This is a genomic window from Mycobacterium sp. 852002-50816_SCH5313054-b (assembly GCF_001667185.1).
Taxonomy (GTDB): domain Bacteria; phylum Actinomycetota; class Actinomycetes; order Mycobacteriales; family Mycobacteriaceae; genus Mycobacterium.
The window spans coordinates 1-51,272 of sequence record NZ_LZIC01000007.1 but is presented as its reverse complement, the minus strand read 5'-3'; the positions used below and the strand labels follow the sequence as shown (position 1 = coordinate 51,272).

The window sequence follows — 51,272 nt, the reverse complement described above, 5'->3', positions numbered from 1 at the left end:
TCGCACTACCTCCGCCGCCGGATGCGCCGCCCCGCCAGCCGCTGCCGCCCGCGCGGATCCAGACGTCGGGGATGGCAGCGGCCAAGGGGCCGCTCCGCGGCGCGCCGCCCGACCCGCTGACCGTGGTCAACGCCGAAGCGGAACGGCCCGACGCACCGCCGGCCGCCGAGTCCACCGTGATCGACGCCAAGACGGCCGACGTGTCGAACCTGGCCACCCGCTTCGTGAAGCTGCTCTCGCCGCGCATGTCGGCGGCCGCGGGCACGGCCGGCGCCATGACGATCGGCCGCGCGGCCGAAAGCGACATCGTCGTCTACGACGTCCTGGCGTCGCGTCACCACGCGACGCTGCTGCAGACGCCGCTTGGGACCGAGATCCGGGACAACAGCATCAACGGAACGTTCGTCAACGGCACCCGGGTCGGGTCGGCGATCCTGAGCGACGACGACATCGTCACCATCGGCAACGTCGACCTGGTGTTCCGGGACGGCACCCTGGTCCAGCGCAGCGAGGCGGCGACGCGGACGGGCGGCCTCGAGGTGCGCAACGTCAAGTACGTCGTCGACAACGGCAAGCAGCTGCTCGACGACATCTCGGTGACCGCCCGCCCGGGGACGCTCACCGCCGTGATCGGCGGCTCGGGCGCCGGCAAGAGCACGCTGGCCAGGCTGATCGCCGGCTACACGACCCCGACGTCGGGATCGGTGACCTTCGAGGGCCACAACATCCACACCGAGTACGCGTCGTTGCGCAGCCGGATCGGGATGGTTCCCCAGGACGACGTGGTGCACCGCCAGCTGACGGTGAATCAGGCGCTGAGCTACGCGGCCGAGTTGCGGCTGCCCCCCGACACCAGCAAGGCCGACCGCGCCAAGGTGGTCGCCCAGGTCCTCGACGAGCTCGACCTGACCAAGCACGCCGACACCCGCGTCGACAAGCTGTCCGGCGGCCAACGCAAACGAGCCTCGGTCGCGCTCGAGCTGCTCACCGGGCCGTCGCTGCTGATCCTCGACGAGCCCACCTCGGGCCTGGACCCGGCGCTTGACCACCAGGTGATGACGATGCTCCGGCAGTTGGCCGACGCCGGCCGCGTGGTCATCGTGGTGACGCACATGCTGTCCTACCTCGACATCTGCGACCAGCTGCTCCTGGTGGCGCCGGGGGGCAAGACCGCCTACTTCGGGCCGCCGGACCAGATCGGTGACGCGATGGGCACCACGAACTGGGCCAAGATCTTCACCCAGGTGGGGGCCGACCCCGAGGAGGCCAACCGGCGGTTTCTGGAGCAGCGCGACGCCCAGAAGCGGCCGCAGAAGCTGGTGCCGGACAAGGCGGACGAGCCGGGCGCCCTGGGCGAACCGGTGCACACCAGCGTGCGGCGCCAGATTTCGACGGTCGCGCGCCGGCAGGTGCGCCTGGTCGTCGCCGACCGCGCCTATTTCATCTTCCTGGCGCTGTTGCCGTTCATCCTGGGCTCGTTGTCCCTGACCGTGCCGGGCGGCAACGGGTTCCACGCGCCGGGCCCGAACGCCGGGACACCCGACGAGGCCGCGCAGATACTCGCGTTGCTGCTGCCCGCCGCCGCGTTCATGGGCACCGCGCTGACGATCCGCGACCTGGTCGGCGAGCGCGCCATCTTCCAGCGCGAGCAGGCGGTCGGGCTGTCGACCACCGCCTACCTGCTCGCCAAGACCGCGGTGTTCTGCGGGTTCGCGATTCTGCAATCGGCGATCATCACCGCGATCGTGGTGGTCGGCAAGAGCGCCCCGACCCGCGGCGGCGTCCTGCTCGGCCACTCGACCTTCGGCGCCACCGCCGAGCTGTTCGTCACCGTCGCGGCGACCTGCGTCGCCTCGGCCATCCTCGGGTTGGCCATCTCGTCGCTGGTCCGCTCCAGCGAGCAGATCATGCCGCTGTTCGTGGTGACGGTGATGGCGCAGTTGGTGCTGTGCGGCGGAATGGTCCCGGTGACCGGCCGGCTCGGGCTCGACCAGCTGTCCTTCGCGATGCCCGCGCGCTGGGGCTACGCCGCGGCGGCGTCGACGGTCGACCTGCGCAACCTGGTGCCCGGTTCCCTGGTGTCCCAGGACCGATTCTGGCAGCACACGTCGACGGCGTGGCTGCTCGACATCGGCATGTTGGCCGCGCTGTCGCTGTTCTACGCCGGCTTCGTGCGGTGGAAGATCCGGCTGCGCCGATAGGGTGGGACCATCCATCCGCCGAAGCACGAGATGTTCGACCTGGTCGACCGCACCAACACCGATCCGAAAGGCATTGTGCGGGCCGTCGACGAGTACGTCGTGCAGCCGTGGGGCCTCTACCTGGCCCGTCCCACCCCGGGCCGCGCCCAGTTCCGTTACCTCGAGTCGTGGCTTTTACCGTCGCTGGGCTTGCGCGCCACCGTCTTTCACTTCAACCAGGGTCATGAACGCGACCACGACTACTACCTCGATGTGGGCGAATACACACCCGGGGAGAAGGTGTGGCGTTCTGAGGACCACTACCTCGACATCGAGGTCCGCACCGGCGCCGGGGTGACACTGGCCGACGTCGACGAGTTGCTGGACGCGGTGCGCCACGGCCTGCTGACGGCGCAGGTCGCCGAGCGGGCGGTGCGGCGCGCCGTGACGGCCATCGAAGGCCTGGCCTGCAACGACTATGACCTTTGCCGATGGCTGACCACCCATGGCATGGAGCTGACCTGGCATGGGAGATAGCCGTTTCCACACCGTTTCCGGGTCGTTTCCGCAAATTACCGACGGGTATCCCCACGGGATGCGCTTGAGCTTGACCGACTACCGGCGCAGACGCCGGTCCGGCGGCCAGCCGTGTTTCGTCATCCAGCACGACGCGGCCGGCAGCGACCACTACGACCTGCGCCTCGAAATCGACGGGGTGCTGGTGTCATGGGCGATACCCAAAGACGGGCGGTTGGCCCGCCGCACCGACGACCAACCGTTGGACGACGCCGCGGGCGACGTCGTCGTCGCCGACAGCGGCACCTACGCCAACGTGACGCAGTACGAGATGGCCGAATGCCTTGAGTGTGGACATCTCTCGTTCCGGCTGAGCGGCGAGCAGCTGCGCTGCTGCTACTCGCTCACCCGGGTCCGGGAGGGCGAGGAAGAGACGTGGCTGCTGATCAGGCGTAAGGAAGAAGAGGACGACTGGTCATGACCGACCTCGCCGCGCTGCCCGCGTCCGTGCGCGCGGCGCTGCGCGACGAGCCGGTGCCCGACTGGCGGGCCCCGACGCTGGCCACCCTGACCGAGAAGCGGTTCTCCGATCCCGACTGGATCTTCGAGCGCAAATTCGACGGGATGCGCTGCCTGGCATTTCGCGACGGCGACCAGGTGCGGCTGCTGTCACGAAACCGCCAGCCGCTCAACGGCACCTACCCCGAGCTGGTCGACGCGCTCGGCGCCCAGCACACGACACGGTTCGTCGTCGACGGCGAGGTGGTGGCGTTCGCGGGGCGCCGCACCAGCTTCGCCCGGTTGCAGGCCCGCCTGGGCATCACCGACCCCGAGGTGGCCCGCGCGTCGCCGGTGCGCGTCTTTTACTACCTGTTCGACCTGATGCACCTCGACGGCGAGTCGACCACCGACGTGCCGCTGTTGTGGCGAAAACGGCTGCTGCGCAAGGCCATCCAGTTCGACGATCCGCTGCGTTGCACGGCACACCGCGTCGGGGACGGCATCACCGCCTACCGGGAAGCCTGCGAACGCGGCGATGAAGGGGTGATCGCGAAGCTGGCTGACTCCACCTATGACGGCCGGCGATCACCGAACTGGTTGAAGTTCAAGTGCGTTCGCGATCAGGAGTTCGTGGTCGGGGGCTACACCGCCCCGAAAGGCAGCCGCATCGAGCTGGGGGCGCTGCTGCTCGGCTACCACGACGGGCGCGACCTGGTGTACGCCGGCAAGGTGGGCACCGGTTTCGACGAAACCACGTTGCGCCGCCTGCACGGGCGGTTATCGCCGATCGAACAGAAAGCCGCACCCTTCACCCGCGGTCTGGTGCGCGAGAACGGGGCCCGCTGGGTGCGACCGGAGCTGGTGGTCCAGATCGGCTTCACCGAGTGGACGCGCGACGGCAAGCTGCGCCACCCGCGCTACCTCGGCCTGCGCACCGACAAGGAGCCCGCCGACGTGGTGCGGGAAACACCCTGATGCCCCGCATCGCCGTCGAGGTCACCCACCCGGAGCGAGTGGTGTTTCCCGATCCCGGGATCACCAAACGCGAACTCGTCGACTACTACGGCGAGGTGGCCGACGCGATGCTGCCCCACCTCAAGGGCAGGGCCCTGACGGTGCAACGGTTCCCGCGCGGCATCGGCGAGCAAGGCTGGGTGCAGCAGGATTTCGCCGATTCGCTGCCCGACTGGATGGGCCGGGTCGAGGTCGCAAAGGAGGACGGCGGCACCGTCGTGCATCCCGTGGCCGAACGCCCGGAAGCGTTGCGCTGGCTGGCCAACCAGAACTGCGTCACGCTGCACGTGTGGCAGTCGCGGCGGCAGCGGCTGGATAACCCCGACCGGCTGGTCTTCGACCTCGACCCGTCCGACAACGACTTCGCCGTGGTACGCGCGACCGCGCGCGCGGTGGCCGGGGTGCTGGACGAACTCGGGCTGGCGTGTTACGTGCAGACCACCGGGTCGCGAGGGCTGCACGTCGTGAGCCCCCTGCGCCCCGACACCGATTTCGACGGCGTCCGAGAATTCGCCCGCGGTGTGGCCGAGGTGGTGGCCGCCGACGACGCCGCGCATCGCACCGTCGAAGCCCGGAAGAACAATCGCGGCGACCGGGTGTACCTCGACATCATGCGAAACGCCTACGCGCAGACCGCGGTTGCCCCTTACTCCGTCCGGGCCCGGCGGGGCGCGCCGGTGTCGACGCCGCTGGAGTGGGACGAGCTGGACACCCGCGGCTTGCGGGCGGATCGGTTCACGATCCGCGATATTCCCAAACGACTTGCCGGGCAACCCGACCCATGGGCCGGCATGTACCGGCGCGCCCGCTCGTTGACCGCTCCCGCGCGGCGCCTGGCGAAGCTTCGTGCCTGAACTGCCCGACGTGGAGGGGTTTCGGCGCCAGCTGGCCGAAACGCTGCCCGGGCGCCGGATTCGCCGCGTGCAGGTCCACGACCCCGGCGTGCTGCGAAACAGCACCGCCGCCGCGCTCGGCCGGCAGCTCGACGGCCGGCGTTTCGATTCCCCACGCCGGCACGGCAAATGGCTGATGCTGCCGACGGACGGCCCGACGTTGTTGGTGCACAGCGGGATGACGGGGCACCCGCACTATGCCGCCGACGGCGCCGCCCGTGAGCCCTACGAGCGGCTGGTGATCGCGCTGGATCGAGGGGAACTACGCTACGCCGACCTCCGCAAGCTGCGGGGCGTGTGGCTGGTCGATGCCGAGGAGGACGTCGCGCACGTCACCGGTCCGCTGGGCCCCGACGCCCTGGGCATCGGCCTGCCGGTATTCCGAGATCTGCTGTCCGGGCGGCGCGGCCGACTGAAGCCCACGCTGATGGACCAGTCGGTGATCGCCGGGCTGGGCAACCTGCTCACCGACGAGATCTGCTGGCGGGCCCGCATTGCACCGACCCGCCCGGTCGCCGGCCTGGACGCCGACGACGTCAAGCGCCTGCACGCCGCCATGGCCTCGGTGCTGCGCACGTCGGTGCGGCACGGCCGGGTGCCGGGGCTGCCGCGGTGGCTCACCGGGGCGCGCGACGAACCGGACCCGTCCTGTCCGCGCTGCGGCGCCCGACTCGCGCACGGCCGGGTGGGCGGCCGGACGTCGGCGTGGTGCCCGCGGTGCCAAGCCGAGTAATCTCGGCAACTATGAGCCTCAGCAAGCACAGGTGGATGCCGATCGCGGCCCTGACCGTGATCGCGGCCGGCTCCCAGCTAAGCCCGGCAATCGCGCGGGCGGACCTGCACAACATCACCTACCGCGCCCGGATCGATGCGCTGACCACCGGCAGCCAGGCCATATTCGTGATCAACGGCAACCGGACGAACAGCACCAACCTTCCCTCGATGCCCGGCAACGTGTTCGAAGCCAACACGGTGTTGCCCGATCCGCAGCAGGCCGGCATGCAGATCGTGCTGCATTTCCCCTACTCGGCGAACGTGCACTGCGAGATCGACGTCGACGACAACGTTTTCACGCAGCTCGATCAGTTCGTCAGACCGACACCCGGGAATTCCGGCCCCAACGGCGTGCTGCAGTGCGGCGCGACGCCGGACCGGCTAGGGCTGCCATCCGGTTGAGTCGGCCCACTGCCAGGCCCGCCGGTAGGCGTCGGGGTACCACGGCTCCTTGGCGGCGACGTAAGGCGAGATGTCACCGCCCGCCGCCTGTTCGGCCTTGAGCTTGACGGCCAGGTAGTCGGCGCGCGCACCGACGTCGGACCGCAACCAGGCGACGAACAGCAGGGCGAATTGCTGGTTGGGCCAGCCGTCCACCCGCAGGTGCACGTTGGTCGGCCGGCCCGGGTCGGCGGAGGCGTGAATCCGCTTGTGCCACAGGCCGGGATCGTCGCTGTGGTCGTAGCGTTGCACGGTGCTGCGCGCATCGTCCTTGGCGACGTCCTCGGTGAGGTGCTCGATGCGGGGGTAGCCGGCGGCCAACAAGGGTTCGGCGAGTTCGTCGGCGACGGCGAGCGATTCGACGGTGATCTGCATGTCGATGACGTCCTTGGCGTCCAACGCGGGCAGCGCGGTGGAGCCGATGTGGTCGATGCGCAGCGCCCGGTGGCCGCACGCCGTGTGCAGCCGGTTGACGATGCGCCGCGCCTGCTCGGGCCAACTCGGATCGGCCGGCACCAGTCGCGCGGGCGCCCTGGCGATCTGGCGCGCACTCAGGTTGTGCGCGAACGGCACGATCCGGTTGTTCCACACGTCGTGGGCCCGCTGCACCAGGTCCTCCGGGCTGCCCGAGTTGTCCAGCCAGACGTCGGCGACGGCGCGGCGCTGCTCGTCGCTGGCCTGGGCGGCGATCCTCGCTCGGGCGTCCTCTTCGGGCATCCCGCGTTGGTCGACCAGCCGTCGCACCCGCACCTCGACGTCGGCGTGTACCACCACCACGAGCGGGAACAGCGGCGCCATCCCGGATTCCACCAGCAGCGGAATGTCTTCGACGACAACCGAATCGTCGGGCACCGACGCGATGATCTCCGCGCGTCGCTTACCCACTAGCGGGTGGACGATCCCGTTCAGCCGCTGGCGCGCCTCGTCGTCGCAAAAAGCCTTGGCGGCCAGGGCCGGGCGATCCAGCGACCCGTCGGGAAGCAGGATGTCGTCACCGAACGCCTCGACCAGCGCCGCCAGCCCCTCGGTTCCCGGCCGGACCACCTCGCGCGCGATGACGTCGCCGTCGACGATGACCGCACCGCACTTCGCGAACGTGGCCGACAGCGCCGACTTGCCGGCGCCGATGCCACCGGTCAACCCGATGCGGAGCATTCGTGCGGCGAATTACGCGTTGCCGGCGAGCTTTTCCCGCAGGGCCGCCAACTGGGCATCGCTGGCCAGCGACCCACCGGCCGCCTTCTCCGGCGGAGCGCCGTTACCCGGCGACTGCTCGCCACCACCGTGCCCCGCCGCCTCGGCCGCCGCGAACTTCTCCATCTGCGCGGTGTGCATCTTGTGCCGGCGCTCGGCCTCGGCGTAGCGGGCCTCCCACTCGTTGCGCTGGGTGTCGAAGCCTTCGAGCCATTCGTTGGTCTCGGCGTCGAAACCCTCGGGGAAGATGTAGTTGCCCTGCTCGTCGTAGCTGTCAGCCATGCCGTACTTCGCCGGGTCGAATTCCTCGGTGTAGTCCTCGTTGGCCTGCTTGAGCGACAACGAGATGCGGCGGCGCTCCAGGTCGATGTCGATGACCTTGACCATCGCGTCGTCGCCGACGGCGACCACCTGATCGGGCACCTCGACGTGGCGCTCAGCCAGCTCGGAGATGTGCACCAGGCCCTCGATGCCCTCCTCGACGCGCACGAACGCGCCGAAGGGAACCAGCTTGGTGACCTTGCCCGGCACGATCTGGCCGATGGCGTGCGTGCGGGCGAAGTGCCGCCACGGGTCTTCCTGGGTCGCCTTGAGCGACAACGAAACCCGCTCGCGGTCCATGTCGACGTCGAGCACCTCGACGGTGACCTCGTCGCCCACCTGCACCACCTCGGACGGGTGGTCGATGTGCTTCCAGGACAGCTCGGAGACGTGCACCAGACCGTCGACGCCGCCGAGGTCGACGAACGCGCCGAAGTTGACGATGGAGGAGACCACACCCTTGCGGATGCTGCCCTTTTGCAGCTGGTTGAGGAACTCGCTGCGCACCTCGGACTGCGTCTGCTCCAGCCAGGCCCGCCGCGACAGCACCACGTTGTTGCGGTTCTTGTCCAGCTCGATGATCTTGGCTTCGATCTCCTTGCCGATGTACGGCTGCAGGTCGCGGACGCGGCGCATCTCGACAAGCGAGGCGGGCAGGAAGCCGCGCAACCCGATGTCGAGGATCAGGCCACCCTTGACCACCTCGATGACCGTGCCCTTGACGGCCTCGTCCTTCTCCTTGAGCGCCTCGATGGTGCCCCAGGCGCGCTCGTACTGCGCGCGCTTCTTGGAGAGGATCAGCCGGCCCTCTTTGTCCTCCTTGGTGAGGACCAGGGCCTCGACCTCATCGCCGACGGTGACGACCTCGTTGGGGTCGACGTCGTGCTTGATCGAGAGCTCGCGGGCGGGGATGACCCCTTCGGTCTTGTAGCCGATGTCGAGGAGCACCTCGTCCCGGTCCACTTTGACGATCGTGCCCTCGACGATGTCGCCATCGTTGAAGTACTTGATCGTTTTGTCTATTGCGGCGAGAAAATCCTCGCTCGAGCCAATGTCGTTGACGGCTACTTGGGGCGAGGTGACGGTGGGACTCGGCATGTTGTTGGGTTGCTCCGGACAGGTGAGGTCGTAGGGACAAACAGGATTTACCTGTCGAGGCTACTCGACAGGGCACTAGCTGGACAAACTCGGCCGCTACATGCTGAAGGGAATGTAACGCCACGGCGAATTTCCGGCCGATTTTCGGCCTCACGTTACACCGGCGGGCCTTAGTGCGCGGCGGAGTCCCAGGAGCGTCCGTAACCCACCGATACCTCGAGCGGAACGTCCAGCGGGTACGCGCCGCCCATCTTCTCGCGCGCCAGCGCCTCGAGGAGTTCACGCTCGCCGGGCGCGACTTCGAACAACAGTTCGTCGTGCACCTGCAACAGCATGCGCGACGCCAGTCCGGCCGCTGTGATCGCCTTGTCGACCTCGATCATCGCCACCTTGATGATGTCGGCCGCACTGCCCTGGATGGGCGCGTTGAGCGCCGCCCGCTCGGCCGCCTCGCGCACCTGACGGTTGCTGCTGTCCAGCTCGGGCAGGTAGCGGCGGCGGCCCAGCACCGTCGAGGTGTAGCCGTCCTTGCGGGCCTGCTCGACGACGTCCATCAGGTAGTCGCGCACCCCGCCGAATCGGGCGAAGTAGGCGTCCATCTGCTCCTTCGCCTCCTCGGTGGAGATCTTCAGCTGCTGCGACAGCCCGTAGGCGCTCAACCCGTAGGCGAGCCCGTACGACATCGCCTTGACGCGGCGCCGCAGCTCGGCGGTGACCTCCTCGATCGGCACCCCGAACGCCCGCGAGGCGACGAACGAGTGCAGGTCCTCCCCCGTGTTGAACGCCTCGATGAGGCCCTCGTCGCGGGACAGGTGCGCCATGATCCGCATCTCGATCTGGCTGTAGTCCGCCGTCATCAGCTCGTCGTAGCCTTTGCCGACCACGAACGCGTCCCGGATCTGGCGGCCTTCCTCGGTGCGGATCGGGATGTTTTGCAGGTTGGGTTCGGTCGACGACAACCTGCCGGTGGCCGCGATCGTCTGGTTGAACGTGGTGTGGATCCGGCCGTCGGCGGCCACCGAGTTCAGCAACCCGTCGACGGTGACCTTGAGCCGGGTGACGTCGCGGTGGGCGAGCAGGTGCTGTAGGAACGGGTGCCCGGTCTTGTCGAACAGCGACTGCAGGGCGTCCGCGTCGGTGGTGTAGCCGGTCTTGGTGCGCTTGGTCTTGGGCATCCCGAGCTCGTCGAACAGCACCACCTGCAACTGCTTGGGTGAGCCCAGGTTGATCTGCTTGCCGATCACGGCGTAGGCCGCCTCGGCGGCGTCGCGGATCTGGTCGCCGAACTGGCTCTGCAGCTCGCCCAGCAACTGCAGGTCGACGGCGATGCCGGCGCTTTCCATGTCGGCCAGCACGTGCTGGACCGGCAGCTCCATCTCGCCCAGCAGCGCGGTGGAGTCGATGCGATCCAGCTCGGCGTCCAGCGCGTCGGCCAGGTCCACTACGGCGCGCGCCCGCAGGATCAGGGTCTGCACGGCCTGCTCGTCGGTTCCCTCGATGTCGTCGAGCAGCGAAAGCTGTTGCTGTTCAGTGGTTTCCGCGCGCAGCTCGCGGCGCAGGTAGCGCAGCGAGAGGTCGTCGAGGGTGAAGCTGCGCTGCCCCGGCCGCACCACGTAGGCCGCCAGCGCGGTGTCCGAGGTGACGCCGTCCAGCGTCCACCCGCGCCCCGCCACATCGTGGATGGCGAGCTTGGCCTCGTGCAGCGCCTTGGGCTTCGCCGGGTCGGCCAGCCAGGCCGCGAGCGCGGCGTCGTCGTCGGGGGTCAACGTCGCGGTGTCGACGTAGCCGCCCTCGCCGTCGGCGGCGGCGAGGGCCAGCGCGGTGGCGTCCCCGCCGTGCGGCAGGTGGGTGCCGGCGACGGCCAACCCGCTCCGGCGCCCGTCGCCGGCGTGCTCGGCCAGCCACTGCCCGACCGTGCCGGGCTCCAGCGCGCCGCCGCGCACGTCGAAGCCCTCGTCGACCTCGGGCTCGACGGCGACCAGGGTCTCGAACAGACGGTCGCGCAAGACCCGGAACTCGAGGTCGTCGAAGAGCCGGTGGATCTGGTCGCGGTCCCAGGGCTGCAGCCGCAGCGTGTCCGGCGTTTGGGCCAGCGGCACGTCTTTGACGAGGTCGGTGAGCTCGCGGTTGCGGATGACTCCGGCCAGGTTGGCCCGCAGCGCGTCGCCGACCTTGCCGCGCACCGAGTCGACGTTGTCGACCAGCGCTTGCAGCGAGCCGTATTCGACGATCCACTTGGAGGCGGTCTTCTCCCCCACCCCGGGAATGCCGGGCAGGTTGTCACTGGGATCGCCGCGCAGCGCGGCGAAGTCGGGGTACTGGGTGGGCGTCAGCCCGTATTTTTCGACGACGGCCTCGGGGGTGAACCGGGTCAGTTCGCTGACGCCCTTGCGGGGATACAGCACGGTCACGTCCTCGCTGACCAGCTGCAGTGAGTCGCGGTCACCGGAGACCACCAGCACCCGGTAGCCCTCGTTTTCGGCCTGGGTGGCCAGCGTCGCGATCAGGTCGTCGGCCTCGAAGCCCTGCTCGGAGAGCACCGTGATGCCCAGTGCATTGAGCACTTCCTTGGTGATGTCGATCTGGCCGTGGAACTCGTCGGGGGTCGACGACCGGTTGGCCTTGTATTCGGGGTACCGCTCGGAGCGGAACGTCTGCCGCGACACGTCGAACGCCGCCGCGATGTGCGTCGGGGCCTCGTCCCGCAGCAGGTTGATCAGCATCGCCGTGAAGCCGTACACCGCGTTGGTCGTCAGGCCGCCGCGGGTCTTGAAGTTCTCGGCGGGCAGCGCGTAGAACGCCCGGAACGCCAGCGAATTGCCGTCCAACAACATGAGTGTCGGTTTGGTCTGTTCCTCGGTGGCGGCGGGCACGGCATTCACTCTAGGCACCCGGTGTGACGGGCCCGCCCCCACTCAGCCCTGCCGCGAAACTGCAACACGTTTCAGTTTTGCCCGGCGGCTGGGTAGTCTGGCCAGGTGCCTGAGGTCACCAGCCAAGAACCCGCGATCGACGGATGGTTCGCCACCGACGAGGCCGGCAGCCCCCATTTGATCGGCAGCAAGTGCCCGGAGTGCGGCACCTACGTCTTCCCGCCGCGGGAGAACAACTGCCCCAACCCGGCCTGCGCCAACGACGCGCTGGAGTCCGTCGCGCTGTCCACGCGCGGAACGCTGTGGAGCTACACCGAAAACCGTTACGCGCCACCGCCGCCGTACCCGTCCCCGGACCCCTTTGAGCCGTTCGCCGTCGGCGCCGTGCAACTGGCCGACGAGGGTTTGATCGTGCTGGGCAAGGTGGTCGAGGGCACGTTGGCCGCCGACCTGAAGGTCGGCATGGAAATGGAGCTGACCACCATGCCGCTGTTCACCGACGACGACGGCGTGCAGCGCGTCGTGCACGCATGGAGGCGCGCCGGCGACGATGCAGAGCGAAGCGATGAGGAGGAGCGGCGCAAATGACGGCGATCATGAGCGCGCCCGAACCGCTGTACATCCTCGGCGCCGGGATGCACCCCTGGGGCAAGTGGGGCCGCGACTTCACCGAATACGGGGTCGTCGCCGCGCGCGCCGCGCTGGCCGAGGCCGGCCTGGACTGGAGCCAGATCCAGTTGGTCGCCGGGGCGGACACCATCCGCAACGGCTACCCGGGGTTCGTCGCCGGCGCGACGTTCGCGCAGAAGCTGGGCTGGAACGGCATTCCGGTCAGCTCGAGCTACGCCGCGTGCGCCAGCGGCTCGCAGGCGCTGCAGAGCGCGCGCGCCCAGATTTTGGCCGGCTTCTGCGACGTCGCGCTGGTGATCGGCGCCGACACCACGCCGAAGGGCTTCTTCGCGCCGGTCGGCGGCGAGCGCCGCAACGACCCCGACTGGCAGCGCTTCCACCTCATCGGCGCCACCAACACGGTGTACTTCGCGCTGCTCGCGCGGCGGCGGATGGACCTCTACGGCGCCACGCTCGAGGACTTCGCCCAGGTGAAGGTCAAGAACTCCAAGCACGGGCTCAACAACCCGAATGCCCGCTACCGCAAGGAGAACTCGATCGACGACGTGCTGGCCAGCCCCGTGGTCTCGGACCCGCTGCGGCTGCTGGACATCTGCGCCACCTCCGATGGGGCGGCGGCGCTGATCGTGGCGAGCGCCGATTTCGCCCGTAAGCACCTCGGCTCGCTCGACGGAGTGCCCTCGGTGCGCGCCGTCAGCACGGTGACCCCGCGCTACCCCCAGCACCTACCCGAATTGCCCGACATCGCAACGGATTCCACCGCGACCGTGCCCGCACCCGAGCGAGTGTTCAAGGATCAGATCCTCGATGCGGCCTACGCCGAAGCCGGCATCGGGCCCGAGGACCTCAGCCTGGCCGAGGTCTACGACCTGTCCACCGCGCTGGAGCTCGACTGGTACGAGCACCTGGGGCTGTGCGCCAGGGGCGAGGCCGAGGGGCTGCTGCGCAGCGGCGCCACCGCCATCGGCGGCCGGGTCCCGGTCAACCCGTCGGGCGGGCTGGCCTGCTTCGGCGAGGCCATCCCGGCCCAGGCCATCGCGCAGGTCTGCGAGTTGACCTGGCAGCTGCGCGGTCAGGCCACCGGCCGGCAGGTGGAGAACGCCACGGTCGGCGTCACCGCGAACCAGGGCCTGTTCGGCCACGGCTCGTCGGTGATCGTGGCCCGCTAGTCGGAGCGCTTCCGCTCAGTGTGAAGCCACGGCGGGCCCGCTCGGCGTGTCGTGTGCCTGGATGCACACTCAACAGCCGCTAGCGCACGCCGCTGCGCCGAGACTGCAACCAGCGCGTGATTTCGCCCAGATTTGCGATCTGAGCGCAGTCTCGGAGCTACTCGGAAGCGGTGTCCTTGGGCGCGTCGCCGAGCGTTTCGAGGACGACCTCGGCCACTCGCTTCATGGTGGTCCGCCGATCCATCGCCGCGCGCTGAATCCATTTGAAGGCCTCGGGCTCGGTCATGCCCTGCTTGGTCTGCAGCAGGCCCTTCGCGCGCTCGACGACCTTGCGGGTCTCCAGCCGGTCGGACAACGTCGCCACTTCGCGTTCCAGCTCGGTGATCTCGGCGAACCGGCTGAGTGCCAGCTCGATGGCCGGGATCAGGTCGCTGATGGTGAACGGCTTCACCAGGTAGGCCATGGCGCCGGCGTCGCGGGCGCGCTCGACCAGGTCGCGCTGGCTGAACGCGGTCAACACCACGATTGGCGCGATGCGCTTGCTGGCGATCTCCGAGGCCGCGTCGATGCCGTCGCGCCGCGGCATCTTCACATCCATGATCACCAGGTCGGGCTTGTGGCGCTCGGCCAGTTCGACGGCTTCCTGCCCATCGCCGGCCTCGCCGACGATCTCGTACCCCTCCTCTCGGAGCATCTCTGCCAGGTCCAGCCGGATGAGTGCTTCGTCTTCCGCGATCAGGACCCGGCGCGGCACAGCGGCGTCGGCATCGGTCGTGGGGCCTGTCATGACGGACATTGTGTCGTGCATGCCCGCGACCAGCGAACTCGGGGGCGGTGAGAATCGATCGGCGCACCGATCCTCTATGGTGGGAGGCTGCTCAGCCCTCGTATCCCAACTGGCAGAGGAAACGGACTCAAAACCCGTCCAGTGTGGGTTCGAATCCCACCGAGGGCACTCCCAATCCATGCTCTACACCATCGGACACGGCGCGAAATCCGCCGACGAACTCACCGCCGCGCTTCGCCGGCACGGCATCACGCTCCTGGTGGACGTGCGCAGTTTCCCGGGCTCGCGGCGCAACCCCGACGTGTCGAAGGAAGCCATGCCGGGCTGGCTGGGCGCCGCCGGGATCGCCTACCGGCACGAACCGGACCTCGGCGGGCGACGCAAACCGTCGACCGCCCCGGAGCCGCGGGACCAATGGTGGGAAAACCCGTCGTTCGCCAACTACGCGGCCCATACCCGCACGCCCGGCTTTCAGGCGGCATACCGGCGCCTGCTGCGCGATGCCGAGGCCGACAACGTCGCCGTGATGTGCGGGGAACCCACCTGGTGGCGTTGTCACCGACGGATGATCGCCGACCTGGCCGCCCGCGACGGCCACCCGGTGCAGCACATCATGCCCAACGGCACGCTGGCGCCGCACCGCCCGTCGGAGTGGCTCACCCGCGATATTGACTAGCCAGCCGACAAATAGCGAGGTCAACGGTTACGCTTTGAAAGTGGTGGCCAAGAAATGCGGGGCCCCACCCCGGAAAGACGGCTCGTCGAATCGCCCGGACTGCGTGGCCGCGGTGCGGGCGCAGACGCGCGACCGCAATCAGCACTACGCCGCCAGCGCCGCGCGCCGCGGCCGGATCCTCATGATCACCGCGTGGCTGGCCGTGATGGTAAGCGTGAGTTTCGTGGTCGTGCAGATCGCCACCGATTCCTGGACGTGGCAGGTCAGTTCGATCAACGTCGTCGGCGCCATGGTCTTCGCGATGGTGCCGTGGCTGCAGCGCTTCGGGGAATTGGTTGCGCCGCTTACCTTTATCGGCGCGGCCTACGTCTCCGTCTTCGCCAGCTGCCTGGACGTGGGCACGGGTTCGGGATCTCAATTCTTCTTTCTGGTGGGCGCCTGCCTGGTGGTGCTGCTGCTCGGAATCGAACACATCGTGTTGGCGTCGGCACTGGGGGCCGTCGCCGCCGGCCTGATCATCGCGGTCGAATTCCTGGTCCCGCGCAACACCGGGCTGCAGCCGGCCTGGGCCACGTCGGCGGGGTTTGTCGTCACCGCGGTGTCGAGCGTGGTGATGGTCGTCGTGACGGTGTGGTTCGCCCTGCGCGACACCGCGCGCGCCGAGGCCGTGATGGAGGCCCAGTACGACCGCTCGGAGACACTGCTCGAGAACATGTTGCCCGCCAGCATCGCCGAGCGGCTCAAGGAGCCGGGCCGCGGCGTCATCGCCGACAAGTACGACGACGCAACGGTCTTGTTCGCCGACATCGTCGGGTTCACCGAACGCGCCAGCGGCACCCCGCCGGCCGATCTGGTGCGCTTTCTCGACCGCCTCTACGGCGCTTTCGACGCGCTCGTGGACAAACACGGGCTGGAAAAGATCAAGGTGAGCGGCGACTCGTACATGGTGGTCAGCGGCGTCCCGCGCCCGCGGCCCGACCACTCCCAGGCGCTCGCGGACTTCGCGCTCGACATGGCGAATGTCGCTGCGGGACTGAAGGATCCACACGGCGAACCGGTGCCGCTGCGGGTGGGCATGGCAAGCGGGGCCGTGGTCGCGGGTGTGGTGGGTTCTCGCCGGTTCTTCTACGACGTGTGGGGCGACGCGGTCAATGTGGCCTCCCGGATGGAAGCCACCGACTCGGTGGGACGGATCCAGGTGCCCGAGGCGATGTATGAGCGCCTCAAAGGCGAGTTCGTGCTGCAGGAGCGCGGCAGCATCGACGTCAAGGGCAAAGGGCCCATGCGCACCTGGTATCTGATCGGCCGCAAGGCAACCGAGCAGTCCGCGGACCTGAGTTCCGAGGAACCGCGCACCGCGCGCGTCTGAGCCGAAAGTCCCTATCGGGGGCACCGCCGTGTGTGTCAGACTGCGGCCATGCAGACCACTCCTGGATCCGCCACCGTTCCAAGCTTGTTGCCGCACTTATGGAAATCCACGCTGGTATCGGGAATCCTGTCGCTGATCGTCGGCGCGGTGATCCTCGCGTGGCCGGGAATCACCATTCTCACCGCCGCCGTCGCGTTCGGCGTCTACCTGTTGATCACCGGTGTCGCACAGGTGGTGTTCGCGTTCAGCCTGCACGTCTCGGCGGGCAGCCGCATCCTGCTGTTCATCAGCGGGGCGGCGTCACTGATCTTGGCGGTCTTGGCGTTTCGCCATTTCGGTCAGGGCTACGCGGTGTTGTTGCTGGCCATCTGGATCGGCATCGGGTTCATCTTCCGCGGGGTCGGGACGACGGTCTCGGCCCTCAGCGACCCAGCGCTGCCCGGACGCGGCTGGTCGATTTTCGTCGGCGTGATCAGCCTGCTCGCCGGGATCGTGGTTCTGGCGTCGCCGTTCGCGTCGATCGTCACCCTGGCGCTGGTGGTCGGCGTGTGGTTCGTGGTGATCGGCGTCTTCGAGATCGTGTCGTCGTTCGGCATCCGCAAGGCGTCCAAACAACTCAGCGGGCAAGGCATAGCGCCGGTCTGACCTAACTACTACACTTTGTCGTAGCGAGCCGTAGTCTCAGGGGAGATGACAATGAATGTCGTCGACATTTCGCGGTGGCAGTTCGGTATCACGACCGTCTACCACTTCATTTTCGTGCCGCTCACCATCGGGCTGGCTCCCCTGCTCGCCATCATGCAGACGGTGTGGGTGGCCACGGGCAATGCGGCGTGGTATCGCCTCACCAAGTTCTTCGGCAAGTTGTTCCTGATCAACTTCGCCATCGGCGTGGCCACGGGAATCGTTCAGGAATTTCAGTTCGGGATGAACTGGAGCGAGTACTCCCGGTTCGTCGGCGACATCTTCGGCGCCCCGCTGGCCATGGAAGGCCTGTTCGCCTTCTTCTTCGAATCCACCTTCATCGGCCTGTGGATCTTCGGCTGGAACCGGCTGCCGCGGCTGGTGCACCTGGCCTGCATCTGGATCGTCGCGATCGGCGTGAACGTGTCCGCGTTCTTCATCATCGTGGCGAACTCGTTCATGCAGCACCCGGTCGGCGCGCACTACAACCCGGCGACGCACCGTGCCGAGCTGGATAGCATCTCCGCGTTGCTGAGCAATAACACTGCGCGCGCGGCGTTTACGCACACCGTCACCGGGGCGCTGCTGACCGCCGGGACGTTCGTCGCCGCCGTCAGCGCGTGGTGGCTGATCCGCTCGGGAAAACCCGCGTCCGCCGTTCCCGAAGCGGACGCCCGCACCGTGTTTCGCCCCGCAGCCATCCTGGGCTGTTGGGTGGTGCTGCTCGCCGCCGTCGGCCTGTTCTTCACCGGCGACCGCCAGGGCAAGCTGATGTTCGTTCAGCAGCCGATGAAGATGGCGTCGGCGGAATCGTTGTGCAGCACCGAAACCGATCCCAACTTCTCCATCCTGACCGTCGGCACGCACAACAACTGCGACAGCATCACCCGCGTGATCGAGGTGCCCTACGTGCTGCCGTTCCTGGCCGAGGGCAAGACCGGAGGCGTCACGCTGCAGGGGGTGCGCAACATCCAGCAGGACTTCGAGCACCGATTCGGGCCCAACGACTACCGTCCCAACCTGTTCGTCACCTACTGGTCGTTCCGCGCGATGATCGGGTTCCTCGCCGTTCCGCTGTTGTTCGCGCTGGCGACGTTGTGGTTCACCCGGGGTGGCCGGGCGCCGAACCAGCGCTGGTTCTCCTGGGCGGCGCTGCTCACCATTCCCACACCGTTCCTGGCCAACATCTCCGGGTGGGTGTTCACCGAAATGGGCCGCCAGCCATGGATTGTCGTCCCGAACCCGACCGGCGATCAGCAGGTTCGGTTCACCGTTCACGAGGCCGTCTCCCACCTCGCCCCCGGCATGGTCGTCACCTCCCTGGTGACCTTCACCCTCGTCTACGCGGTGCTGGCGGTCATCTGGTTCTGGCTGCTCAAGCGCTACATCGTCGAAGGCCCGCAGGAACACGACGCGGAACCGGCACCGCCTCGCGCACCCAGCGACGACGAGGTGGCCCCGCTTTCGTTCGCGTATTAAGGAGCTGACCGGTGGCATTGCAACAGTTGTGGTTCGGCATCATCGGATTGCTGTTCCTCGGTTTCTTCATCCTGGAGGGTTTCGACTTCGGCGTCGGCATGTTGATGGAGCCGTTCGCCCGGGCCGGCATCGGCGAGCCGGAACTGCAACGGCGCACGGTGCTCAACACCATCGGCCCGGTGTGGGACGGCAACGAGGTCTGGCTGATCACCGCCGGCGCGGCGATGTTCGCCGCGTTTCCCGGCTGGTACGCCACGGTGTTCTCGACGCTGTATCTCCCCCTGCTGGCGATCCTGTTCGGCATGATCCTGCGCGCGGTGGCCATCGAGTGGCGCGGCAAGGTCGACGACACGAAATGGCGCGGCTGGGCCGATTTCGGGATCGCCGCCGGGTCTTGGCTGCCCGCGGTGTTGTGGGGCGTGGCGTTCGCCATCCTGGTCCGCGGGCTGCCGGTGGACGCCGCCGGTCACATCCACCTGTCGATCACCGACGTGCTCAACGCCTACACGCTGCTGGGCGGCCTGGCCACCGCGGGACTGTTCCTGCTCTACGGCGCGGTGTTCGTCGCCTTGAAGACCTCGGGCACGATCCGCGACGAGGCGCACCGATTCGCGGTGCGGCTGTCGCTTCCGGTGACCGGACTGGTTGCGGCGTTTGGGCTTTGGACGCAGCTGGCCCACGGCAAGGGCTGGACGTGGCTGGTGCTGGGGGTTGCTGTCGTCGCGCAGCTGGCCGCCGTGTTGTTGGTGTGGCGGCGCGCTTCGGACGGGTGGGCGTTCGCCTGCACGGCGCTGGTGGTCGCCGCCGTCGTCATCCTGCTGTTCGGCTCGCTGTATCCGAACCTGGTGCCCTCGACGCTGAACAGCCAATGGAACGTGACGATCTACAACGCCTCGTCGACCCCCTACACCCTCAAGATCATGACGTGGGTGACCGCGATCATGGCGCCGCTGACGGTCGTCTACCAGGCGTGGACGTATTGGGTGTTCCGGCAACGGATCTCGTCCGACCGGATACCGCCGTCCATCGGCCTGGCGAGGCGTCCGTCCTGAGCAGCCGGGCACCGCTGGACCCGCGGCTGTGGCGGGCATCGACCGCGTTGCGGCGCTACCTGCTCGCCAGCGTGGCCTGCGGAGTCGTGATCTCGGGCTGCGCGATCGGTTCGGCGATCGTGCTGGCGAGCACCGTCGCGCGCATCGTCGGCGATCCCGCCGCGCGCGGCCTGCGTTCCTGGCTGGCGCCGCTGTCGATCCTGTTGGCGCTGTGGGTGTTTCGCACGGTGACGCAGTGGCTGCAGGCCCGCCTGGGTCAGCGGGGCTCGAGCGCGGTCATCGCCGACCTCAACGGCCAGGTGCTCGCGGCGGTGACCGCGCGCCAGCCACGCGAACTCGCCGCCCAACGCGACGCCGCCGCGGTCGTGGTCACCCGCGGGCTCGACGGGTTGCGCCCGTACTTCGCGGGCTACCTGCCGACCCTGCTGCTCGCCGCGATCCTGACCCCCGCGACCGTCGCCGTGATCGCCGCCTATGACCTGAAATCGGCGGTGATCGTGGCGATCACGCTGCCCCTGATCCCGATCTTCATGGTCTTGATCGGCATCGCAACCGCCGACCGCTCGGCGGCGGCGCTGGCGGCCATGACGACCCTGCAGGCCCGATTGCTGGACCTGATCGCCGGCATCCCGACGCTGCGGGCGCTGGGACGCGGCCGGGGCCCCGAACAGCGGATCGCCGAACTGGCAGCCGCCCATCGGCGCTCGACGATGGCGACGCTGCGGATCGCCTTCCTGTCCGCGCTGGTGCTCGAATTGCTGGCCACCCTGGGCGTCGCGCTGATCGCGGTCGGTATCGGCCTGCGCCTGGTCTTCGGCGAGATGACCCTGACCACCGGGCTGACGGTGCTGCTGCTGGCGCCCGACGTCTACTGGCCACTGCGCCGCATCGGCGTGGAATTCCATGCCGCGCAGGACGGTAGGACCGCCGCCGACAAGGCGTTCGCCCTCATCGGCGAGCCGGCCGGCCCCACAGCGCGTAGCGGGACGGTGAGCGCGCGCGGCGGCGAGATCGGCGTGGAAAACCTCAGCGTGGCGGGCCGGGACGGCAACGCGCCGCGCGATCTGACCGCGGTCATCGAACCCGGCCGGGTGACGGTGCTGACCGGGCCCAACGGCGCCGGCAAGAGCACCGCGCTGCAGGCGATCGCCGGGATCACCGTGCCGTCCGCGGGCCGGGTCACCGTGGCCGGAGCCGACGTCACCGACCTGGACCCGGCCGCATGGTGGCGGCAGCTGTCCTGGCTGCCGCAGCGCCCGGTGCTGGTCCCCGGCACCGTGCGCGACAACCTGCTCCTACTGGGACCGGTGACCGACCTCGAGGGGGGCTGTGCCGCATCCGGTTTCGACGCAGTACTGGCCGAACTGCCCGACGGGATGAACACCCTCCTCGGGCGCGGGGGCGTCGGGCTGTCGCTGGGACAGCGGCAGCGGCTCGGCCTCGCGCGGGCGCTGGGGTCGGCGGCCCCGGTGCTGCTCCTCGACGAGCCCACCGCGCACCTGGACGCGCGCACCGAGCAGCGGGTCCTGCGGGCCATCGTCGAGCGGGCGCGCGCCGGCGCGACGGTGGTTGTCGTCGGCCATCGCGAGCCCGTCGTCGCGATCGGTGACCGGGTGGTCCGGGTGGCCGCGGAGGCCGGGGTCGATCATGCCGCGGTCTGATCCCGCGGCGATCGCGAGCGCGGCGAGGCCGGGCGATGCGGGTCGCCGCCAGACAGCGCTGTTGGACGCGTTCATGCTGCTGCGCCCGCGGGTCCCGCGGATGTTGGCGGCCATCGCGCTCGGCGTGCTGTCGCTGGGCAGCGCCCTTGCCCTGGCCGGGTTTTCGGCGTGGCTGATCACGCGGGCCTGGCAGATGCCGCCCGTGCTGGATCTGTCCATCGCCGTCGTCGCGGTGCGCACGTTCGCGATTTCGCGGGGCGTGCTGCACTACTGCGAGCGGCTGGCCACCCACGACACCGCGCTGCGCGCGGCCGGCACGGCCCGAGCGCAGGTCTATCGCCGGCTCGCCCGCGGACCCGCGGCGTCCGCCGTCCGGCTGCACAGCGGCGAGCTGGTGGCCCGGGTGGGCGCCGACGTCGACGAGCTGGCCAACGTCCTGGTGCGCGCCGTGGTGCCGATCGCCGTCGCGGTGGTGCTCGGCTTGGCGGCGACCGCGGTGATCGCGGTCATTTCGGCGCCCGCCGCGGCGGTGCTGGCGGTGTGCCTGCTCGTCGCCGGCTTCGTTGCGCCGCGGCTGGCCGGTCGGGCCGCCGCGGCGCAGGAAGAGCTTGCCCGCCAACACCATTCGGATCGCGACATATCGGCGATGATCGCCCTCGAGCACGCCCCGGAGCTGCGCGTCGCCGGCGCCTTGTCCGACGTCATCGCCGATGCGCAGCGCCGCCAACGCGACTGGGCCGGCGCCCTCGACGCCGCGGCGCGACCGGCCGCCATCGCCGAGGCGATGCCCACCGCGGCGATCGGGGCCAGCATGTTGGGCGCGGTGGTGGCCGGCATCGCGCTGGCGCACACGGTCGCGCCCACCACCCTGGCCGTGCTGATGTTGTTGCCGCTGTCCGCGTTCGAGGCGACGACGCCGCTGCCCGCCGCCGCGGTCCAGCTGACGCGGTCGCGGATCGCCGCGCGGCGCCTGCTGGAGCTGGCTCCCCCCGAGCGCCCGGCCGGGCCCGGCGAGGCGGTGCCCGCTCGCGGCACGCTTTCCGCCGACGTCCGCTCCGGCCACGACGGCGCGTCGCGAGCGGTCCCGGTGCGGCTCGACCTGCCGCCGGGCGCGCGGCTGGCCATCACCGGCGCCAGCGGTTCGGGCAAGACCACGCTGCTGATGACGCTCGCCGGGCTGATCCCCCCGCTCGACGGGCGCGTGACGCTGGACGGAACCGACGTCAGCCGCTTCGACGAAGACGAACTACACAGGGCCGTCAGCTTTTTCGCCGAGGACGCGCACGTGTTCGCCACCACCGTCCGGGACAACCTGCTGGTGGCCCGCGGCGACTGCAACGACGACGAGCTGACGGCGGCGCTCGACGCGGTCGGCCTCGGCGGGTGGCTCGCCGGCCTGTCCGAAGGGCTGTCGACCGTGCTGACCGGTGGCGCCCAGGCGCTCTCGGCGGGCCAGCGCAGGCGCCTGCTGCTGGCCCGCGCCGCGCTTGCGCCGGCCCGCATCGTGCTGCTCGACGAGCCAACCGAGCACCTCGACGCGGTCGACGCCGAGCGGATCCTGCGCGAACTGCTGGGTCCGAAATCCACTCTGATGCCGGCGGAGCGAACCGTCGTGGTGGCAACTCACCACTTGCCCAACGGGATTGGCTGTCGCGAACTGCGGCTCACAGGTGACGACGACGCGGCGTGAACTCCAGCGTCAGCAACACCACCACCAGGGGGAGCAGCTGGGTCATCGAGATCACCGCGTAGCGCCGGGCGTGCATGGCGTGGAACTTGCGCACGTACCGGAACAACGATTCCAGCGCGATCAGCGGGTCGAGAATGTGGATCAACCGGTAAAAGACGCGCTGGACCCGACCGCGATCCTTGTCCTCGAAGATCTCGGGAAACGCTGCGAACGACAGCGATAACCGCTGCGCGCCAGCGTCTTTGGCGGCCATGATCATGTCGACGCTGAGCCGCTCGTCGATGCCGTTCGGCGATCCGCGGCGACGCCACGGGACGTCGAGGCTGACATCGCTGCCACCGCCGGCGGTCGCGTAGCGGTGGAAGCCCTGCACGCGCCCCTCGGCGTCCCGGGCGATGATGAGCTTGATTCCGGGGAAGCGGCCCTCCAACACACCGTCGAGGTTCATGTAGAAGCCGCGATCGTGGTGGGCGCCGCTGGGGGAAGCACGCACCACGTCGGTCAGCTCCGCGAGCAGCTTGTCGTCGAGTTGCTGCTCGTCCACGATTTCGGTGGTGATGCCGAAGTTGTGCGTGCGCTGCACGGCCTGACGCAGGTTGCGGAACTTGCGGCCCACCATCTCGAAATCGGCAACGTCGACGACCACGTCGCGGCCGATCGGTATGGCGCGCAGTGATTGCCCGATGACGGCGGGGTCGCGCCACAACTCGAGTCGGCGCTCGCTGCAGCCCACCACCGCGATCCGCCAGCCGCGGGTGTGACACATGGCGGCGAAGTCCGCGACCAACTCGGGGAATTTCGCTTCGTCACCGATGGGGTCGCCGCCGACCGCGGCGTATCCCAGCCGGGTCCGATACGCCAGCGCGGCGGTCCCGTCGGCGGTGAAGTGGTAGCACTTGCCCGTCTGCATGGCGAAGGGCGCCAGCGGATCGTCGGCGGTGACATCGATCAACGACCACACCCGGGGCAGGTCAGCGGCTCGCGGATGCGCCGACGTCGGCCACATCAACACGATCCCGGACCCGACGATCAGCACGTCGCCCAGCAGGTCGAAGGACAACACGTGCGCGCCCAGGCCCGCCAGGACGAAAAGCGCGGCGGCGGTGGCGTGCAGCGTCGTCACCGGGCGGCCGAGGAAGATGCCGCGGGCGATGAACGCCACCGCGCCCAGCACCGTCAGCGACCAGCCCAGCCGGTCGCTGTAGTGCCAATCCGGCTGCTGGTGGTGTCGGGCGAGAATGACAACCAGCCAGCCCGCCGCACAGAGCAGGGCCAACGCCCCGACCCAGCGGGCTGCTCGTGAATCGACATGGACGACAACGCGTTCTCGGGCGCGGGGCTTCGCTGCGACGTCGACCGGTCCGTTCACCTTCACCTCCCGATGCGATTACTCACGTCGGCAGTTTGTTCCCGCCATTCGCACCGAATACCCGGCTGATTCGAACTTACGCCCGATTGCGGCCGCGGTGGGCCCAAATCAGGCGGTCTTCCTGCGGGTATGCCGTACTGTGACCTGTCTATCGCTGGGAGGGCGGGAAATATAACAGCAGGCCCTCCTGCGCCACCGTGGCGATCGCTTGGCCGGCCGGGTCGAAAAAGTGCCCGGTGCCCAGCCCGCGCGAATCCGCGGCCACCGGCGACGTCGTGGAGTACAGCACCCAGTCGTTGAAGTTGACCTGCCGGTGAAACCACACCGAGTGGTTGGCGGACGCGGCGAAGATCCGGTCGAACCCCCACGACAGCCCGTGGGTGGTGATGACCGAGTCCAGCACCGTGGTGTCCGAGGAGAACAGCATGGTCGCGGTGTGCAGCACCGGGTCCTCGGGCAGCGCACCCATTGCCTTCATCCAGACCCTGTTGTGCGGCAGCCGCTCGCCCTTGTCGCGCATGACCCAGGAGGGATCGTTGGTGAAGCGCCATTCGATCGGCTGCAGGGCGTTGACGAAGTGCGGGACGACCTTTTCGTAGCCACGCAGTAGCTCGCCGAGCGACGGTTGCGTATGGGGCTGCGCCACCTGCGGCGGGTCGACGGCGTGCTCGAGGCCGGGGCCGCCCGACATGTACGAGATCAGCGCCGAGGACAACACGATGCCGTCCTGTACCGCGTCGACGCGCCGGTTGGCGAAGCGCCGCTCGTCGCGCAGCCGCGTCACGTGGAATTCGATGTCCTTGGCGGTGTCTCCGCCGTTGATGAAGTGCACGGACAGCGCGCTGGGCGGCAGGCCATCCTGGGTCAGCGTGCGGCTGCTGGCGACGAACGACTGCGCCATGAGCTGCCCGCCGAAGGTACGCATCGGGTTCTTGGTGGGATGGGATCCGACGAACCGGTCCTCAGCGACCCGGTGGAGGTCGAGTATCGCCAGCAGTTCCTCGAAATCAGAATTGGTGCTGATCGCGGCCTCTCCTCTGGGTCTTTGCGCTAGACGTCGTCCTCCCCGATCCGGTGCACGTGGATCAGATTTGTCGACCCTACTGTGCCGGGTGGCGCGCCGGCGACGATCACCACCAGATCGCCGCGCTTGTAGCGACCGAGCTCGAGCAGCGACTTGTCAACCTGGCGGATCATGCCGTCGGTCGATGTCATCATCGGGACGATAAAGGTCTCGGTGCCCCAGGTCATGGCGAGCTGGCTGCGCACCTCGGGCCACGCGGTGAAGGCGAGCAGCGGCAGCGGGGTGTGCAGGCGCGCCAGCCGCTTGACGGTGTCACCCGATTGGGTGAAGGCGACCAAGGCTTTCGCGTCGAGCCGCTCGCCGATGTCGCGGGCGGCGTAGGAGATCACGCCTCGTTTGGTGCGCGGCACATGCGTCAACGGCGGCGCGGCCGTGGAGTTCTCCTCGACCGCGCACACAATGCGCGACATCGTCCGGACCGCCGCCATCGGGTACTTGCCCACCGACGTCTCCCCCGACAGCATCAACGCGTCGGCGCCGTCGAGCACGGCATTGGCGACGTCGGAGGCCTCGGCTCGCGTGGGCCGCGAATTCTCGATCATCGAGTCGAGCATCTGGGTCGCCACGATGACGGGTTTCGCGTTCTCCCTGGCGATTTGGATGGCCCGCTTCTGCACCAGCGGAACCTCTTCGAGCGGCAGCTCGACGCCCAAGTCGCCGCGGGCCACCATGATGGCGTCGAACGCCAGGACGATGGCTTCCAGGTTGTCGACGGCTTCGGGCTTTTCCAGTTTGGCGATCACCGGTACCCGCCGCCCGACCCGGTCCATCACCTCGTGCACCAGCTCGACGTCGGACGGCGAGCGCACGAAGGACAACGCGACCAGGTCGACACCGAGATCCAACGCGAACGCGAGATCCTCGATGTCCTTCTCCGACAAGGCCGGAGCGGTCACATTCATCCCCGGCAGCGACATACCCTTGTTGTTGCTGACCGGACCGCCTTCGGTGACGGTGCAGATCACGTCGTCGCCGTCGATCCCTGAAACGACCAGTCCGATGTTGCCGTCGTCGACCAGCACCCGGTCACCGACCACGGCGTCCGTCGACAGCCTCTTGTAGGTGGTCGACACCCGGTCGTGGGTGCCTTCGCAGTCCGCGACGGTGATGCACACGGTTTCGCCGTCGGCCCAATACGTGGACCCCGTGGCGAATCGCCCCAGCCGGATCTTCGGGCCCTGCAGGTCGGCGAGGACACCGACCGCGCGGCCTGTGGTGTCGGAAGCGGCCCTTACCCGCTCGTAGGCGGCCTTGTGGTCGGCGTAGTCGCCATGGCTGAAGTTCAACCGGGCGACGTCCATTCCGGCCTCTACCAGCGCCAGAATCAGTTCGTCGGAGTTTGTTGCCGGGCCCAAAGTGCAGACGATCTTTCCGCGTCTACTCACGGCGAACCAGCATAGTCGTGCGCGGCGGGGGCAGCCCGAGTTAACCGATAGGACGCAGCGCGGCTACCCGCTGAGGACGGTCGGAACCAGGGGGAAACCCGGCAGGTTGCGCAGCACCGTCCACGCGATCGCCACGGCTGTGACCGTCGCCACCGCCGGCGTCGACAGCACCGACTGGCCGCGCCGGCGGCGCAGCAGAATCCAACCGGCGAGCGCCGGGATAGCAAACAGGAGGAACACGTTGTCGTTGATGGTGGACATCAGGTCACCGTGCAGCAGGTCATGCGTCATGCGAAGGCCACCGCACAGGGGGCAATTCCAGCCGGTGAGCCACTTGAACGGGCAGAGCGGATAGACCGAATGCGTGTTGTGCGGATCGACCAGCGCGACGTAACCGACGGCGCCGGCCAGCAGCGCGCCGGTGCCCGCCGCGGCGTACGTCCGGTTCACGTTCTCAACCTTAGTGCGCCGAACGTCGACTCGTTGCGGCGAAAGCCGCGTATTTCGCGCCACAACCCGACGTTCGCCGCTAGCGGTCCCGTCGGTTTCGCAGTCGGAAGCTCAATCGCCTCTGTGGTGGCTTGCCGGCTTCGGCGTCCCGCTCGGGTTCCGAGTCTGCCTCGGGCTCTTCGTCTTTGGGCTCGGCGGGCTCGGGCTCGGCTTCAAGGTCTTCGGCTTCGGGTTCGGCAACCTCGGCCTCCTCGGCCTCCGTCGCGACGGCCTCCGCCTCGGCGGCCGCTGCGGACTCCGCGGCCTCCGGCTCCGCGGGCTCGCTTTCCTCCGCCTCCGCCACGGCGGCCTCGGCCGCCGCGACCTCGGGTTCCGCCGCCTCGGCCTCGTCGGCCTCCGGTTCTTCCGTCTCGGTCTCTTCGGCTTGCGGCTCCTCAGCCTCGGTCTCTTCCGCTTCGGCCTCTTGCTCTTCGGATTCGGGTTCCGCGCCCTGGGCTACTTCGGTTTCGGCCTCGGCGGCCTCGGCGTCTTTCGCTTCCGGCTCCTCAGCCTCGGTCTCTTCCGCTTCGGCCTCTTGCTCTTCGGATTCGGGTTCCGCGCCCTGGGCTACGTCGGTTTCGGCCTCGGCGGCCTCGGCGTCTTCGGTTTCGGCCTGGGCGGCTACCGGTTCCGCCGACATAGCCGCTACCGTTTCGGGCTCTGCGGTCACCGTCTCCGGGACTTCGGCCTCGGCTTTCACGGTCTCGGCCTCGGCTTCCGCCTCGACGGGCTGCACCGGTTTCGACCGCCTGCCCGGAATCAGCCTTTTCGCCCTCTTCCCCGCCGCCAAGGCGCCGGCGACCGCGGCCGCCGCCACGACGGAAGCGCCGGTTATCGGCTCGGGTTCCGGCTCGGTTTGCGGCTTGGGCGCCGGCGCATCGTCGGGCACTGGATAGTCGGTGTGCAGGCTCGCGGGGTCTTCGCGGCCCTTGGGCGCCAGGATGATGTACACCACGGCCCCGATGAACACGAAAGTCGATGTGAAGACGTTGATCCGGATCCCGGCGATGAGCGTGGCCGTGTCGTTCCGCATCAGCTCGACGCCGAAGCGCCCGACACAGTAGCCGGCGACATACAGCGCAAACAGCCGCCCGTGACCGAAATTGAACCGCCGGTCCACGTAGATCAAGACGGCGAAAAGCACCACGTTCCAGATCAATTCGTACAGGAACGTCGGGTGCACCACGAACGCGACCTGCCCGGTCGAGACGCCGTCGAGCGAATGCGGGTCGACGTAACCGGACGGGTCTCGCCGGTAGAAGATCTGCAAACCCCACGGCACGGTGGTTTCCCGGCCGTAGAGCTCTTGGTTGAAGTAGTTGCCGAGCCGACCGATGGCCTGCGCCAGGATGATTCCCGGTGCGATGGCGTCGCCGAAGGCGGGCACCGGAATTCCGCGACGCCGGCAGGCGATCCACGCGCCGACGCCGCCGAGCGCGACCGCGCCCCAGATGCCCAGGCCGCCGTCCCAGATTCGCAGCGCCGCGCCGAACCCGGCGCCGCCCGGGCCCCAATAGGTCCGCCAGTCGGTGGCGAGGTGATACAGCCGGCCGCCGAGCAACCCGAACGGCACCGCCCACAGCGCAATGTCGTAGATGACGCCGCGCTGGCCCCCGCGGGCCTCCCAGCGCCGGTCGCCGATCATCAGCGCGACCACGATGCCGGTGATGATGAACAGCGCGTAGGCGCGAATGGGCAGCGGCCCGAGGTGCCACACACCCCGCGCCGGGCTGGGGAAATACGCCAGCAGGTGCGTCACGGGGCGCCCGCCCGTTGCCGCACGCCGGTGGCCAGCTCCTCGGTCAGCGCGCGCAGCGCGGGTAGGCCGCCGTCGCCCAACGCCGACACCAGCGCGGACCCGACGATGACACCGTCGGCGTAGCCGCCGATCTGCGCCGCCTGCTCCCGCGACCGCACCCCCAGGCCGACGCCGACGGGGATGTCGGACACCTCCCTGACCCGGCGCACCAGCTCGGGCGCGGCGTGCGACACCGCGTCCCGCGCCCCGGTGACCCCCATCGTCGAGGCCGCGTAGACGAAGCCGCGCGATGCCTCGACCGTGGTCGCCAGCCGCTCCGGCGTCGAGGAGGGCGCGACCAGGAAGATGCGATCCAGCCGATGCGCGTCGGAGGCGGCCAGCCACTGCCCGGCTTCGTCGGGGATGAGGTCGGGGGTGATCAGGCCGTGCCCGCCGGCCGCCGCCAGATCCCGAGCGAACGCGTCAACGCCGTAGCGCAGCACCGGATTCCAGTACGTCATGACGACCGCACGGCCGCCGGCCGCGCTGATCGCGTCGACCGCGGCCAGGGTGTCCCGGACCCGCACGCCCCCGTGCAGCGCGGCCTCGGTCGCCCGAGCGATCGTCGGGCCGTCCATGCCCGGATCCGAGTACGGCACGCCGACTTCGATGATGTCGCAACCGGATTCGACGAGGGCAACCATCGCGCCGATCGAGGTGGCCACATCGGGGTAGCCCGTCGGCAGGTAACCGATCAGCGCCGCGCGGTTGTCCCCGCGGCAGGACTCGAAAGCCGGGCCCAGCCGGCTCGCCTGGCTCTGTTGCACAGTCATTGCTCGTCTGGCCCCAAAATGCCGAACCACTTCGCGGCCGTCGCGACGTCCTTGTCGCCGCGGCCCGACAGGTTGACCACGATGATCGCGCCGCTGCCCAATTCAGCGCCGAGCCGCAGCGCCCCGGCCACCGCGTGCGCCGATTCGATGGCCGGGATGATGCCTTCGGTGCGGCACAGCAGGCCGAAGGCGTCCATCGCCTCGGCGTCGGTGATGGGCCGGTACTCGGCGCGTCCAGTTTCCCTGAGCCAGGCGTGTTCGGGGCCCACGCCGGGATAGTCCAGACCCGCTGAGATCGAATGGGATTCGATCGTCTGGCCGTCCTCGTCCTGCAGCAGGTAGGAGAACGATCCCTGGAACGCCCCGGGCGAACCGCCGCTGAATGTCGCCGCATGCCTGCCCGTCTCGACGCCGTCGCCGGCCGCCTCGAATCCGATTAGCCGCACGCCGGGATCGTCGATGAAGGCGTGAAAGATCCCGATCGCGTTGGATCCCCCGCCGATGCAGGCGGTGACCGCATCGGGTAGCCGGCCCGCCTGCACCTGGATCTGCACGCGCGTCTCCAGGCCGATGACGCGCTGGAAGTCGCGGACCATGGTGGGGAACGGATGCGGTCCGGCCGCGGTGCCGAAGCAGTAGTACGTGTTGTCGGCGTTGGTGACCCAGTCGCGGAACGCCTCGTTGATGGCGTCCTTGAGCGTGCGGGAACCGGATTCCACCGAGACGACCTCGGCGCCCAGCAGCCGCATCCGGGCCACGTTGAGCGCCTGCCGGGCGGTGTCGACGGCGCCCATGTAGACCACGCAATCGAGTCCGAGCAACGCGCACGCGGTGGCCGTGGCCACGCCGTGCTGCCCGGCCCCGGTCTCGGCGATCACCCGGTTCTTGCCCATCCGCTTGGCCAGCAGCGCCTGGCCGAGCACGTTGTTGATCTTGTGAGAACCGGTGTGGTTCAAGTCTTCTCGCTTGAGGAACAGCCGCGCCGAGCCGGCGTGCTCGGACAGGCGGGTGGCCTCGTACAGCGGCGACGGCCGACCGGTGTAGTTGGCCTGCAACTCGTCGAGGGTGTCGAGGAAGTCGGGGTTGACGCGTTCCTTCTCGTAGGCGGCGGTGACCTCTTCGATCACCGCCATCAGCGCCTCGGCGACGTAGCGGCCGCCATAACCACCGGCGCCGCCGAAATGACCACCCGGATCGGGGTCGTGGCGGGTGGGTTCGGCGATGGCCGCACTCGAAAGCGGAAGCTCCGGGCGGGACTGATCTACCATCACCAATTCTCGGCGCGGGGACAGCTCATCGGCGGCTAGCGCGACGGTTTGGGGCAGGACGGATGGGTGCCCGCGGTGACCAGGTCGGCGACCGCCGCGCGCGGGTCGCCGCTTTTGACCAGACCCTCGCCGACCAGAACCGCGTCGGCGCCGGCGCCGGCGTAGGCCAGCAGGTCCCCGGTGCCGCGCACACCGGATTCGGCGATCCGGATCACGTTGCTGGGCAGTCCCGGCGCGATGCGGGCGAAGCAATCGCGGTCCACTTCCAGCGTCGCGAGGTCGCGGGCGTTGACACCGATCACGTTGGCACCCGCCTTCAGCGCCCGGTCGGCCTCTTCCTCGGTGTGCACTTCGACCAAGGCGGTCATGCCGAGCGATTCGGTGCGGTCCAGCATCGACACCAACGCCGACTGTTCCAGCGCGGCGACGATCAGCAACAGCATGTCGGCGCCGTGCGCGCGCGCCTCGTGGATCTGGTAGGGCTGCACCACAAAGTCTTTGCGCAGCACCGGGATTGACACCGCGGCGCGCACCACGTCAAGGTCGTCCAGCGAGCCGCGGAAACGCCGCTCCTCGGTCAGCACGCTGATGATCCGGGCGCCGCCGTCCTCGTAGGCCTGGGCCAGCTTCGCCGGATCGGCAATGGGCGCTAGCGAACCCGCCGACGGGCTGGCGCGCTTCACCTCCGCGATGACGCCGATACCCGGCTCGCGCAAGGCGGCCATCACGTCCAGCGGTGGTGGCGCCGCCGCGGCGGCCGCCTTGATTTCGGTCAGGCTGACAACGGCTTCGCGCGCGGCAACGTCGGCCCGGACTCCCTCGAGGATGGAGTCAAGCACGGATGCCGGACTCATGCCTGTCGTTCCCTTCCACTGCCATCACGCTGTCGCCACGATTACTTAGCCGATTTCGATGACGTGAATGAAGGGTAGCGACCTTCACTGCACGGCCCGTCACCGACCCTCGGTGTCGGACTCGCGGGCCCGATCGGTCGGGTCACGTCCCTCGTCAAGCGCATCCCAGATCATCCGCTCCGACATATCTGACACCTCCGGCTTTTCGCTGCCCTCCAGCATCGCCCCGCCGGCGTCTTCGCGTCGCGTATTCGATCGGCGGGTCGCGGGCGCGGCGTATTTTGTTGCGCTTCCGCGGGCCGTCGAAGCCGACCGCATCAACAGGACGGCCGCGGCCAGCGTGCACACCGCGGCGGCGACCGCGATCCCGGCCCCCCAGTACCGCCGCTCGCTTCCCACCAGGAACATCACCGGGATACGCGCCAGGTCGGCGCCGCGCACTCCCACGTCGGGAATCGCCCACAAGCTGACCCCGAGATAGCCGACCGCGAGGCTGACCACGGCCAGCAGCCCCGCCAGCACCCGCAGCGGCCAGCCGCGCACGGCGAGTGCCGCCACGGCGGTGGCCAGCAGGAGCAGCGCCAACGGCAGCAGCGCCGACGACCACGTCGCGCCCGACAGCGTCACCTGCTTCGGCTGGCCCAGCCCGTCGAACGAGCGGACTACCACCCACGGCAGCCGCGACGCCGCCCACAGCGCCGCCGCGGCCGCCATCAGCAGCAGCTGGGCGACGACGATCGTGATCCGTCCGGCTCGGGCCGGACGCGCATCAGCCATTGCGGCCCGGTGGCGGCGCCGTCAGCGTCTCGGCGGCCGCGATCGCGTTGAGCACCGCCCGCGCCTTGTTCGAGGCCTCCGTGTATTCGTAGGGGCCGTTGGAATCGGCCACCACGCCACCGCCGGCCTGCACGAAGGCGGTGCCGTCGCGCATCAGCGCGGTGCGGATGGCGATCGCGAAGTCGGCGTTGCCGGCGAAGTCGAGGTAGCCGACCACGCCGCCGTAGAGGCCACGGCGCGTCTTCTCCACCTCTTCGATCAGCTCCATGGCCCGCACCTTGGGCGCACCCGACAGCGTGCCGGCCGGGAAGCAGGCCGTCACCGCGTCCAGCGCGGACCGGCCCTCGCCGAGCTTCCCGGTCACGGTCGACACCAGGTGCATGACGTGGCTATAGCGTTCGATGTGGCTGTAGTCGTCGACGCGCACGGTGCCCGGCGTGCAGACGCGGCCGAGGTCGTTGCGGCCCAGGTCCACCAGCATCAGATGCTCGGCCCGCTCCTTGTCGTCGGCCAGCAGTTCCTTTTCCAGCAGCTGATCCTCTTCGTCGGTCTGCCCACGCCAGCGGGTTCCGGCGATCGGATGCGTCCTGGCCCAGCCGTCGGCGACGGTGACCAGCGCCTCCGGGCTGGATCCGACGATCGAAAAGTCCGTTGCCCCAGCGCTATTGGGCACGTGCAGCAGATACATGTACGGGCTGGGGTTGGTGGCCCGCAGCATCCGGTACACGTCGATGGGATCGACGCGGGTGTCCATCTCGAAGCGCTGCGAGGGCACCACCTGAAAGGCCTCGCCGGCGGCGATCTGCTCGACGAGGTAGTCGACGATCTTGCCGTACTCCTCGACGGTGCGCTGCGCCCGGAACCGGGGCTCCGGCTTGCCGAACGTGGCCACCGTCGACGGCAGCGGCTGACCCAACGCGCTGGTCATCACGTCGAGCCGGGCGACCGCGTCGTCGTAGGCCGCATCGACCCGCTCGTCGGTGCCGTTCCAGTTCACGGCGTTGGCGATCAGCGTGATGGTGCCCTCGTGGTGGTCGACGGCCGCCAGGTCGGTGGCCAGCAGCAGCACCATGTCGGGCAACCGCAGGTCGTCGACGGCCAGCTCGGGCAGCCGCTCCAGGCGGCGCACCAGGTCGTAGGCGAAGAATCCGACCATGCCGCCCGACAGCGGAGGCAGCCCCGGCATCGCGGCCGTGGCCAGCAGCTCAAGGGTGTCGCGCAGCGCGCGCAGCGGGTCCCCGCCCGTCGGCGCGTCCTGCGGCACGGCGCCCAGCCACACCGCCTCGCCGTCGCGCACGGTCAGCGCCGACGGCGCTCCCGCGCCCACGAACGACCACCGCGACCAGGACCGGCCGTTCTCGGCGGATTCGAGCAGGAACGTGCCGGGCCGGTTCGCGGCGAGTTTGCGGTAGGCCGAGAGCGGAGTTTCGCTGTCGGCCAAGACCTTGCGGGTCACCGGAACGACGCGGTGCTCCGCCGCGAGATGGCGGAACTCCTCCCGTGACGTGGTGGCGGCGAGGTGGGCGTGCACCGACCCATCCTCCCAGATCGGTCGGTGAGGCGATCGGGCGTAGCGTGACGCCCATGAAACCTGGTGACACCGTGGCCGACTTCGAGCTTCCCGACCAGACGGGCACCCCCCGCAAGCTCACCGCCCTACTCGCCGACGGGCCCGTGGTCCTGTTCTTCTACCCCGCCGCGATGACGCCCGGCTGCACCAAGGAGGCGTGCCACTTCCGCGACCTGGCCTCGGAATTCGCCGCCGTGGGGGCCAACCGGGTCGGCATCAGCGCCGATCCCGTGGAGAAGCAGGCCAAGTTCGCCGACCTGCGAAAGTTCGACTACCCGCTGCTGTCGGACACCGAGGGCAGCGTCGCCACGCAGTTCGGCGTCAAGCGCGGGCTGCTGGGCAAGCTGATGCCGGTCAAGCGCACCACTTTCGTCATCGACACCGATCGCAGGGTGCTCGACGTGATCGCCAGCGAATTCAGCATGGACACCCACGCCGACAAGGCGCTTCAGACGCTGCGGGCGCGGTCTTCCGCGTAGCGCGTCAGGGGATCACCGCCAAGAAGATGTACGCGGCGAGCAACACCAGGTGCACCTCGCCCTGCAGCCGTGTGGCCCGGCCGGGCACCACGGTCAACATGCTGATCACGACCGTCAGCGCGAGCAGAACCAGCTGGGTGGGCGCCAGGCCGAGCACCAGCGGGCCTTTGAGCCAGATGCTCGCCAGCGCGATGGCCGGGATGGTCAGCCCGATGCTGGCCATCGCCGAGCCGTAGGCCAGGTTCAGGCTCGTCTGGATGCGACCACGCCGCGCCGCACGCACCGCCGCGATCGTCTCGGGCAGCAGCACCAGCATCGCGATCACCACCCCGACGAACGTCTGGGGGAACCCGGCGGCCGTCACCAGGCGTTCGACCGCCGGCGATTCCTGTTCGGCCAGGCCCACCACGGCGACGAGCGCGACCAGCAGCAGCACGAGGCTGGTCAGTGCCGCACGGGCGGTCGGCGGGTCGGCGTGGTGCTCGTCCTCCTCGAACAGCCGTTTTTGGCCCCGCTGCGCGACGGGGAGGAAAAAGTCGCGATGCCGGATCGTTTGGGTGAAGACGAACAGCAGGTACAGCAGCAGCGACGCGACCGCGGCGAAGATGAGCTGCCCGGGCGAGAACTCCTTGTCCGGATGGCTGATGGTGAACGCGGGCAGGGCGAGGCTGAGCGTTGCCAACGTGGTGAGCGTGGCCAACGCGGCCCCGCTGCCCTCGGCGTTGAACAACGTCACGCCGTACCGGCGCGAGCCCCACAACAGCGACAAACCCGCGATCCCGTTGGTGGTGATCATGAACGCGGCGAACGCGGTGTCGCGGGCCAGCGTGGCCGCCTCGTTGCCGCCGGATGCCATCAGCTCGACGATGAGGGCCACCTCGATGACCGTCACCGCGCCCGCGAGCACCAGGGACCCGAACGGTTCGCCGACGCGCGCCGCGACCACCTCCGCGTGCTGCACGGCGGCCAGCACGGCACCGATCAACAGCACGGCCTGCAGCGCGACCAGCGCCGGTCCCAGGTGCTCGTCCCAGGTGGCCGTCAGCACGACGACGGCGACCAGCGGCACCACCGCGGTCCAGGACGTCCAGGGCAGCCGTTTCAACATCGCCCGCCATTCTCATTGAAGATGGCCGCCGGCGCTTCGCGCCCGGCTGCGGGCGCGCATCACAATTCGGGGTCTGCCGCGGCCGCGGCCTCAGTAGCATGCTCCCATGCCAGAAAGCGAAGGCCTGAACGAGGGACAGGTGTTCGCCGGATACACGATCATTCGCCGGCTCGGGTCCGGCGGCATGGGCCAGGTGTATCTGGCGCAGCATCCGCGGCTGCCCCGCCGCGACGCCCTCAAGATCCTGCCGCGGGAGCTGACCGAGAACGACGAATTCCGCCAGCGCTTCAACCGGGAGGCCGACCTGGCCGCGAGCCTGTACAACGAGCACATCGTCGGCATCCACGACCGCGGCGAGTACGACGGGCAGCTGTGGATCTCGATGGACTACGTGGAGGGGACCGACGCCGCGAAGCTACAGCGCACGAAATACCCGTCCGGAATGCCGAAAGCCGATGTCGTCGAGATCATTTCGGCCGTCGCCGACGCACTCGACTACGCCCACGAACGCGGGCTGTTGCATCGCGACGTCAAGCCGGCCAACATCCTGCTGACCGATGCCAGCCCCCGACGGCGGATCTTGCTCGCGGACTTCGGCATCGCCCGCGAGCTGGGCGACATCAGCGGCCTGACCGCGACCAACATGCTGGTGGGCACCACCGCGTACTGCGCGCCCGAGCAGCTGCAGGGTGCGGATCTGGACGGGCGGGCCGATCAATACGCGCTCGGCTGCACCGCGTTCGACCTGCTGGCCGGGTCGGCGCCGTTCCGCCACTCCAATCCGGCGGTGGTCATCACCCAGCATCTGTCGACGCCGCCCCCGAACATCAGCGAACGCCGCCCCGAGCTGGCCGACCTCGACGGCCCCCTCACCACAGCGCTCGCCAAGAAACCCGAAGACCGCTACCCCACGTGCGCCGATTTCGCGGCGGCGCTCGGCAGCCAGCTCAGCACCGCGGAGTCCGAGGTGGCGGCCGGTCCCACGACGGTCATCCCGGCACCGACCGAGGTCATCGCCAAGCCCCGCGGCGCGCCGGCGCCCCCGCCCACGGCGCGCGGCGGGTCCCGGGGGCCGGCGGTGGCGATCGGGGCGCTGGTCGCCGTCGCGGTGGTGGCGGTGGGCGCCTACTTCGGCGTCCGCGCGCTCGGCACCCGAAATCATCAGCACCACAACGCCACCGCGCCCGCACAGTCGGCCGCGCCGCCGGCGCCCGGCGGCGCCGCCGCGCCCCCGAGTAACACGGCGATCAAGCTGTCGGGCCAGATCACCGATCAGGTCGGCGTGCTCGGCCCCCTCGAGTACGACGCCGTGAACCGGGCCCTCACCAGGCTCTACGATGGGCGCAGCACCCGCCTGTGGGTGGTGTACGTACAAACCTTCGGCGGCCTCAAGCCGTTCAAGTGGGCCGAAAATGCCATGGTGGCCAACAACTTCACCGACAGCGACGCCATCCTGGCCATCGCCACCGAGGGGCCCGCCTTCTCCTTCCGGGTGCCCAACGCGGTGATCACCGGGAAGGCCATCGACCTGGAAATGATTCGCCGTGACCGCATCTCGCCGGCCGTGTTCCGTCATGAATGGGCCCGCGCGGCCATCGCCGCCGCCCAGGGCTTGGACGTCGCGCCGAGCTAATCCGACGGTCTGAGCAGCACGTCGGCGTCGAAGCAGCTGTGGTCGCCGGTGTGGCAGGCGGCGCCGACCTGGTCGACCGTCAGCAGCACGGTGTCGCCGTCGCAGTCCAGGCGCACCGAGTGGACGCGCTGGGTGTGGCCGGATGTCGCGCCCTTGATCCATTGTTCGCCGCGGGAGCGCGAATAGTACGTGGCCTCACGGGTTTCCAGGGTGCGCGCCAGTGCCGCGTCGTCCATCCACGCGACCATCAGCACGTCGCCGCTGCCGCGCTCCTGCACGACGGCGGCGATCAGCCCGTCGGCGTTGCGCTTGAGCCGCGCGGCGATGTTCGGGTCGAGCGTCATCGGACCGTGATCTGTTCTGCGGCCATGGCGGCCTTCACCTGGCCGATCGTCAGCTCGCGGAAGTGAAAGACGCTGGCCGCCAACACCGCATCCGCCCCGGCCGCGACCGCGGGCGCGAAATGTTCGACCGCCCCGGCGCCCCCGCTGGCGATCACCGGCACCGTGACCGCCGCGCGGACCGCGCGCAGCATCGGCAGGTCGAACCCCGCCTTGGTGCCGTCGGCGTCCATCGAGTTGAGCAGGATCTCGCCCACGCCTAGGTCGGCGCCGCGGGCCGCCCATTCCACGGCGTCGATGCCGGTGCCGCGGCGCCCCCCGTGGGTGGTGACCTCCCAGCCCGACGGCGTCGGCGCCGACCCGGCGGGGACCGTGCGCGCGTCGACGGACAACACGATGCACTGCGAGCCGAACTGCGTTGCCATTTCGGCCAACAGGTCGGGCCGGTCGATCGCGGCGGTGTTGACCGAAACCTTATCGGCCCCGGCGCGCAGCAGCGTGTCGACGTCGGCCACCGTGCGCACCCCGCCGCCGACCGTGAGCGGGATGAATACCTGCTCGGCGGTGCGGCGCACCACCTCCAGCATGGTCGCCCTGCCCGACGAGGACGCGGTCACGTCGAGGAAGGTCAGCTCGTCGGCGCCCTCCGCGTCGTACGCCGCCGCCAGTTCCACGGGATCGCCGGCGTCGCGCAGGTTTTCGAAGTTGACGCCCTTGACCACCCGCCCGGCGTCGACGTCCAGACACGGGATCACGCGCACGGCAAGGCCGGTATCGGAGTACATCTCAGTAGTCCCCCGGATCGCCGACGGCGCCCAGGATGTCGAGGATCTCGGCGTGCGCGCCAGGTGCGGCGGCCAGCACCGAGTCCGACGCGGGGGTCCACGGTTTGCCGGCCAGGTCGGTGACGATGCCGCCGGCGGCCCGCACCTGCGCCACCCCGGCGGCGTGGTCCCACACATGCCCGCCGAAACTTATTGCGGCACCGACTATCCCGTCGGCGACGTAGACGAGGTCGATCCCGGTCGACCCGTGCATGCGCAACCGCGAAGACACCCGGCTCAGGTTCTCCAGCAGCGCAATCCGGTAGCGCCCCGGGAACCGGCCCCGCGAGTCGGCGCTGAACGTCCCGACCGCGAGGAGGCTCTCACCCAGCTCCGTGGATTCCAGCGATGGCTGGGGCGCACCGTTTTTGACCAGCGGGCCCCCCGCGACGGCGGTGTAGCGCTCGTTGATGAACGGCAGCCAGCTCAGGCCCGCCACCGGATCGCCGTCGTGCAGCAGGGCCAGCAGGATCGCGGCCATCGGCGAGCCGGCGGCGTAGTTGAAGGTGCCGTCCACGGGATCCAGCACCCACACCCACGGCGAGTCCATGTCGGCGCCGCCGAACTCCTCGCCGTGCACGCCGATCCCGGTGGTGGCCTGCAGCGCGGTGACCACCTGCCGCTCGATCGCCAGATCGATCTCGGTGGCAAAGTCGTTGCCCTTCTTGGCAACCGCGGAATCGGCGCGGTGCCCGTCCAGGAAGCGCGGCACGGCCGCGTCGAGGATCTTGGACGCCACCGACACCAGCGCGTTGAGGTCCATCCGGTTACGCCCCGACCGCGGACAGGGCCTGCGGCAGGGTGAACCGCCCGGCGTAGAGGGCCTTGCCCACGATGGCGCCCTCGACCCCGCGGCCGGTGAGCGTGGCAATGGCGCGCAGGTCATCCAGGCTGGACACGCCGCCCGACGCGATCACCGGCGCCTCGGTGCGGTCGGCCACGGCGGCCAGCAGCTCGAGATTGGGGCCGCCGAGCGTGCCGTCCTTGGTGACGTCGGTGACGACGAACCGCGAACACCCTTGACCGTCAAGGCGTTCCAGCACCTCCCACAGATCGCCGCCGTCGGTCTCCCAGCCGCGCCCGCGCAGCCGGTGCTCGCCGTCCGCGATCTGCACGTCCAGTCCGACGGCGACCTTGTCGCCATGCTCGGCGATCGCCCGAGCGCACCATTGCGGGTTCTCCAGCGCCGCGGTGCCCAGGTTGACCCGCGCGCAGCCGGTGGCCAGAGCGGCGGCCAGGGAGTCGTCGTCGCGGATGCCGCCGGAAAGCTCCACCTTCACGTCGAGCTTGCCCACCACCTCGGCGAGCAGCTCGCGGTTGGAGCCGCGCCCGAACGCGGCATCCAGGTCGACCAGGTGGATCCACTCGGCCCCGTCGCGCTGCCAGCCCAGCGCGGCGTCGAGCGCCGAGCCATACTCGGTTTCGCTGCCGGCCTTGCCTTGCACCAGGCGCACGGCGCGGCCGTCGACCACGTCGACCGCCGGTAACAGAATCAACACAGCCCCTCCCGCACGCCGAAAGCGGTCACAGTCCCGCAACCCAATTGCTCAACACGGCCGCACCGGCATCGCCGCTCTTTTCCGGGTGGAATTGGGTGGCGGAAAGCGGCCCGTCCTCGACCGCGGCCAGAAACGGCACCCGATGGGTGGCCCACGTCAGCACCGCCTCGGCCGCACCCTCCCAACGCTGCGCGGCATACGAGTGCACGAAGTAGAACCGGGCGTCGGCGTCCAGCCCCTTGAACAGGACGCTGCCCGGCCCGGAATCCACCACGTTCCAGCCCATGTGCGGGATCACCGGGGCGTCCAGGCGGGTGACGGCGCCCGGCCACTGCCCGCAGCCCTTCGTCTCCACCCCGAATTCGACGCCACGGGCGAACAGGATCTGCATGCCGACGCACACACCCAGCACCGGGCGCCCGGCGGCCACCCGCTCGGCGATGATCCGCTCCCCCGCGATCGTGCGCAGGCCCGTCATGCACGCCTCGAAGGCGCCGACGCCGGGCACCACCAGCCCGTCGGCGCCCGCCGCGGCGCCCGGGTCGGCGGTCACCTCGACCGACGCGCCGACCCGTTGCAGCGCGCGCTGGGCCGACCGCAGGTTGCCCGAGCCATAGTCCAGGACCACAACCGATTTCGTCACAGAACACCTTTGGTGGACGGCACGCCCGACACCCGGGGATCGAGCTCGACGGCCTGGCGCAGCGCCCGGGCCACCGCCTTGTATTCCGCCTCGGTGATGTGGTGCGGGTCGCGACCGTGCAGGACGCGCACGTGCAGCGCGATGCGGGCGTTGGACGCCAGCGTTTCGAACACGTGCCGGTTGACGACGGTGTGGTAGGGCACCGAGCCGCCGGCAATGGTGGTGTGCTGCAGGTGATCCGGCTCCCCGGTGTGCACGCAGTAGGGCCGGCCGGACACGTCGACCGCGGCGTGCGCCAGCGCCTCGTCCATCGGGATGAAGGCGTCGCCGAAGCGGCGGATGCCCTTCTTGTCGCCCAGGGCCTGCCCGATCGCCTGGCCCAGCGCGATCGCGGTGTCCTCGATGGTGTGGTGGCCCTCGATCTCGACGTCGCCCTTGGTGCGCACGGTCAGGTCGAAGCTGGCGTGGCTGCCCAGGGCCGTCAGCATGTGGTCGTAGAACGGCACACCGGTGTCGACGTCGACCTGGCCGGTGCCGTCGAGGTCGAGCTCGACGACGATGTCGGATTCCTTGGTACGCCGCTCGATACGCGCGCGTCGTGCTTCGGTGCTCACTGGGCTCCTACGGGTGTGGCGGGGGCCAATTCGGTGGCCGCGATCTGGGCGCTGGCGCGCAGGAACGCATCGTTCTCCTCGGCCAGCCCCGTGGTGGCGCGCAGGTAGCCCGGAATACCGACGTCACGAATCAAGATGCCGGCCTCCAGGTAGCGCTCCCAGGTGGCCGGGGCGTCGGCGAACTGCCCGAACAGCACGAAGTTGGCGTCGCTCGGAATCACCCGAAACCCCATGCCGCTCAACGCCTTGGCGACGCGCTCCCGCTCGGCGATCAGGGTGGCGACGCTGCCCAGCGTGTCGTCGGCGTGCCGCAGCGCGGCCCGGGCCGCGGCCTGGGTGACCGACGACAGGTGATACGGCAGCCGCACCAGCAGCATCGCGTCGATCATCGCCGGCGTGGCGATCAGGTAACCGAGCCGCCCGCCGGCGAACGCGAACGCCTTGCTCATGGTGCGGGTGACGACGAGCTTGGTCGGATACTGCCCGATGAGCGCGACGGCGCTGGGCTGCGAGGAGAATTCGCCGTAGGCCTCGTCGACGATCAGGATGCCCGCCACCACGTCGAGCAGCCGGCGCAAGTCCGGCAGCGAGACGCTCTGTCCCGACGGGTTGTTGGGGCTGGCGATAAAGACGACGTCGGGTTCGCGTTCGGTCACGGCGGCGACCGCCGCGTCCACATCGAGGCTGAAGTCGTCGGCGCGCCTGGCTTCGAGCCATTCGGTGCGGGTGCCGTCGGCGATGATGGGGTGCATCGAGTAGGACGGGACGAACCCGATGGCGGTGCGCCCCGGTCCGCCGAAGGCCTGCAGCAGCTGCTGCAGGATCTCGTTGGAACCGTTCGCCGCCCAAAGGTTTTCGGTGCTCAGCGCGACCCCGGTCTGAGCGGTCAGGTAGGCCGCCAGGTCGCGGCGCAGGGCGACGGCGTCGCGATCGGGATACCGGTGCAGGTCCGCGGCGGCCTCGCCCACCGAGCGCACGACGTCGTCGACCAGCGCCCGAGTCGGCGGGTGCGGGTTCTCGTTGGTGTTCAGCCGCACCGGAACCGCCAACTGCGGTGCCCCGTAGGGCGATTTGCCGCGCAGGTCCTCGCGCAGGGGCAGGTCGGCCAGCGTCGGTTTTTTGGGTTCGGTCATCGCTCGAACCTCCGCCGTACCGCCTCACCGTGCGCCGGCAGGTCCTCCGCCTTGGCCAGCGTGACCACGTGTCCGGAGACGTCCTTGAGGGCCGCCTCGGTGTAGTCCACGACGTGGATGCCGCGCAGGAACGTCTGCACCGACAGGCCGCTGGAATGCCGGGCCGAACCGCCGGTCGGCAGCACGTGGTTGGAGCCGGCGCAGTAGTCGCCGAGGCTCACCGGCGCGTAGGGGCCGACGAAAATCGCTCCGGCCGAACGGATTCGCCCGGCGACCCGCGACGCATCGACGGTCTGGATCTCCAGGTGCTCGGCGGCGTAGGCGTTGACGACCTCGACGCCGGCGTCCAGGTCGTCGACCAGGATGATCGCCGACTGGGGTCCGCCGAGCGCGGTCGTCACGCGTTCGCGGTGCACCGTCGTTCGCAGCTGGGCGGCCAGCTCGGCCTCGGTGGCCGCGGCCAGGTGCTCGGTCGGGGTCACCAGCACGCTGCCGGCCATCTCGTCGTGCTCGGCCTGGCTGATCAGGTCGGCGGCCACGTGCGCGGGATCGGCGGTGTGGTCGGCCAGGATCGCGATCTCCGTCGGCCCGGCCTCGGCGTCGATGCCCACCCGCGAGCGGCACAGCCGCTTGGCGGCGGTGACGTAGATGTTGCCGGGCCCGGTGATCATGTCGACGGGCACGAGTTCGGAGCCGTCGGTGTCGGTGCCGCCGCAGGCCAGCAGCGCGACGGCCTGCGCGCCGCCGACGGCCCACACCTCCTCGACACCCAGCAGCCGGGCCGCGGCCAGGATCGTCGGGTGCGGCAGCCCGTCGAAGCGGGCCTGCGGCGGGCTGGCCACTACCAGCGAACCGACGCCGGCGGCCTGCGCCGGCACCACGTTCATCACCACGCTCGACGGGTACACGGCGTTGCCGCCCGGCACGTACAGGCCGACGCGCTCGACAGGAACCCAGCGCTCGGTGACCGTCGCGCCGGGACCCAGGCTGGTGGTGACGTCGGCGCGCCGCTGGTCGGCGTGTACGGCGCGGGTGCGCTCGATCATCACCTGCAGCGCCTCGGAGACGTCGGCGTGCAGTTCCGCCAGGGCCTGGTCCAGCGCCGCGCCGGGCACCCGGACGGCCGCGGGCCGCACCCCGTCGAACGACTCCCCGTATTCCAGCGCCGCGTCGGCCCCGCGCTCGGCGACGGCCTGCACGATCGGGCGCACCCGCGGCAGCACGCTCTCGACGTCGGCGCCGCCGCGCGGCAGCGCCGCCCGCAGCCGGGCAGCCGTCAGCTTCGCGCCGCGCAGGTCAATGCGGGCGATCGGCGACGGTTGGGTGGGGGTCACGTTGTTCATTGTCCCAGAGCAGCTCAAGTAGTTATCGGACCGGTAGTGTGGCCGTCATGTCCGCAAAGGATCACCCGAACAACGCCCCGGGCGTCCCGATGGTATTCCCGCCCTGGTTCGAGCGCTTCCAGATCAAGTACTTCAACCCGGCGGTCAAGCCGATCGCCCGTTTCATGCCCGGGACCGCGACCATCAAGCACCGCGGCCGCACGTCGGGCACGCCGTACGACACCATCATCACGCCCTACCGCAAGGGCAACGTGCTGGCGATCGCGCTGGGCCACGGCAAGACGAACTGGGTCAAGAACGTGCTGGCCGCCGGCGAAGCCGACGTGCAGTTCAGCCGCAAGCGCGTGGTGCACATCACCAACCCGCGCATCCTGCCCGCCGGGTACGACGGCCCCGACGCTGAATCCCTGCCACGGATGGCACGTGCGCAGCTGCGCCGGATCGGGGTTTTCGTCGGCGATATCGCCTGATTCCGCGATTTGGGTGTGAGCTGAGGGCGGCGACACGCCGACGGAGTTCGCCCAGGATTCACACTCGAGCGGGCTATGCCCGGGTGAAGACGGTCTTGCCGGTCATCGATGGCCAGGCGGAAGGAGCGTCGTCCCAGGCGACGACGCGGTCGACGGCCGGCGACAGGTCCAGGCCGCCGGCGATCTGCTCCAGCACCCGCGGGATCACGGTGCGCGCGCTGACCCGTCCGGTGACGAACCGCACGCCGCGCGTGTACATCGGCAGCAACGGCAGTTCGACCTTGTATTCGGGGTAGATCCCGGTGTCGGTGCACACGCCGTCCGGCCAGGTGGCGCGGAGGGTGGCCGACAGCAGCGCCCAATCGCCGGTGGTGTGCACGGTGACCGGATAGGGCTCCCACGACTTGTCGGGTGTGGCGACGTCGTGGACCACCGCGCCGAGCTTTTCGGCGGCGGCCAGGCGCTGCGGGTCGGTGTCGAGGTAGTCGACCTGGGCGCCCAGCGCCGCCGCGAAGGCGGCCGAGTACAAACCGATCGACAGCCGCCCGACCACGAGTACGCGGCGGTCGGCGGGGTCGAGGCTGTCCAGCTCGTCGCGAAACGGCCCGACGGCCCGCCAGCCGTCGGGAATGTTGTCCGACAGCGACGCGATCGAAACGGGGTCGACGGCGTCGGGCACGGGAATCAGCATCGCGTCCGCGTACGGCACCAGCACCAGATCCGACATGAAGCCGCCGCCGTCGAGCCCCGCGATCGGGGCCATTCCGTACATCGCCATCAGCGGCCCCGAGCCGCAGGAGCCCGTCACGCCGCGGCGGCATTCGCGGCACGTTCCGCAGCTGATTTGGAACGGCACCACGACGCGGTCGCCGGCGCGCACGCCCTCGACGTCATCGCCGACGGCGACGACCTCGGCCAGTCCCTCGTGGCCCACCGCGTATCCCGGCGGCAACGGCAGCCGCCCGTGGGCGACCGCGACGTCCAGGTCGCAGCAGGCCACCATCAGCGGCCGGACCACCGCCTGCTCGGGAGCCGTGAGCTGCGGTTCGGGCACCTCGCGCCACGCGTATCGGCCGGTGTCTTCGTAGGTCAACTGCCTCATCTCAGCATTCTTGAGTGATCACTCAAGTAAAGTCAATAGCGTGCCGAGACCAGATCGCAGTCGCGCAGCGCTGATCGACAAGGCCGCCACGCTGTTCCGCCGGCAGGGTTACGCGGCGACGGGCCTCAACCAGATCCTCGAGGAGGCCGGCGTCAAACCCGGTTCGCTGTATCACCACTTCCCGCAGGGCAAGCAACAGCTGGCCGCCGCGGTCGTCGACAGCGAGGGGGCCGGCATCGAGCAACTGCTGCGCCGGTTCCTGGCCACGGGCCGGCCGGTGGCCGACACCGTCGATCGCTGGGTCGACCTGCTGGCGGCGGGATTGGCCGGCGACAGGCGCGACGGCTGCCCGATCGAGCCGATCGCCACGGAGTCGGTGAACGCGAGCCCGCTGGTGCGCGAGGCGTCGGCGCGCGCGTTCAACGGGTGGTGCGCGGCGATCGAAGAGCGGCTGCGCGCCGACGGCTGGCGCGACGACGACGCGAAAGTTGTTGCGTTAGCCGTGATTTCGTTGATCGAGGGCGCGCTGATCCTGTCCCGAATCTCCGGTGCCGCCGCCGCTCTCGACGCCGCCAAGCCCGCGGCGCGCACCTTGTTGAGCCGCTAGAGGCTTTCCGCGTGCGCCTGCCCCGGGGCCGAGGCGGCCTGGTGACCGCTTTCGAGCGTCCGTCTGATGATCGGGGCGGCCTCCTCCATCGCGGCAAGCAACGGCCCGGCCAACTCCTCGGGCAGCACGTCGCGCGTCCAGACGAACCGGCAGCGCCCCGGACCGACGGCCACGATCTGCATCGCCGTGTTGTCGTGTTCGGGACACACCGTGTCACCGATCAGCGAGTAAACGATTCGGCGGGCGGTCTCGTCGCGGGCGATCAGCCGCTCGCGGGCGACGTTGCCCTTCGCGAACGTCACCACCCGGACGTCGCCGTCGGCGCGTGACGACACGACATGGCCGCGCGCCATGCCGACCGGGCCGTCCGCCCAGTCGCCGATGACGTCCCATGCCCGGTCCGCGGCGACCTGGATTTCGAACTCGGTGCGTATCGATGCCATGAACCCAGCTTGGCGATCCGCCGCCGCGCGGTCTTGAACATTCTTGCGCGCGGCTGTCATACCGCGGCGGTAGCCTGGCGCCGTGCTGTCGATGGCCACCCTCGCCGTCCGGCCGCAGTTCAGCCTGCAGGCGTGGGCGTGCCAACCCGAGCGGCCCGGCTGGTCCGCAGCCGAGCGCGCGCACGACGGACGGCTGGTGTTGGTGAGGTCCGGCCGCTTCCGGCGGCAAACGGCCGAGGGCCCCGCGGATCTCGACCCGACGGTCGGATACCTCGGCGTGCCCGGCGAGGAAGACCAGTTCGCGCACCCGCGCGGCGGGGACGCTGGTATCGCGGTGCGCTTGAGCGCGGCGTCGTGGTGGCAGCTCGTCGGCGAGCCGGCTGCGACGCGTCGCTCGACCTTCTACGTCGACGCCGCGCTGGAACTCGCGTACCGGCGGCTCTTTGCCACCGCCGACATCGACTACCTGCTCGCCGAGAACCTGCTGACGCTCACGGTCACCGCGCTGCGGCGGGTAGCCGACCGGTGCACGCCGCTGGCGGATCGGCCGGCTCCGTCGGACGCCCGACTGGTGCGGCGAGCGCGCGCGGCCATCCACGACGATCACCCGGCGGCGCGCGGTCTGTTCCCGCTGGCCGAGCTCCTGGACGCGTCCCCATACCGATTGAGCCGGGCCTTCCCCCGGGAGCTGGGCGTGACGCTGACCCGCTACCGCAACAGGGTCAGGGTCGGCCGTGCGCTCGAGCGGCTACAGGCCGACACGTCGACGCTGGCGGACATCGCCGCGGCACTCGGTTTCGCGGACCAAGCGCACCTCACTCGCGTGGTGCGCGCGCAGGTCGGCCATACGCCGAAGGCGCTGCGTCGCGCGCTGCGAACCTAGCGCTACATGTCCAGGCCGATGTCGAGCGCGCGCACCGAGTGCGTCAGCGCCCCGACGGCCAGGTAATCGACGCCGGTCGCGGCGTAGGTCGCCGCGTTCTCCAGGCTGAGGCCGCCCGATGACTCGAGCAGCACGGCGGGCGCCCGGGCGTCGCGGCGCTGCACGGCCATCTGGGTCTGCCACACCGGAAAGTTGTCGAGCAGGATCAGCTCGGGCTTTTCGCCCAGCACCTCGTCCAGCTGCTCGAGCGAGTCCACCTCCACCTCGCACGGCAGCTCGGGGGCGGCTTCGCGCACCGCCCGCAGCGCGTCGACCACCGAGCCCGCGGCCGCGACGTGATTGTCCTTGATCAGCGCCGCGTCGCCGAGCCCCAGGCGGTGATTGACGCCGCCGCCGACGCGCACCGCGTACTTCTGCAACGCCCGCAGGCCCGGCAGGGTCTTGCGGGTGTCGCGGACCTTGGTGTCGGTGCCGTGCACCGCGTCGACCCACGCCGCGGTCGTGGTGGCGATCCCCGACAAATGGCAGATCAGGTTCAGCGCGGTGCGCTCCGCGGTCAGCAGGCCGCGGGTCTTCGCGCGCACCGTCAGCGCCGATTCCCCCGGCCCCAACCGGGCGCCGTCGTCCACGCGATCGAGCACCTGGTAACCGCCGGCGCCGAGCACCTCGTCGAGGACCAGCAGCGCGACGTCCACGCCGGCGATCACCCCCGGCTCGCGGGGCACCATCGACGCGGTGGCCTCCGCGCCGGCCGGCACCGTGGCCTGCGTGGTGACGTCGGGCCCGTAGCGCAGATCCTCGTGCAGGGCGCGCCGGATGGCGTCCCGAGCGGCCTCGAGTTCGAGGTCGGACAGCATCGTCAGCCCACCGCCGCCAGCGCCTCCACCGACACGGAGTTGCCGTCGTCGGCCAGCCGGAGCACGCTGCTGCGGCCCGGTTCGGGCGCGGCGTCCGGGTACTCCGCGCGGTGGTGGCAACCGCGGCTTTCGTTGCGCGCCAAGGCCCCCGCGGTCACCGCCCGGGCGGTCAGCGTCAGCGCGACGTCCTCGAAATCGCGGCGGCCGCCCATGTTGCGCAGCGGCGCTCCGGAAAGCTTGTCGCACAAGCGGTTCAGCCCGGTGGCGTCGCGGACCACCGAGGCGTGCCGGTTCATCGCGCGGTGCAGGTCGCCACGCTGCAGGGCGGTGGGGGTGCCGGGCTCCGGGGCCGCCGCTCGCACCCGCCCGGTCGCCGCCGCGTGCGCCGCCGCCGCGCGACCGGCGCGACCGCCGACCACCAGGCCCTCCAGCAGGCTGTTGGACGCCAGGCGGTTCGCGCCGTGCATTCCGGTGCGCGCCACCTCACCGGCGGCGAAAAGCCCCGGCAGCTCGGTCTGGCCGCACACGTCGGTGACGACCCCGCCGCAGCTGTAGTGCGCGCCGGGAACCACCGGGATGGGCTGGCGGACGGGGTCGATCCCGGCGTCGCGGCACGCGGCGGTGACGGTGGGGAATCGGGTCTCGAAGCCGGCGATGCCGCGCGCGTCGAGATACACGCACGGGTCGCCGGTGGCCTTCAGGCGCGCATCGATGGCCGCCGCGACGACGTCGCGCGGGGCCAGGTCGCCCATCGGGTGGACGCCGGCCGTGACCGAATTGCCCTGGCTGTCAAGCAAAATAGCGCCCTCACCGCGGATGGCCTCGGTGACCAGCGGGCGCCGGCCGCCGGCGCGACCACCAAACAGCATGGTCGGGTGGAACTGGATGAACTCGAGGTCGCTGACCGGCACGCCGGCCCACAGCGCCAGCGCGATGCCGTCGCCGGTGGAGCCGTCGGGGTTGGTGGTCGCGCCATAGAGGTGCCCGAGCCCGCCGGAGGCCAGGATCACCGACGGCGCGCTGACGATCCCGTAGCCGTCCGGGTTGCCCACCCACACCCCGGTCACCGCCGAGCCGTCGTGCAGCACCCGCAGCGCCACGTGGCTGGTGCGGATGTCCAGCGTGGCCGCGGCGTGGTCCAGCGCGCGCTGCACCTCGGCGCCGGTGGCGTCGCCGCCGGCGTGCACGATGCGGCGGCGCGAGTGGCCGCCCTCGCGCGTCACGTCCCAGCGGCCGGGGACGGCTTCGTCGAATCGCGCTCCGTCGCCGACCAATTCGGACACCGCGCGGTAGCCGTCGGCGACGATCGAGCACACGGCGTCGGGATCGCACAGGCCCCCGCCCGCGGCCAGGGTGTCGGCGACGTGGGCCTCGACCGAGTCGTCGTTGTCCGGCAGCACCACCGCGATGCCGCCCTGCGCGTAGTGGGTGGCGGTCACCCCGCCCGCCTGGCCCGCCTTGGACAAAACCACGACGCTGCGCCCGGCGCGATGCGCGGCGAGCGCCGCGGCCAGTCCGGCGACGCCGGTGCCGATGACGACGACGTCGGCGGAGTGGGTCCAGCCGGGACGGGCGATCATTCGCCGCCGCCTGGCTGGCCGATCTCGATCATTCGCTGCACGCTGCGCCGGCCGGCCGCCGCGATGTCCGGGTCGACGTCGACCTCGTCGGCGCCCTCGACCAGGCAGCGCAACAGGGCCGCCGGGGTGATCATCTTCATGTACTTGCAGGAGGCGCGGTCGTTGACCGCGCGGAAGTCGACTTGCGGTGCGGCCCTGCGCAACTGGTGCAGCATGCCGACCTCGGTGGCGACCAGGACCTTGCGGGCGCGGGTCTCGTGCGCGGCGTCGAGCATGCCGCCGGTGGACAGGATCTTCACCCGCTCCGCCGGGAAGGCGCCCTCGCCGGCGAGGTACAACGCCGAAGTGGCGCAACCACATTCGGGGTGCACATACAGTTCGGCATCGGGATTGGCCCGCGCCTGCTCGGAAAGCTCGTCGCCGTTGATGCCGGCGTGCACGTGGCATTCGCCGGCCCACACGTGCAGGTTCTGGCGCCCCGTCACCCGGCGCACGTGCGCGCCGAGGAATTGATCCGGGCAGAACAGCACCTCGCGGTCGGGGTCGATGGACTCGACCACGTCGACGGCGTTGGACGAGGTGCAGCAGATGTCGGTGAGCGCCTTCACGGCGGCGGTGGTGTTGACGTAGGAGACGACGACGGCGCCGGGGTGCTCGTCCTTCCAGGCGCACAGTTCGTCGGCGGTGATGGAATCGGCCAGCGAGCAGCCGGCCCGCCGATCCGGGATGAGCACGGTCTTGTTGGGGCTGAGTATCTTGGCGGTCTCGGCCATGAAGTGCACGCCGCAGAACACGATGGTCTCTTCGGGCGCGTCGGCGGCGACCCGCGACAGCGCCAGCGAGTCGCCCACGTGGTCGGCGACGTCCTGAATGGCGGGCAGCTGGTAGTTGTGCGCGAGCAGGGTGGCGCCGCGCAGCGTCGCCAGCCGCCGCACCTCGGCCGCCCACTGCTCGTCGCCCTCGAGGCCGGCGTAGCCGGCGGGGGTGTCGGTGATGCGGCCGGTCAGGTCGTCCGCGAGCGTGTCCATGCGAGTCAAGACCGTCATGGCGGCTCCTTTCGCGCCGGGAGGTTTTCGACTTACAATCGAAAACATGGGCCATATTAGCACTGAACACGAGGTGCTCGCGGTCGTGTTCCAGGTTCCCCAGGTAACGACCGCGCCGCGCCGCGAGAAACCCCAGCTGAACGTGCTGTTATGGCAGCGTGCCAGGGATCCGCAGCAGGGCGCCTGGTCGCTGCCGGGCGGCCGGCTGCGCAACGACGAGGACATGACCACCTCGGTGCGCCGCCAGCTGGCCGAGAAGGTCGACCTGCGAGAGCTGCTCCAGGTCTGTCTCTTATAC

General features: G+C 69.8%; 50 protein-coding genes and 1 tRNA gene. 23 read left to right on the top strand and 28 right to left on the bottom strand.

Annotation, left to right across the window (positions count from 1 at the left end; genetic code table 11):
- From A5787_RS01025 to A5787_RS00995, 7 genes are all read left to right on the top strand, one after another.
- A partial coding sequence (locus A5787_RS01025; RefSeq protein ID WP_197506931.1) for an ATP-binding cassette domain-containing protein occupies positions 1-2,201 on the top strand: 2,201 nt, incomplete at its 5' end.
- Between the two features lie 75 nt (positions 2,202-2,276).
- Positions 2,277-2,717 carry a DUF402 domain-containing protein gene (locus A5787_RS01020; protein WP_066960332.1) on the top strand — a complete coding sequence of 147 codons (441 nt, stop codon included), beginning with the start codon at positions 2,277-2,279 and terminating at the stop codon, positions 2,715-2,717.
- 58 nt (positions 2,718-2,775) lie between these two features.
- On the top strand, positions 2,776-3,177 hold the full coding sequence (locus A5787_RS01015; RefSeq protein ID WP_066960303.1) for a DNA polymerase ligase N-terminal domain-containing protein: 402 nt from the start codon (positions 2,776-2,778) through the stop codon (positions 3,175-3,177).
- Complete coding sequence (ligD, locus tag A5787_RS01010) at positions 3,174-4,172, top strand: non-homologous end-joining DNA ligase (protein WP_066960301.1); 999 nt, start codon at positions 3,174-3,176, stop codon at positions 4,170-4,172. The genes A5787_RS01015 and ligD (A5787_RS01010) overlap by 4 nt, the downstream gene beginning before the upstream one ends.
- Complete coding sequence (gene ligD / locus A5787_RS01005; RefSeq protein ID WP_066960299.1) at positions 4,172-5,065, top strand: non-homologous end-joining DNA ligase; 894 nt, start codon at positions 4,172-4,174, stop codon at positions 5,063-5,065. Before ligD (A5787_RS01010) ends, ligD (A5787_RS01005) begins: the two co-directional genes overlap by 1 nt.
- Entirely contained in the window at positions 5,058-5,837 is a 780-nt protein-coding gene (locus A5787_RS01000; protein ID WP_066960297.1) for an Fpg/Nei family DNA glycosylase, read from the top strand. Before ligD (A5787_RS01005) ends, A5787_RS01000 begins: the two co-directional genes overlap by 8 nt.
- An 11-nt stretch (positions 5,838-5,848) precedes the next feature.
- A complete protein-coding gene (locus A5787_RS00995; RefSeq protein ID WP_066960295.1) occupies positions 5,849-6,280 on the top strand; it encodes a hypothetical protein in 432 nt (143 codons plus the stop codon).
- Here A5787_RS00995 and coaE read toward each other — a convergent pair.
- The 3 genes from coaE to polA all read right to left on the bottom strand — a co-directional run bounded on the left by coaE (position 6,260) and on the right by polA (position 11,766).
- Entirely contained in the window at positions 6,260-7,474 is a 1,215-nt protein-coding gene (coaE, locus tag A5787_RS00990; RefSeq protein WP_066960283.1) for a dephospho-CoA kinase, read from the bottom strand. The genes A5787_RS00995 and coaE overlap by 21 nt on opposite strands.
- 12 nt (positions 7,475-7,486) lie before the next feature.
- On the bottom strand, positions 7,487-8,932 hold the full coding sequence (rpsA, locus tag A5787_RS00985; protein WP_066960281.1) for a 30S ribosomal protein S1: 1,446 nt from the start codon (positions 8,930-8,932) through the stop codon (positions 7,487-7,489).
- 170 nt (positions 8,933-9,102) lie between these two features.
- Positions 9,103-11,766: a DNA polymerase I gene (polA, locus tag A5787_RS00980; protein ID WP_066960329.1), complete on the bottom strand. Its 2,664-nt coding sequence runs from the start codon at positions 11,764-11,766 to the stop codon at positions 9,103-9,105.
- A gap of 144 nt (positions 11,767-11,910) precedes the next feature.
- Here polA and A5787_RS00975 point away from each other — a divergent pair, with 144 nt between their 5' ends.
- Positions 11,911-12,393 carry a Zn-ribbon domain-containing OB-fold protein gene (locus tag A5787_RS00975; protein ID WP_066960278.1) on the top strand — a complete coding sequence of 161 codons (483 nt, stop codon included), beginning with the start codon at positions 11,911-11,913 and terminating at the stop codon, positions 12,391-12,393.
- A gap of 8 nt (positions 12,394-12,401) precedes the next feature.
- Positions 12,402-13,604, top strand: a complete 1,203-nt coding sequence (locus A5787_RS00970; RefSeq protein WP_066960326.1) for a lipid-transfer protein — start codon at positions 12,402-12,404, stop codon at positions 13,602-13,604.
- A 157-nt stretch (positions 13,605-13,761) separates the two neighbouring features.
- Here A5787_RS00970 and A5787_RS00965 read toward each other — a convergent pair whose 3' ends face one another.
- Entirely contained in the window at positions 13,762-14,391 is a 630-nt protein-coding gene (locus A5787_RS00965) for an ANTAR domain-containing response regulator (protein ID WP_066960323.1), read from the bottom strand.
- A 94-nt stretch (positions 14,392-14,485) separates the two neighbouring features.
- On the opposite strand from A5787_RS00965, the gene A5787_RS00960 reads away from it, so the two are divergent.
- The 8 genes from A5787_RS00960 to cydC all read left to right on the top strand — a co-directional run bounded on the left by A5787_RS00960 (position 14,486) and on the right by cydC (position 23,002).
- Positions 14,486-14,559: transfer RNA gene (locus A5787_RS00960), tRNA-Leu, on the top strand.
- Positions 14,560-14,569: 10 nt separating this feature from the next.
- Positions 14,570-15,067 carry a DUF488 family protein gene (locus A5787_RS00955; RefSeq protein ID WP_066960275.1) on the top strand — a complete coding sequence of 166 codons (498 nt, stop codon included), beginning with the start codon at positions 14,570-14,572 and terminating at the stop codon, positions 15,065-15,067.
- A gap of 40 nt (positions 15,068-15,107) precedes the next feature.
- Entirely contained in the window at positions 15,108-16,436 is a 1,329-nt protein-coding gene (locus tag A5787_RS00950) for an adenylate/guanylate cyclase domain-containing protein (protein WP_066960273.1), read from the top strand.
- 30 nt (positions 16,437-16,466) lie between these two features.
- Positions 16,467-17,081, top strand: coding sequence for an HdeD family acid-resistance protein (locus A5787_RS00945; RefSeq protein WP_156763700.1), 615 nt, complete (start codon positions 16,467-16,469; stop codon positions 17,079-17,081).
- 51 nt (positions 17,082-17,132) lie between these two features.
- Positions 17,133-18,599: a cytochrome ubiquinol oxidase subunit I gene (locus A5787_RS00940; protein WP_066960269.1), complete on the top strand. Its 1,467-nt coding sequence runs from the start codon at positions 17,133-17,135 to the stop codon at positions 18,597-18,599.
- An 11-nt stretch (positions 18,600-18,610) separates the two neighbouring features.
- Complete coding sequence (gene cydB, locus A5787_RS00935) at positions 18,611-19,651, top strand: cytochrome d ubiquinol oxidase subunit II (RefSeq protein ID WP_066960267.1); 1,041 nt, start codon at positions 18,611-18,613, stop codon at positions 19,649-19,651.
- Between the two features lie 47 nt (positions 19,652-19,698).
- Positions 19,699-21,312, top strand: coding sequence for a thiol reductant ABC exporter subunit CydD (gene cydD, locus A5787_RS00930; RefSeq protein WP_066960264.1), 1,614 nt, complete (start codon positions 19,699-19,701; stop codon positions 21,310-21,312).
- Positions 21,299-23,002, top strand: coding sequence for a thiol reductant ABC exporter subunit CydC (gene cydC, locus A5787_RS00925; RefSeq protein ID WP_369829065.1), 1,704 nt, complete (start codon positions 21,299-21,301; stop codon positions 23,000-23,002). Before cydD ends, cydC begins: the two co-directional genes overlap by 14 nt.
- Here cydC and A5787_RS27945 read toward each other — a convergent pair.
- The 10 genes from A5787_RS27945 to A5787_RS00875 all read right to left on the bottom strand — a co-directional run bounded on the left by A5787_RS27945 (position 22,977) and on the right by A5787_RS00875 (position 34,330).
- Positions 22,977-24,371 carry a bifunctional lysylphosphatidylglycerol flippase/synthetase MprF gene (locus A5787_RS27945; protein WP_066960316.1) on the bottom strand — a complete coding sequence of 465 codons (1,395 nt, stop codon included), beginning with the start codon at positions 24,369-24,371 and terminating at the stop codon, positions 22,977-22,979. The genes cydC and A5787_RS27945 overlap by 26 nt on opposite strands.
- Before the next feature lie 148 nt (positions 24,372-24,519).
- A complete protein-coding gene (locus tag A5787_RS00915; RefSeq protein WP_066960261.1) occupies positions 24,520-25,395 on the bottom strand; it encodes an acyl-CoA thioesterase II in 876 nt (291 codons plus the stop codon).
- A gap of 26 nt (positions 25,396-25,421) precedes the next feature.
- Positions 25,422-26,840 carry a pyruvate kinase gene (gene pyk / locus A5787_RS00910; RefSeq protein ID WP_066960258.1) on the bottom strand — a complete coding sequence of 473 codons (1,419 nt, stop codon included), beginning with the start codon at positions 26,838-26,840 and terminating at the stop codon, positions 25,422-25,424.
- A gap of 63 nt (positions 26,841-26,903) precedes the next feature.
- A complete protein-coding gene (locus tag A5787_RS00905) occupies positions 26,904-27,290 on the bottom strand; it encodes a DUF2752 domain-containing protein (RefSeq protein ID WP_066960255.1) in 387 nt (128 codons plus the stop codon).
- 79 nt (positions 27,291-27,369) lie between these two features.
- The gene (locus A5787_RS00900; protein ID WP_066960251.1) at positions 27,370-29,088 is read right to left on the bottom strand and encodes a prolipoprotein diacylglyceryl transferase; all 1,719 of its coding nucleotides are present in this window, start codon (positions 29,086-29,088) and stop codon (positions 27,370-27,372) included.
- On the bottom strand, positions 29,085-29,900 hold the full coding sequence (gene trpA, locus A5787_RS00895; RefSeq protein WP_066960248.1) for a tryptophan synthase subunit alpha: 816 nt from the start codon (positions 29,898-29,900) through the stop codon (positions 29,085-29,087). Before trpA ends, A5787_RS00900 begins: the two co-directional genes overlap by 4 nt.
- The gene (gene trpB / locus A5787_RS00890) at positions 29,897-31,168 is read right to left on the bottom strand and encodes a tryptophan synthase subunit beta (RefSeq protein WP_066960244.1); all 1,272 of its coding nucleotides are present in this window, start codon (positions 31,166-31,168) and stop codon (positions 29,897-29,899) included. Before trpB ends, trpA begins: the two co-directional genes overlap by 4 nt.
- A 35-nt stretch (positions 31,169-31,203) precedes the next feature.
- The gene (gene trpC, locus A5787_RS00885) at positions 31,204-32,022 is read right to left on the bottom strand and encodes an indole-3-glycerol phosphate synthase TrpC (protein WP_066960242.1); all 819 of its coding nucleotides are present in this window, start codon (positions 32,020-32,022) and stop codon (positions 31,204-31,206) included.
- Positions 32,023-32,121: 99 nt separating this feature from the next.
- Positions 32,122-32,799, bottom strand: coding sequence for a TIGR02234 family membrane protein (locus tag A5787_RS00880; RefSeq protein WP_066960237.1), 678 nt, complete (start codon positions 32,797-32,799; stop codon positions 32,122-32,124).
- Positions 32,792-34,330, bottom strand: coding sequence for an anthranilate synthase component I (locus A5787_RS00875; RefSeq protein ID WP_066960236.1), 1,539 nt, complete (start codon positions 34,328-34,330; stop codon positions 32,792-32,794). Before A5787_RS00875 ends, A5787_RS00880 begins: the two co-directional genes overlap by 8 nt.
- A 53-nt stretch (positions 34,331-34,383) precedes the next feature.
- Between A5787_RS00875 and A5787_RS00870 the strand changes: the two genes are divergently transcribed.
- Entirely contained in the window at positions 34,384-34,848 is a 465-nt protein-coding gene (locus A5787_RS00870) for a peroxiredoxin (protein ID WP_066960235.1), read from the top strand.
- A 4-nt stretch (positions 34,849-34,852) separates the two neighbouring features.
- Here the strand turns inward: A5787_RS00870 and A5787_RS00865 are convergent, their stop codons facing one another.
- The gene (locus A5787_RS00865; protein WP_066960234.1) at positions 34,853-35,956 is read right to left on the bottom strand and encodes a calcium:proton antiporter; all 1,104 of its coding nucleotides are present in this window, start codon (positions 35,954-35,956) and stop codon (positions 34,853-34,855) included.
- A 106-nt stretch (positions 35,957-36,062) separates the two neighbouring features.
- On the opposite strand from A5787_RS00865, the gene A5787_RS00860 reads away from it, so the two are divergent.
- The gene (locus A5787_RS00860; RefSeq protein WP_066960226.1) at positions 36,063-37,589 is read left to right on the top strand and encodes a serine/threonine-protein kinase; all 1,527 of its coding nucleotides are present in this window, start codon (positions 36,063-36,065) and stop codon (positions 37,587-37,589) included.
- Here the strand turns inward: A5787_RS00860 and hisI are convergent.
- The 8 genes from hisI to hisD are packed head-to-tail and all read right to left on the bottom strand — an operon-like array spanning position 37,586 to position 43,986.
- Positions 37,586-37,933 carry a phosphoribosyl-AMP cyclohydrolase gene (hisI, locus tag A5787_RS00855; RefSeq protein ID WP_066960209.1) on the bottom strand — a complete coding sequence of 116 codons (348 nt, stop codon included), beginning with the start codon at positions 37,931-37,933 and terminating at the stop codon, positions 37,586-37,588. The genes A5787_RS00860 and hisI overlap by 4 nt on opposite strands.
- Positions 37,930-38,715, bottom strand: coding sequence for an imidazole glycerol phosphate synthase subunit HisF (hisF, locus tag A5787_RS00850; protein ID WP_066960190.1), 786 nt, complete (start codon positions 38,713-38,715; stop codon positions 37,930-37,932). The genes hisI and hisF overlap by 4 nt, the downstream gene beginning before the upstream one ends.
- Before the next feature lies 1 nt (position 38,716).
- Positions 38,717-39,517 carry an inositol monophosphatase gene (locus A5787_RS00845; protein ID WP_066960187.1) on the bottom strand — a complete coding sequence of 267 codons (801 nt, stop codon included), beginning with the start codon at positions 39,515-39,517 and terminating at the stop codon, positions 38,717-38,719.
- A gap of 4 nt (positions 39,518-39,521) precedes the next feature.
- Complete coding sequence (gene priA, locus A5787_RS00840) at positions 39,522-40,253, bottom strand: bifunctional 1-(5-phosphoribosyl)-5-((5-phosphoribosylamino)methylideneamino)imidazole-4-carboxamide isomerase/phosphoribosylanthranilate isomerase PriA (protein WP_066960183.1); 732 nt, start codon at positions 40,251-40,253, stop codon at positions 39,522-39,524.
- Positions 40,254-40,278: 25 nt separating this feature from the next.
- Positions 40,279-40,896: an imidazole glycerol phosphate synthase subunit HisH gene (hisH, locus tag A5787_RS00835; RefSeq protein ID WP_066960180.1), complete on the bottom strand. Its 618-nt coding sequence runs from the start codon at positions 40,894-40,896 to the stop codon at positions 40,279-40,281.
- Complete coding sequence (hisB, locus tag A5787_RS00830) at positions 40,893-41,510, bottom strand: imidazoleglycerol-phosphate dehydratase HisB (RefSeq protein WP_066960178.1); 618 nt, start codon at positions 41,508-41,510, stop codon at positions 40,893-40,895. The genes hisH and hisB overlap by 4 nt, the downstream gene beginning before the upstream one ends.
- Positions 41,507-42,643 (bottom strand): histidinol-phosphate transaminase, encoded by a 1,137-nt coding sequence (locus A5787_RS00825; protein WP_066960176.1) that lies wholly within the window; start codon positions 42,641-42,643, stop codon positions 41,507-41,509. Before A5787_RS00825 ends, hisB begins: the two co-directional genes overlap by 4 nt.
- Positions 42,640-43,986: a histidinol dehydrogenase gene (gene hisD / locus A5787_RS00820; RefSeq protein ID WP_066960173.1), complete on the bottom strand. Its 1,347-nt coding sequence runs from the start codon at positions 43,984-43,986 to the stop codon at positions 42,640-42,642. Before hisD ends, A5787_RS00825 begins: the two co-directional genes overlap by 4 nt.
- 47 nt (positions 43,987-44,033) lie before the next feature.
- Between hisD and A5787_RS00815 the strand changes: the two genes are divergently transcribed.
- Positions 44,034-44,456, top strand: a complete 423-nt coding sequence (locus tag A5787_RS00815; protein ID WP_066960313.1) for a nitroreductase family deazaflavin-dependent oxidoreductase — start codon at positions 44,034-44,036, stop codon at positions 44,454-44,456.
- 73 nt (positions 44,457-44,529) lie between these two features.
- On the opposite strand, the gene A5787_RS00810 is transcribed toward A5787_RS00815, so the two are convergent.
- Positions 44,530-45,558: an alcohol dehydrogenase catalytic domain-containing protein gene (locus A5787_RS00810; RefSeq protein ID WP_066960170.1), complete on the bottom strand. Its 1,029-nt coding sequence runs from the start codon at positions 45,556-45,558 to the stop codon at positions 44,530-44,532.
- 40 nt (positions 45,559-45,598) lie between these two features.
- On the opposite strand from A5787_RS00810, the gene A5787_RS00805 reads away from it, so the two are divergent.
- Positions 45,599-46,165 carry a TetR/AcrR family transcriptional regulator gene (locus tag A5787_RS00805; protein WP_066960167.1) on the top strand — a complete coding sequence of 189 codons (567 nt, stop codon included), beginning with the start codon at positions 45,599-45,601 and terminating at the stop codon, positions 46,163-46,165.
- Here the strand turns inward: A5787_RS00805 and A5787_RS00800 are convergent.
- Positions 46,162-46,608, bottom strand: a complete 447-nt coding sequence (locus A5787_RS00800) for an SRPBCC family protein (RefSeq protein WP_066960310.1) — start codon at positions 46,606-46,608, stop codon at positions 46,162-46,164. The genes A5787_RS00805 and A5787_RS00800 overlap by 4 nt on opposite strands.
- A 91-nt stretch (positions 46,609-46,699) precedes the next feature.
- Here A5787_RS00800 and A5787_RS00795 point away from each other — a divergent pair, with 91 nt between their 5' ends.
- The gene (locus tag A5787_RS00795) at positions 46,700-47,491 is read left to right on the top strand and encodes an AraC family transcriptional regulator (protein WP_066960307.1); all 792 of its coding nucleotides are present in this window, start codon (positions 46,700-46,702) and stop codon (positions 47,489-47,491) included.
- 2 nt (positions 47,492-47,493) lie between these two features.
- Here the strand turns inward: A5787_RS00795 and nadC are convergent, their stop codons facing one another.
- Genes nadC through nadA form a run of 3 tightly spaced genes read right to left on the bottom strand, consistent with a single transcriptional unit; the run spans position 47,494 to position 50,974 of the window.
- The gene (gene nadC, locus A5787_RS00790; protein ID WP_197506930.1) at positions 47,494-48,348 is read right to left on the bottom strand and encodes a carboxylating nicotinate-nucleotide diphosphorylase; all 855 of its coding nucleotides are present in this window, start codon (positions 48,346-48,348) and stop codon (positions 47,494-47,496) included.
- Positions 48,349-48,350: 2 nt separating this feature from the next.
- On the bottom strand, positions 48,351-49,928 hold the full coding sequence (locus A5787_RS00785; RefSeq protein ID WP_066960165.1) for an L-aspartate oxidase: 1,578 nt from the start codon (positions 49,926-49,928) through the stop codon (positions 48,351-48,353).
- Positions 49,925-50,974: a quinolinate synthase NadA gene (nadA, locus tag A5787_RS00780; protein WP_066960155.1), complete on the bottom strand. Its 1,050-nt coding sequence runs from the start codon at positions 50,972-50,974 to the stop codon at positions 49,925-49,927. The genes A5787_RS00785 and nadA overlap by 4 nt, the downstream gene beginning before the upstream one ends.
- Positions 50,975-51,020: 46 nt before the next feature.
- On the opposite strand from nadA, the gene A5787_RS00775 reads away from it, so the two are divergent.
- Positions 51,021-51,272 (top strand): NUDIX domain-containing protein (locus A5787_RS00775; RefSeq protein WP_156763699.1); only part of this gene is annotated, 252 nt, incomplete at its 3' end.

Coding starts and splice junctions, on each gene's coding strand:
- cydC (WP_369829065.1), top strand. CDS start 21,299: ATGCCGCGGTCTGATCCCGCGGCGATCGCGAGCGCGGCGAGGCCGGGC.
- ligD (WP_066960299.1), top strand. CDS start 4,172: ATGCCCCGCATCGCCGTCGAGGTCACCCACCCGGAGCGAGTGGTGTTT.
- polA (WP_066960329.1), bottom strand. CDS start 11,766: ATGTTGTTGGACGGCAATTCGCTGGCGTTCCGGGCGTTCTACGCGCTG.
- A5787_RS00800 (WP_066960310.1), bottom strand. CDS start 46,608: ATGGCATCGATACGCACCGAGTTCGAAATCCAGGTCGCCGCGGACCGG.
- nadA (WP_066960155.1), bottom strand. CDS start 50,974: ATGACGGTCTTGACTCGCATGGACACGCTCGCGGACGACCTGACCGGC.
- hisD (WP_066960173.1), bottom strand. CDS start 43,986: ATGAACAACGTGACCCCCACCCAACCGTCGCCGATCGCCCGCATTGAC.
- A5787_RS00940 (WP_066960269.1), top strand. CDS start 17,133: ATGAATGTCGTCGACATTTCGCGGTGGCAGTTCGGTATCACGACCGTC.
- trpB (WP_066960244.1), bottom strand. CDS start 31,168: ATGGTAGATCAGTCCCGCCCGGAGCTTCCGCTTTCGAGTGCGGCCATC.
- rpsA (WP_066960281.1), bottom strand. CDS start 8,932: ATGCCGAGTCCCACCGTCACCTCGCCCCAAGTAGCCGTCAACGACATT.
- A5787_RS00965 (WP_066960323.1), bottom strand. CDS start 14,391: ATGACAGGCCCCACGACCGATGCCGACGCCGCTGTGCCGCGCCGGGTC.
- coaE (WP_066960283.1), bottom strand. CDS start 7,474: ATGCTCCGCATCGGGTTGACCGGTGGCATCGGCGCCGGCAAGTCGGCG.
- A5787_RS00845 (WP_066960187.1), bottom strand. CDS start 39,517: ATGGACCTCAACGCGCTGGTGTCGGTGGCGTCCAAGATCCTCGACGCG.
- A5787_RS00795 (WP_066960307.1), top strand. CDS start 46,700: ATGGCCACCCTCGCCGTCCGGCCGCAGTTCAGCCTGCAGGCGTGGGCG.
- A5787_RS00870 (WP_066960235.1), top strand. CDS start 34,384: ATGAAACCTGGTGACACCGTGGCCGACTTCGAGCTTCCCGACCAGACG.
- A5787_RS00815 (WP_066960313.1), top strand. CDS start 44,034: ATGTCCGCAAAGGATCACCCGAACAACGCCCCGGGCGTCCCGATGGTA.
- A5787_RS00880 (WP_066960237.1), bottom strand. CDS start 32,799: ATGGCTGATGCGCGTCCGGCCCGAGCCGGACGGATCACGATCGTCGTC.
- hisF (WP_066960190.1), bottom strand. CDS start 38,715: ATGTACTCCGATACCGGCCTTGCCGTGCGCGTGATCCCGTGTCTGGAC.
- trpA (WP_066960248.1), bottom strand. CDS start 29,900: ATGACTGTGCAACAGAGCCAGGCGAGCCGGCTGGGCCCGGCTTTCGAG.
- A5787_RS01015 (WP_066960303.1), top strand. CDS start 2,776: ATGCGCTTGAGCTTGACCGACTACCGGCGCAGACGCCGGTCCGGCGGC.
- ligD (WP_066960301.1), top strand. CDS start 3,174: ATGACCGACCTCGCCGCGCTGCCCGCGTCCGTGCGCGCGGCGCTGCGC.
- trpC (WP_066960242.1), bottom strand. CDS start 32,022: ATGAGTCCGGCATCCGTGCTTGACTCCATCCTCGAGGGAGTCCGGGCC.
- A5787_RS00995 (WP_066960295.1), top strand. CDS start 5,849: ATGAGCCTCAGCAAGCACAGGTGGATGCCGATCGCGGCCCTGACCGTG.
- nadC (WP_197506930.1), bottom strand. CDS start 48,348: ATGCTGTCCGACCTCGAACTCGAGGCCGCTCGGGACGCCATCCGGCGC.
- A5787_RS00860 (WP_066960226.1), top strand. CDS start 36,063: ATGCCAGAAAGCGAAGGCCTGAACGAGGGACAGGTGTTCGCCGGATAC.
- A5787_RS00865 (WP_066960234.1), bottom strand. CDS start 35,956: ATGTTGAAACGGCTGCCCTGGACGTCCTGGACCGCGGTGGTGCCGCTG.
- A5787_RS00785 (WP_066960165.1), bottom strand. CDS start 49,928: ATGATCGCCCGTCCCGGCTGGACCCACTCCGCCGACGTCGTCGTCATC.
- A5787_RS00810 (WP_066960170.1), bottom strand. CDS start 45,558: ATGAGGCAGTTGACCTACGAAGACACCGGCCGATACGCGTGGCGCGAG.
- A5787_RS00955 (WP_066960275.1), top strand. CDS start 14,570: ATGCTCTACACCATCGGACACGGCGCGAAATCCGCCGACGAACTCACC.
- A5787_RS00970 (WP_066960326.1), top strand. CDS start 12,402: ATGAGCGCGCCCGAACCGCTGTACATCCTCGGCGCCGGGATGCACCCC.
- hisI (WP_066960209.1), bottom strand. CDS start 37,933: ATGACGCTCGACCCGAACATCGCCGCGCGGCTCAAGCGCAACGCCGAC.
- A5787_RS00825 (WP_066960176.1), bottom strand. CDS start 42,643: ATGACCGAACCCAAAAAACCGACGCTGGCCGACCTGCCCCTGCGCGAG.